The 57671-nt window shown below is 45.0% G+C and carries 57 protein-coding genes (2 of these 57 cut by a window edge); 8 read left to right on the top strand and 49 right to left on the bottom strand.

Translation table 11 applies throughout. The features are described 5' to 3' along the window. The 12 genes from pcrA to ACHAL6_RS06120 all read right to left on the bottom strand — a co-directional run. Nucleotides 1-2027: the 5' portion of a DNA helicase PcrA gene (gene pcrA, locus ACHAL6_RS06175; protein ID WP_395269376.1), read on the bottom strand. Its footprint begins 208 nt before the window's first position; the window shows 2027 of its 2235 coding nt (coding positions 1-2027); its start codon is at nt 2025-2027; its stop codon lies off the left edge, out of view. A gap of 356 nt (nt 2028-2383) precedes the next feature. Next, nucleotides 2384-3106 carry a 16S rRNA pseudouridine(516) synthase gene (locus tag ACHAL6_RS06170; protein ID WP_395269375.1) on the bottom strand — a complete coding sequence of 241 codons (723 nt, stop codon included), beginning with the start codon at nt 3104-3106 and terminating at the stop codon, nt 2384-2386. Nucleotides 3107-3263: 157 nt separating this feature from the next. After that, nucleotides 3264-4604 carry a glucose-6-phosphate isomerase gene (locus tag ACHAL6_RS06165; protein WP_395269374.1) on the bottom strand — a complete coding sequence of 447 codons (1341 nt, stop codon included), beginning with the start codon at nt 4602-4604 and terminating at the stop codon, nt 3264-3266. 85 nt (nt 4605-4689) lie between these two features. After that, a complete protein-coding gene (locus tag ACHAL6_RS06160) occupies nt 4690-5202 on the bottom strand; it encodes a SprT-like domain-containing protein (protein WP_395269373.1) in 513 nt (170 codons plus the stop codon). Nucleotides 5203-5224: 22 nt separating this feature from the next. Beyond that, nucleotides 5225-5479 carry a metal-sensitive transcriptional regulator gene (locus tag ACHAL6_RS06155; protein ID WP_395269372.1) on the bottom strand — a complete coding sequence of 85 codons (255 nt, stop codon included), beginning with the start codon at nt 5477-5479 and terminating at the stop codon, nt 5225-5227. Between the two features lie 144 nt (nt 5480-5623). Next, nucleotides 5624-5878: a metal-sensing transcriptional repressor gene (locus ACHAL6_RS06150; RefSeq protein WP_395269371.1), complete on the bottom strand. Its 255-nt coding sequence runs from the start codon at nt 5876-5878 to the stop codon at nt 5624-5626. Next, nucleotides 5868-6173, bottom strand: coding sequence for a rhodanese-like domain-containing protein (locus tag ACHAL6_RS06145; RefSeq protein WP_395269370.1), 306 nt, complete (start codon nt 6171-6173; stop codon nt 5868-5870). The genes ACHAL6_RS06150 and ACHAL6_RS06145 overlap by 11 nt, the downstream gene beginning before the upstream one ends. A gap of 1 nt (nt 6174) precedes the next feature. Continuing rightward, entirely contained in the window at nt 6175-7824 is a 1650-nt protein-coding gene (locus ACHAL6_RS06140) for an FAD-dependent oxidoreductase (RefSeq protein ID WP_395269369.1), read from the bottom strand. Beyond that, a complete protein-coding gene (locus ACHAL6_RS06135; RefSeq protein ID WP_395269368.1) occupies nt 7824-8117 on the bottom strand; it encodes a rhodanese-like domain-containing protein in 294 nt (97 codons plus the stop codon). The genes ACHAL6_RS06140 and ACHAL6_RS06135 overlap by 1 nt, the downstream gene beginning before the upstream one ends. Before the next feature lie 200 nt (nt 8118-8317). Further along, nucleotides 8318-8494: a hypothetical protein gene (locus ACHAL6_RS06130; RefSeq protein WP_395269367.1), complete on the bottom strand. Its 177-nt coding sequence runs from the start codon at nt 8492-8494 to the stop codon at nt 8318-8320. Nucleotides 8495-8566: 72 nt separating this feature from the next. Beyond that, complete coding sequence (locus ACHAL6_RS06125) at nt 8567-8995, bottom strand: GNAT family N-acetyltransferase (protein ID WP_395269366.1); 429 nt, start codon at nt 8993-8995, stop codon at nt 8567-8569. Between the two features lies 1 nt (nt 8996). After that, nucleotides 8997-10142, bottom strand: coding sequence for a pyridoxal-phosphate-dependent aminotransferase family protein (locus tag ACHAL6_RS06120; RefSeq protein ID WP_395269365.1), 1146 nt, complete (start codon nt 10140-10142; stop codon nt 8997-8999). Between the two features lie 192 nt (nt 10143-10334). Here ACHAL6_RS06120 and ACHAL6_RS06115 point away from each other — a divergent pair, with 192 nt between their 5' ends. Then, entirely contained in the window at nt 10335-11219 is an 885-nt protein-coding gene (locus tag ACHAL6_RS06115; protein ID WP_395269364.1) for a VOC family protein, read from the top strand. A 189-nt stretch (nt 11220-11408) separates the two neighbouring features. On the opposite strand, the gene ACHAL6_RS06110 is transcribed toward ACHAL6_RS06115, so the two are convergent. Continuing rightward, nucleotides 11409-12836: an FAD-dependent oxidoreductase gene (locus ACHAL6_RS06110; protein WP_395269363.1), complete on the bottom strand. Its 1428-nt coding sequence runs from the start codon at nt 12834-12836 to the stop codon at nt 11409-11411. Nucleotides 12837-12857: 21 nt separating this feature from the next. Continuing rightward, nucleotides 12858-13199 carry an FMN-binding protein gene (locus ACHAL6_RS06105; protein WP_395269362.1) on the bottom strand — a complete coding sequence of 114 codons (342 nt, stop codon included), beginning with the start codon at nt 13197-13199 and terminating at the stop codon, nt 12858-12860. Between the two features lie 352 nt (nt 13200-13551). On the opposite strand from ACHAL6_RS06105, the gene ACHAL6_RS06100 reads away from it, so the two are divergent. After that, nucleotides 13552-14154, top strand: coding sequence for a TetR/AcrR family transcriptional regulator (locus ACHAL6_RS06100; protein ID WP_395269361.1), 603 nt, complete (start codon nt 13552-13554; stop codon nt 14152-14154). Nucleotides 14155-14241: 87 nt separating this feature from the next. Here the strand turns inward: ACHAL6_RS06100 and ACHAL6_RS06095 are convergent, their stop codons facing one another. The 9 genes from ACHAL6_RS06095 to ACHAL6_RS06055 all read right to left on the bottom strand — a co-directional run bounded on the left by ACHAL6_RS06095 (nt 14242) and on the right by ACHAL6_RS06055 (nt 24200). After that, nucleotides 14242-15540, bottom strand: a complete 1299-nt coding sequence (locus tag ACHAL6_RS06095; RefSeq protein WP_395269360.1) for a GntP family permease — start codon at nt 15538-15540, stop codon at nt 14242-14244. Between the two features lie 321 nt (nt 15541-15861). Further along, nucleotides 15862-17187, bottom strand: a complete 1326-nt coding sequence (locus ACHAL6_RS06090) for a GntP family permease (RefSeq protein ID WP_395269359.1) — start codon at nt 17185-17187, stop codon at nt 15862-15864. Nucleotides 17188-17213: 26 nt separating this feature from the next. Beyond that, on the bottom strand, nt 17214-18161 hold the full coding sequence (locus ACHAL6_RS06085) for a 3-hydroxyacyl-CoA dehydrogenase family protein (RefSeq protein ID WP_395269358.1): 948 nt from the start codon (nt 18159-18161) through the stop codon (nt 17214-17216). Between the two features lie 27 nt (nt 18162-18188). Continuing rightward, nucleotides 18189-18938: a 3-hydroxybutyrate dehydrogenase gene (locus ACHAL6_RS06080; RefSeq protein WP_395269357.1), complete on the bottom strand. Its 750-nt coding sequence runs from the start codon at nt 18936-18938 to the stop codon at nt 18189-18191. Nucleotides 18939-18953: 15 nt separating this feature from the next. Next, entirely contained in the window at nt 18954-20207 is a 1254-nt protein-coding gene (locus tag ACHAL6_RS06075; protein WP_395269356.1) for a thiolase family protein, read from the bottom strand. Between the two features lie 24 nt (nt 20208-20231). After that, nucleotides 20232-20945, bottom strand: coding sequence for a 3-oxoacid CoA-transferase subunit B (locus tag ACHAL6_RS06070; RefSeq protein WP_395269355.1), 714 nt, complete (start codon nt 20943-20945; stop codon nt 20232-20234). After that, a complete protein-coding gene (locus ACHAL6_RS06065; protein ID WP_395269354.1) occupies nt 20945-21601 on the bottom strand; it encodes a CoA transferase subunit A in 657 nt (218 codons plus the stop codon). The genes ACHAL6_RS06070 and ACHAL6_RS06065 overlap by 1 nt, the downstream gene beginning before the upstream one ends. 349 nt (nt 21602-21950) lie before the next feature. Next, nucleotides 21951-23423, bottom strand: a complete 1473-nt coding sequence (locus tag ACHAL6_RS06060; RefSeq protein WP_395269353.1) for a sodium:solute symporter family protein — start codon at nt 23421-23423, stop codon at nt 21951-21953. Nucleotides 23424-23480: 57 nt separating this feature from the next. Beyond that, a complete protein-coding gene (locus ACHAL6_RS06055; RefSeq protein ID WP_395269352.1) occupies nt 23481-24200 on the bottom strand; it encodes a 3-oxoacid CoA-transferase subunit B in 720 nt (239 codons plus the stop codon). 259 nt (nt 24201-24459) lie between these two features. Between ACHAL6_RS06055 and ACHAL6_RS06050 the strand changes: the two genes are divergently transcribed. After that, nucleotides 24460-25455: a LysR substrate-binding domain-containing protein gene (locus ACHAL6_RS06050; protein ID WP_395269351.1), complete on the top strand. Its 996-nt coding sequence runs from the start codon at nt 24460-24462 to the stop codon at nt 25453-25455. Between the two features lie 138 nt (nt 25456-25593). Here ACHAL6_RS06050 and ACHAL6_RS06045 read toward each other — a convergent pair whose 3' ends face one another. From ACHAL6_RS06045 to ACHAL6_RS05975, 15 genes are all read right to left on the bottom strand, one after another. Further along, nucleotides 25594-26244, bottom strand: coding sequence for a TetR/AcrR family transcriptional regulator (locus ACHAL6_RS06045; protein WP_395269350.1), 651 nt, complete (start codon nt 26242-26244; stop codon nt 25594-25596). Further along, entirely contained in the window at nt 26237-30031 is a 3795-nt protein-coding gene (locus ACHAL6_RS06040; protein ID WP_395269349.1) for an efflux RND transporter permease subunit, read from the bottom strand. Before ACHAL6_RS06040 ends, ACHAL6_RS06045 begins: the two co-directional genes overlap by 8 nt. A 282-nt stretch (nt 30032-30313) precedes the next feature. Beyond that, entirely contained in the window at nt 30314-31510 is a 1197-nt protein-coding gene (locus ACHAL6_RS06035) for a DUF2812 domain-containing protein (protein ID WP_395269348.1), read from the bottom strand. Next, nucleotides 31507-31821, bottom strand: a complete 315-nt coding sequence (locus tag ACHAL6_RS06030) for a PadR family transcriptional regulator (RefSeq protein ID WP_395269347.1) — start codon at nt 31819-31821, stop codon at nt 31507-31509. Before ACHAL6_RS06030 ends, ACHAL6_RS06035 begins: the two co-directional genes overlap by 4 nt. 220 nt (nt 31822-32041) lie before the next feature. Beyond that, the gene (locus ACHAL6_RS06025; protein WP_395269346.1) at nt 32042-32914 is read right to left on the bottom strand and encodes a DUF1028 domain-containing protein; all 873 of its coding nucleotides are present in this window, start codon (nt 32912-32914) and stop codon (nt 32042-32044) included. Nucleotides 32915-32929: 15 nt separating this feature from the next. Next, nucleotides 32930-33496 (bottom strand): chromate transporter, encoded by a 567-nt coding sequence (locus ACHAL6_RS06020; protein ID WP_395269345.1) that lies wholly within the window; start codon nt 33494-33496, stop codon nt 32930-32932. Next, nucleotides 33497-34060 carry a chromate transporter gene (locus tag ACHAL6_RS06015; RefSeq protein ID WP_395269344.1) on the bottom strand — a complete coding sequence of 188 codons (564 nt, stop codon included), beginning with the start codon at nt 34058-34060 and terminating at the stop codon, nt 33497-33499. A gap of 10 nt (nt 34061-34070) precedes the next feature. Next, on the bottom strand, nt 34071-35675 hold the full coding sequence (locus tag ACHAL6_RS06010) for a gamma-glutamyltransferase family protein (protein WP_395269343.1): 1605 nt from the start codon (nt 35673-35675) through the stop codon (nt 34071-34073). Nucleotides 35676-35708: 33 nt separating this feature from the next. Beyond that, nucleotides 35709-37310: an oligopeptide/dipeptide ABC transporter ATP-binding protein gene (locus ACHAL6_RS06005; RefSeq protein ID WP_395269342.1), complete on the bottom strand. Its 1602-nt coding sequence runs from the start codon at nt 37308-37310 to the stop codon at nt 35709-35711. Continuing rightward, nucleotides 37307-38287 (bottom strand): ABC transporter ATP-binding protein, encoded by a 981-nt coding sequence (locus ACHAL6_RS06000; RefSeq protein ID WP_395269341.1) that lies wholly within the window; start codon nt 38285-38287, stop codon nt 37307-37309. The genes ACHAL6_RS06005 and ACHAL6_RS06000 overlap by 4 nt, the downstream gene beginning before the upstream one ends. A 30-nt stretch (nt 38288-38317) precedes the next feature. Continuing rightward, a complete protein-coding gene (locus ACHAL6_RS05995; RefSeq protein ID WP_395269340.1) occupies nt 38318-39901 on the bottom strand; it encodes an ABC transporter substrate-binding protein in 1584 nt (527 codons plus the stop codon). Between the two features lie 12 nt (nt 39902-39913). After that, the gene (locus ACHAL6_RS05990; RefSeq protein ID WP_395269339.1) at nt 39914-40783 is read right to left on the bottom strand and encodes an ABC transporter permease; all 870 of its coding nucleotides are present in this window, start codon (nt 40781-40783) and stop codon (nt 39914-39916) included. Nucleotides 40784-40795: 12 nt separating this feature from the next. After that, a complete protein-coding gene (locus tag ACHAL6_RS05985) occupies nt 40796-41737 on the bottom strand; it encodes an ABC transporter permease (protein ID WP_395269338.1) in 942 nt (313 codons plus the stop codon). A gap of 580 nt (nt 41738-42317) precedes the next feature. Further along, on the bottom strand, nt 42318-42968 hold the full coding sequence (locus ACHAL6_RS05980) for a sugar O-acetyltransferase (protein WP_395269337.1): 651 nt from the start codon (nt 42966-42968) through the stop codon (nt 42318-42320). A gap of 89 nt (nt 42969-43057) precedes the next feature. After that, nucleotides 43058-43936, bottom strand: coding sequence for a mechanosensitive ion channel family protein (locus ACHAL6_RS05975; RefSeq protein ID WP_395269336.1), 879 nt, complete (start codon nt 43934-43936; stop codon nt 43058-43060). Between the two features lie 202 nt (nt 43937-44138). Between ACHAL6_RS05975 and ACHAL6_RS05970 the strand changes: the two genes are divergently transcribed. Next, nucleotides 44139-44621: a flavodoxin family protein gene (locus tag ACHAL6_RS05970; protein WP_395269335.1), complete on the top strand. Its 483-nt coding sequence runs from the start codon at nt 44139-44141 to the stop codon at nt 44619-44621. Between the two features lie 28 nt (nt 44622-44649). Here the strand turns inward: ACHAL6_RS05970 and ACHAL6_RS05965 are convergent, their stop codons facing one another. The 3 genes from ACHAL6_RS05965 to ACHAL6_RS05955 all read right to left on the bottom strand — a co-directional run bounded on the left by ACHAL6_RS05965 (nt 44650) and on the right by ACHAL6_RS05955 (nt 47749). After that, complete coding sequence (locus tag ACHAL6_RS05965) at nt 44650-46329, bottom strand: SWIM zinc finger domain-containing protein (protein WP_395269334.1); 1680 nt, start codon at nt 46327-46329, stop codon at nt 44650-44652. Further along, complete coding sequence (locus ACHAL6_RS05960) at nt 46326-46598, bottom strand: DUF6429 family protein (protein ID WP_395269333.1); 273 nt, start codon at nt 46596-46598, stop codon at nt 46326-46328. The genes ACHAL6_RS05965 and ACHAL6_RS05960 overlap by 4 nt, the downstream gene beginning before the upstream one ends. Before the next feature lie 224 nt (nt 46599-46822). After that, nucleotides 46823-47749: a tocopherol cyclase family protein gene (locus ACHAL6_RS05955; protein ID WP_395269332.1), complete on the bottom strand. Its 927-nt coding sequence runs from the start codon at nt 47747-47749 to the stop codon at nt 46823-46825. A gap of 255 nt (nt 47750-48004) precedes the next feature. Here ACHAL6_RS05955 and ACHAL6_RS05950 point away from each other — a divergent pair, with 255 nt between their 5' ends. Together ACHAL6_RS05950 and ACHAL6_RS05945 are read left to right on the top strand one after the other, a co-directional pair. Next, nucleotides 48005-48979: a DUF1002 domain-containing protein gene (locus ACHAL6_RS05950; RefSeq protein ID WP_395269331.1), complete on the top strand. Its 975-nt coding sequence runs from the start codon at nt 48005-48007 to the stop codon at nt 48977-48979. 184 nt (nt 48980-49163) lie between these two features. Beyond that, the gene (locus ACHAL6_RS05945) at nt 49164-49412 is read left to right on the top strand and encodes a hypothetical protein (RefSeq protein ID WP_395269330.1); all 249 of its coding nucleotides are present in this window, start codon (nt 49164-49166) and stop codon (nt 49410-49412) included. 80 nt (nt 49413-49492) lie between these two features. Here the strand turns inward: ACHAL6_RS05945 and ACHAL6_RS05940 are convergent, their stop codons facing one another. The 8 genes from ACHAL6_RS05940 to ACHAL6_RS05905 form a co-directional block, all read right to left on the bottom strand. Further along, nucleotides 49493-50188, bottom strand: a complete 696-nt coding sequence (locus ACHAL6_RS05940; protein ID WP_395269329.1) for a GntR family transcriptional regulator — start codon at nt 50186-50188, stop codon at nt 49493-49495. A gap of 69 nt (nt 50189-50257) precedes the next feature. Further along, nucleotides 50258-51328 (bottom strand): mannonate dehydratase, encoded by a 1071-nt coding sequence (uxuA, locus tag ACHAL6_RS05935; protein WP_395269328.1) that lies wholly within the window; start codon nt 51326-51328, stop codon nt 50258-50260. Between the two features lie 12 nt (nt 51329-51340). Beyond that, nucleotides 51341-52624 (bottom strand): TRAP transporter large permease, encoded by a 1284-nt coding sequence (locus ACHAL6_RS05930; protein WP_395269327.1) that lies wholly within the window; start codon nt 52622-52624, stop codon nt 51341-51343. Then, nucleotides 52624-53112: a TRAP transporter small permease gene (locus ACHAL6_RS05925; RefSeq protein ID WP_395269326.1), complete on the bottom strand. Its 489-nt coding sequence runs from the start codon at nt 53110-53112 to the stop codon at nt 52624-52626. Before ACHAL6_RS05925 ends, ACHAL6_RS05930 begins: the two co-directional genes overlap by 1 nt. Before the next feature lie 18 nt (nt 53113-53130). Next, complete coding sequence (locus tag ACHAL6_RS05920) at nt 53131-54123, bottom strand: C4-dicarboxylate TRAP transporter substrate-binding protein (RefSeq protein WP_395269325.1); 993 nt, start codon at nt 54121-54123, stop codon at nt 53131-53133. 285 nt (nt 54124-54408) lie between these two features. Continuing rightward, entirely contained in the window at nt 54409-54879 is a 471-nt protein-coding gene (locus ACHAL6_RS05915) for a gamma-glutamylcyclotransferase family protein (RefSeq protein WP_395269324.1), read from the bottom strand. Nucleotides 54880-55042: 163 nt separating this feature from the next. Then, a complete protein-coding gene (locus ACHAL6_RS05910) occupies nt 55043-55354 on the bottom strand; it encodes a YbjQ family protein (RefSeq protein ID WP_395269323.1) in 312 nt (103 codons plus the stop codon). After that, nucleotides 55335-55568: a hypothetical protein gene (locus tag ACHAL6_RS05905; protein ID WP_395269322.1), complete on the bottom strand. Its 234-nt coding sequence runs from the start codon at nt 55566-55568 to the stop codon at nt 55335-55337. Before ACHAL6_RS05905 ends, ACHAL6_RS05910 begins: the two co-directional genes overlap by 20 nt. Before the next feature lie 230 nt (nt 55569-55798). Here ACHAL6_RS05905 and ACHAL6_RS05900 point away from each other — a divergent pair, with 230 nt between their 5' ends. After that, entirely contained in the window at nt 55799-56683 is an 885-nt protein-coding gene (locus ACHAL6_RS05900) for a GNAT family N-acetyltransferase (protein ID WP_395269321.1), read from the top strand. A 356-nt stretch (nt 56684-57039) separates the two neighbouring features. Continuing rightward, nucleotides 57040-57671: the 5' portion of a flotillin family protein gene (locus ACHAL6_RS05895; protein WP_395269320.1), read on the top strand. 853 nt of this gene lie beyond the right edge of the window; the window shows 632 of its 1485 coding nt (coding positions 1-632); it begins with the start codon at nt 57040-57042; the stop codon falls past the right edge of the window.

Genomic DNA, 57671 nt, shown 5'->3' with positions numbered 1-57671 from the left:
TCCTCCAGGGCTTTTTCCACATTGTAATCCGTGTATTTCAGATTCTTGTCCGTATACTTGATGGTATGGGGATTCACATTCTTTCTGTAGGCTTTCTTCTCGTCATTGAGATACTCCTTCAGTGCCGATGGAATGTCCAGTATGAAATCCGATGCCGGATAGGACACGATTCTGCCATAGACCATGCGGCTTTCCGCATAGGTCAGGTAGAGCTCTTCCATGGCTCTTGTGATGCCCACATAGGCAAGCCTTCTGGACTCTTCCATTTCCTTGGGGTCGTTAAAGGAGGAGGAACCCGGAAACAGCCCGTTTTCCATGCCCACCATGAAGACCACAGGAAATTCCAGCCCCTTGGCGCTGTGAAGCGTCATGAGCGTCACGCTGTCCGCATCTTCATCATAGTTGTCGATATCCGCCACAAGAACCACCGTCTCGAGGAAATCCGCAAGGCTTGGCTCTTCTGTCTTCATCTCATACTCCAGCACCACATTGACGAATTCCTCCAGGTTCTCCACACGGGAGATGTCCTCGGGGCTTTTGGATTCCCGAAGCTCCTTGAGGTAACCTGTCTCCTTCAGAATATGGTCCACCAGCTCCGAAAGCTTCAGATCCAGCTGCTTTTCATTGAATGCCAGCACCATGTCCCGGAAACCGCGTACTGCAGACAGGGCTCCTGCGGAAAGAATGCCGTATTCCTCCACTTCCAGAATGGTATCGAAAAGACTTTCCTCCTGGGCGTTGGCGTTATCCTGCAGCTTCTCCACGGTGGTGTTTCCGATCTTACGCTTCGGCACATTGATGATTCTTCGAAGGCTCACCTCATCAAAGGGGTTGTTGATGATTTTGAGATAAGCAAGAATGTCCTTGATTTCCTTACGGTCATAGAACTTCAGTCCGCCGATGAGCTTGTAGGGAACCCCTTCTCTCATGAGGGCTTCTTCAAACTTTCTGGACTGGGCGTTGGTTCTGTATAGAACAGCCATTTCCCTGTAGTTTCGTCCGTCTCTGTAGAGCCTTTCCATTTCACGGACCACAAAGTTCGCCTCATCAAAATCATCTGTGGCACGGTAGACTTTGATCTTGCCTCCTTCATCCTTGGTCTTCTTCAGGGTCTTCTCTTTTCTTTCCGTATTGTTTCTGATCACCGCATTGGCTGCTGCCAGAATGTTCCCTACGCTTCGGTAGTTCTTTTCCAGCTTCACCACTTTAGCCAGCGGATAATCCATCTCGAAGTCCAGAATGTTCCGGATATCGGCTCCTCTGAACTGGTAGATGCTCTGGTCATCATCGCCCACCACGCAGATGTTCTTATGGTCTTTCGTCAGGAGCTGCACCAGTCTGTACTGGGCATGGTTCGTATCCTGATACTCATCCACCAGCACGTATCGGAACTTGTCCTGATATCTTTTCAGCACGTCCGGAAACTTCTCGAACACCTCCACGGTCTTCATGATGATGTCGTCAAAATCCAGCGCATTATTCTGCTTCAGCTTCTTCTGATAGAGGATGTAGGCATCCGCCACCTTGTTCAATCTGAAATGATACTCGTTCTTCTTCTTGAAATCCAGCGGTGTCTCCAGAAGATTCTTCGCCGTGGAAATGTGGCTGATGATCTCCTTATCCGTCAGATCCTTCTCATCGATACTCAGCTCCTTGGTCACCTGCTTCATGAGGGACTTCTGGTCATAGCTGTCATAGATGGTGAAATCCTTCTTGTATCCGATGGCTTCAATTTCTCGTCTTAAGATTTTCGCACAGCTGGAGTGAAAGGTGGAGATCCACATATACTCTGCCGTGTCCCCTACAAGGGTCTTCACTCTTTCCTTCATCTCACCGGCGGCTTTGTTGGTGAAGGTGATGGCAAGAATCTCGTATGGACTGACCCTCTTTTCTTTGATCATATAGGCGATTCTATGGGTCAGCACACGGGTCTTTCCCGAACCTGCACCGGCTAATATGAGAAGCGGCCCCTCGGTGGTTGTGGTCGCGATATATTGCTCTTCATTCAACAGTTCTTTTAAATCCAAAATCTCATCTCCTTCTTTCTCAACCTAAATTATAACACAGAAGAACCCCTTGAATATAGGATAAATTCGAACAGATGTTTTATGCCAGAGTACAAAAAAACCTGAACGACTTGCGTTCAGGCTTTAAAAATCATTTTCTCTGAAAATTGGGGGGATTCAGAGAAAGTTTAAAAGGCATTTGTATAACCTATTGGGGGGTGGTTATACGACAATAAAAAGGGGCTATACATCTTTTTATTCTGTCCTTACATGAATGATTATAATCCATCTTTCTCTTCATTTTCAACGGTTTTCAGGAAGTTTCAGAACCTGACATTTTGAAACCTTTACATTTTGATAAAGCGAGATGTAAACCATTAATTATTTACATTTGTGAGGGCGGAAAGCTCCTCTTCCGTGAGTTCCCGGAAGTCTCCTTCTTCCAGGTCCTCATCCAGCTTCAGCGGCCCGAAGGAGACTCTCTGAAGGTAGGTCACTTCGTTTCCTCTGGCATGAAACATCCGCTTCACCTGATGAAACTTCCCTTCTCTTAAAGTCACATGCACTTCCTTGGCATCTTCCTCGAAGATCTCAAGACCTGCCGGCATGCACTTGTATCCGTCCGAGAGGACCACCCCCTTTTCAAAGGCCTTCACATCCTCCTCGCTCGCCTCTTTCTCAAGATAGGCATAGTAGACCTTGTCCACATGACTCTTGGGCGAGAGCAGTTTATGATTCATTTCCCCGTCGTTGGTGATGAGAAGAAGCCCTACGGTATCCTTGTCCAGCCTGCCCACAGGGGCAGGATCAAAGGCCTTGTAGTCAAAGGGCAGAAGATCGATCACCGTCTCATCGTGATTGTCGAAGGTGGCGGACACCACCCCCTGGGGCTTGTTCATCATGAGATAGATGTATTTTCTGTAGAACACCTCTTCTCCTTCGATGATGATCTTATCCTCTTCCGGGTCCACTTTGAATCCCGGGTCCGTGATCACTTCCCCCTCCACGGTGACGACCTTCTTCTTGATCTTCTCCTTGATTTCTCTTCTGCTTCCGAATCCCATATTGGAAAGGACCTTATCCACTCTTTCTTTCGCCATACTACTTTCTCCTTTTCCGAAAATGATGTGGGGAAGACCCGGAAAAACATTCCGGGTCTTCCATGCACTTCACTGATTTCATTTCTGTTTTTTACTGGTCTATATCTTCTGCCGCTTCGTTCTTCGTGAATCCGCTGCCGGTTTTTCCTTGCGAAAGCTACAGTCTCTTTTCCAGAGCCTCTTTCAGCTCTTCATAGCCGGGCTTTCCGAGAAGAGCGAACATGTTCTTCTTGTAGTCTTCCACACCAGGCTGGTCGAATGGATTGATGCCCAGCAGATATCCGCTGACGGCATTGGCCAGTTCGAAGAAGTAGACGATGTAGCCGAAGCTTTCCTCTTTCTTGTCACGAAGACTCAGGACGATGTTCGGAACGCCTCCATCCAGATGCGCCAGAAGCGTACCCTTGAATGCATTCTTGTTGACTTCGTCCATGGTCTTTCCTGCCAGGAAGTTCAGCCCGTCCAGATTATCCTCATTGGCTTCTATGGTGAAGCTGGAATTCATGTTTTCCACGTTGATCACGGTCTCGAAAATATTACGGGTTCCATCCTGAATGAACTGTCCCATGGAATGAAGGTCCGTGGAGAAGTTGACGGAGGCCGGGAAGAGTCCCTTGCCGTCCTTGCCATGACTTTCGCCGAAGAGCTGCTTCCACCATTCTGAGAAGAAGGTCAGCTGTGGTTCGTAGTTCACCAGAATCTCGATGTCTTTTCCTCTGTTGTAGAGCGCTGTTCTTGCAGCCGCATAAGCGTAGCATTCATTGTCCTTCACGGAATCGCCCTTGTAGTCTTCTCTGGCCTTGGCAGCACCCTGCATCATGAGATCGATGTCGATGCCTGCAGCCGCTATCGGAAGCAGTCCCACTGGTGTCAGCACGGTGAATCTTCCACCCACGTCATCCGGCACCACGAAGGTTTCGTATCCTTCTTCCGTGGCCAGGCTCTTCAAAGCACCTCTCTGCTTGTCGGTGGTGGCGAAAATTCTCTTTGCCGCTTCTTCTTTTCCGTATTTCTTCTCCAGATAGTCCTTCATGACTCTGAAGGCTACCGCAGGTTCTGTGGTGGTTCCTGATTTTGAAATGACATTGACGGAAACGTCTTTTCCTTCAATGATATCCAGTACATCATTGAGATAGTCTCCGGATATGTTCTGTCCCAGAAAATAGATTTCAGGGGAATTTCTCTTGTCCTTAGGCAGGGAGTTGTAGAAATGGTGACTCATCATCTCGATGGCCGCCTTGGCACCCAGATAGGAACCCCCGATGCCGATGACGATGAGCACATCAGAATCCTTTCTGATCTTCTCCGCCGCCTTCTTCACACGGTCGAATTCCTCTTTGTCGTAATCTCTTGGCAGGTCCACCCAGCCAAGGAAGTCATTTCCTGCTCCTGTCTTGTCATGAAGCATCTTATGGGCAGTTTTCACCAGCGGATCCAGATACTCGATTTCATGAGGTCTCATAAAACCCTCAAGTTTCGATAGGTCTACTTTTAACATAAATTGCACCAGCCTTTCTATTTTTTCTTTGGTTAACAGCTATATTATATCATAGCTGACCAGATAATGAGTTCCTATACTGTTTTCAGAAGACCGCTTTTTTCGCCCGAATCTTCGCATGACAGCATCCTGAAACCTTAGATCTCAGAATCATGTTCACGGAATCCACCTTCCTTCTTGCCGCAACCCTGCTTCCGCATTTGGAGCAAACGAGGATATATCCGTTTTTCTTTGTCCTTGGGAGAAGCTCCTTGAAATACGTATGGGTGGGAATCCCCAGATCTTCACAGACCTTTTTGAAATAGGCATCATGTTTATGATTTCTGTTGTCCTTCACATTGGCATAGAAGTGCGCATACTCATGGAGGATGACATTTCTCACCACGCTTTCATGATAATATCCTGAAAGAAGGACCTGCGCAAAGCGGAACGCATGGGGAATGATGTTCCCCTCCTTTTCTCTGAAGAGAAAGGAGCCCATGGTTTTCTCCATCCTGCTGCTGATTTCCACAGGCACAAAGGCACAGTCAAAGCCCATCTTCTCTCCGGTTTCTCCGAGGAGCTTTCTGACATCTTCAATATTCCAGACCTTGTTCATGGAAAGCCCCCCTTACTCTGTGTTATTTCAGCTTGAAGATCAGCTCCAGCGCTTCTTCCAGCTGCTTCTTGTCGATTTCATCCGTATCACTGAGCACACAGCTCATGAGATTCTCCGTGACAATGAGATTGATCACCTTGTCTACCCCAGCACGCACTGCCGCCAGCTGTATGACGATTTCCCTGCAGTCTCTGTCCTCTTCGATCATCTTCGTGATGCCTCGGATCTGCCCTTCTGTTCTGCTTAGTCTGTTCATGAGCTTCTTTTTGTCAGCCAAAGTTCTGTCTCCTTTACTATCCTACTTGATACTTTTAAGTTTTTCTTCCATTTACTGATTCCATTATAGCAAAGCTCAGAGAAAAGTTCATGAAAAATACACCCAAGGGTATGAACCCCTGGGTGTACTCATTGGAACTGTAGTTTATCTGCTTTTGAAAATCAGTTTCAGTGCCGCTTCCACACGGTCTTTCTGGTCTTCCGCCTTTTCTTCTGCAACGCAATGGAGAAGATTTTCCGTGACCATCAGTGTGATGACTTTATCAATACCCGCTTTCACTGCGGAAAGCTGCGTCACCACATCCGTGCATTCCCGATCTTCATCGATCATCTTGCTGATGCCTCTGATCTGGCCTTCCAGCCTGCTCAATCGGTTGATATAGCTTTTCTTATCTTCCAAACTCTACATCTCCTCTGTACGCGGACATGCCTCCCATTACATTGACGATTTTATATCCCTGCTGTGCAAGGTACTTGGATGCCATGGCGGATCTTGCTCCTGACAGGCATAGCACATGATATTCCTTGTTCTTCTCAAGTTTGTCAAGATTTGCAGGAATGGTTCCCAGAGCGATATGCTGTGCTCCCTTGATGTGTCCTGATTCAAACTCGTCGATTTCTCTTACATCTATAATGTTCAGGTCGCCCTTTCTTAAAAGCTGCTCGAACTCCGCCATCATTACTGAATTAAACATATTACTTAATCTCCTCTTTCTTTACTATACTATAGATATTGAATGCGCCATCCAGATTCACTGCATGGAATCCTTTCTGCTTCAGCATTCTTTCCGCCATGTAGCTTCTCTGTCCGCTTGCACAGCTCACAACAACAGTCTTGTCCTTTGGCAGCTCATTGATTCTGCCTCTTAAATCGTTGATCGGAATATTCATGAATCCTTCTATGGATCCGTCTCTTTCCACTTCTCTTGTGTCTCTTACATCCAGAAGGAATGCCCCTTCTTTTCTCATATCCTCCAGCTCATACCACTGAATGTTGTTCGAGAACCCTTCCATGATATTGGTTGCCGCATAGCCCAGCATGTTCACTGGATCCTTTGCAGAACCGAAAGGTGGTGCATAGGTGAATTCCAGTTCCATGAGGTCATCCACTTTAAGATTTCCCTTGATGGCTGTAGCCAGAATATCGATTCTCTTGTCGACACCCTTCTGTCCTACGCCCTGTGCTCCGTAGATGGTTCCATCTTCCGGATTGAACAGCATCTTCATATAGATGGAAGATGCGCCTGGGAAGTATCCCGCATGGTCGTTGGCTGTAACGTGCACAGCCTTGTACTTCATATCTGCAGCCTTAAGCTGTCTTTCATTCAGTCCCACGGAAGCTGCAGACATCTCGAATACTCTCACGATGGCTGTACCGATGGCACCCTTATTCTTCCTCTTGTATCCGCTGATGACATCCGCCACCTGTCTACCCTGTCTGTTGGCAGGATTGGCCAGTGGAATCATGCTGTCCGCTTTGAGAATCTGGTTCTTCACGATGATGGCATCGCCTACCGCGTAGACATCCTTCACGCTGGTTTCGTAGTTTTCATCCACAAGGATTCCACCACGCATACCCAGCTCAATGCCGGCTGTCATGGCCAGTGCATTTTCAGGAAGCACGCCAACAGACATGACGGTAAGATCGCTTTCCAGTCTTACACCGTTCTGAAGCTCCACGATTTTTCCTTCATTATGGAAACCGCTGGCTGCAACGCCTGTGTAGACCTTGATGCCGTTCTTCTCCAGCTCGTCTTTCACAAAGGCGGACATTTCAAAGTCGAATGGTGGAAGGACCTGGGGCGCCATTTCCACAACGCTCACATCAAGGCCTCTGTTGTGAAGGGCTTCCGCCATTTCCAGCCCGATGAATCCGGCCCCGATGACTACTGCCTTCTTAGGTTCCTGATCCTTCATGAAACCTGTCACAGCATCCACGTCCGGTACATTTCTCATGGTGAACACATTCTTCGCTTCTGGAAGTCCAGGTGTGTTCGGTACAAAGGGTCTTGCTCCTGGGGAAAGAATCAGCTTGTCATACTCGATGGCATATTCGCCTTCTTCTCCCTTTACAAGGATCTCCTTCTTGTCAGGATTTATGGAAAGCGCTTCCGTATTGACTCTTACATCCAGTTCGAATCTGCCGCGCAGGCTTTCTGGTGTCTGGACCAGAAGCTTGGATCTCTTTGTGATCTCCCCGGATACGAAATAGGGCAGTCCACAGTTGGCAAAGGACACATAAGGCCCCTTTTCCAGAATGATGATTTCAGCATCTTCGTTCAGTCTTCTTAATCTGGTTGCTGCTGACATACCACCGGCAACGCCACCTACAATTACGATCTTCATTATTTTCTTGCTCCTTTCCACATGTTCATACCGCCCTTGACGTTGATTGCATCCACGCCCATTTTGGTCAGCCTTTTCGTTGCACTGGAACTTCTGGCTCCAGACTGACAGATCACATAGACAGGACCTTTTCCTGTATAAGTGTCCACCTTTGCCAGTGGAAGGTTCTTCGCACCGGGAATATGTCCATTCTTGAATTCATAAGGTTCTCTTACATCAAGGATGGCTGGTCTCTCTTTCAGTATCGCCTGAAGTTCGTCTGTTGTTACGGATTTTGTCTTATTCCAAAACATCTTATTACCCCTCTTTTTTTATCTATCGGTTGCTCATACGCTTAAAAAACAGGAGGAAGCTTTATACCCCCTCCAGGTATGTTTAGATAATACCATAGGGGGGTATGCCTGTAAAGGGGTTTTTGATAAATATTTTTTAACAATCTTTTTTCCTCAAAAAAAAGAGAATGCATCCGCACGCTCTCTTTCATCCATCCATTTCATGATTTCTGTTTTCTCTGACTGATCAAGGCTCCGACCACAATCATAGCCATGGAGACCACTACCAGCGGCAGTGCTGCTCTGTCAGGAATTTCATAGACAAAGCGGTTGACCAGGGAATAGATCACATAGATTCCGATGCCCAGCAGGGTCAGAATATGCGGTTTTTTTCTCAATGTGCACCCCCGTTTTCATATTTCGATCTTACTTGCAGGCCACTTTTCCCATCTCCTGCTTCCATAACTCTTCTATCCCATATCTTTTTTCATGTAGTATCTTGTGTGACCTGGCGGGCAGTTCTCAAGAACGCCGAAAACCTCAAAGCCGTTCTTACTATAGAAGTCTTTCGCCTGAAAGTCGAAGGTATCCAGATGAATCATGCTGCAGCCTTCTTCTTTCGCCACATTTTCCATCTCCTGGAGGAGCCGCTCTCCGTATCCCATCTTTCTAAACTCTTCTTTCACCCAGAGCACATCGATGGCCATCACTCTCCAGCAGTAGATCACGCTGTTTATCCCTGCGAGGATTTCACCCTCTTCATTTCTCACGACCCGATTCACCGGGATGAATGCCGGCTCCTGTGTGAAAGGAACCTTTTCCTTATTGTATGCCACAATCCCGTCGTCGATGAACCTGCAGTCTTCTCTTGTGCTTCGCTCCATGGTTCCTCCATTCATCTTACGCTCTTTCCCCCATTTCCGTCACGAACAGCTCATGCATGGGCTTTTTCATCTCCACTCCTAGGGCAGTGAAGGAAAGATGGAGTGCTTTCAGTGTTCTGTATAATTTTTCTTCTCTTGCATTTTCTCCCATGTGTCCGATGCGAAACACCTGGTTTCCCAGATAGTCAAAGGCTCCTCCTATGAGAATCCCGTGCGCTTCAAGCATCTCGTCTTTCAGCATACTGAATGAAATGCCTTCAGGCAGTAAAATGGTGCTCACCGTAGATGCAAAGCCGCTCTTGGCATAAAGCGCAAGACCTGCTCCAGTCACAGCTTTCCTTGTGGCTTCGGCCAGAACGCTGTGACGCTTCTCTATTTCTTCCTCTTCCAGAATCACCTTCAAGGCTTCTTCCAGAGCGTAGATATCACTCACCGGCTGAGAATAGGGAAACCATCTGTTTTCATACCATCCGTCAAAGATCATGAGATTGAGATAGAATCCCGCCACTGGCACTGTTCTCGCCTTCATGGCTCCTCTTGCATCTTTGCTGATGCCCACCAGAGTCAGCCCCGGAGGAGCTGAGATGCATTTCTGGGATGCACCGAGAACCACATCCATCTTCCACTTGTCCATCTCCATGGGTTCTCCCACCATGGCAGATACACTGTCCACTATAGAAAGAATCCCGTGGGATTTCAGGAGCGGACAGATTCTGTCCATGGGATTCGTGATGCCTGCAGGTGTTTCGCAGTGAACCAGTGTGGCCAGCTTAAAGTCATGATGCTCCCGAAGAAAATCCTCCAGCTTCTTCACATCCACCGCCTCATCATAGGGACTTTCAAAGACCGTGACATCCCCGCCATAGAGCTTCACGAAATCGATGAATCCATGACCGAATATTCCATTGTCGATGCAGAGGACCTTGTCACCAGGCTCAATCAGTGATGCACAGGCGGCTTCCAGACCCAGGATTCCTTCTCCGTTTAAGATCAGCACTTCTTCTTCCGTCTTGTAGATTTTCTGAAGAAGTTTCTGGGTGCTTCTGTATTTTTCAAAGAACGTCTCCTCCATGTCCGGATTCAGAATCGGCATGGCCATGGCTTTTCTTACCCTTTCTGTAACATAAGTGGGACCGGGGGTCATTCTCAGAATTTCTTTCATTACGCATCATCTCCAAATGTTATTAATCTTTTAATTTTTTTCATTGTCGCTTCTCTTTTCCATTGTATCAGACACTGGAAGCCCTTCCAAATGTTCCTTTCCTTCTCCTCGATCATGACTTTGTTAAATTTTGATTATCGAAAAATAATCTGCTATAATGCAGGCATAAAATAGAGACAGGAGGTCAATCCCATGCAGAAAATCGTACCGCATCTATGGTTTAATAAAGAAGCCCTTGAAGCCGCGGAGCTCTATCTATCACTGTTCGACCATTCAAAACTCAACGGAACTGTGATCCTTCCAGATACACCTTCCGGAGATGCCATGACTGTGGATTTCGACCTGGCTGGAATCAACTTCAATTCACTCAGTGGCGGTCCCTTTTTCAGGCTCAATCCATCCATATCCCTTATGGTCGCATGCAGGGACAAGGAAGAAGTCAGCAGACTTTATGCTGCCCTGAAAGAAGGAGGCCAGGAACTGATGCCTCTGGATGCGTATCCTTTCAGCCCCTGGTATGCATGGATTGAAGACCGCTATGGACTGTCCTGGCAGCTGATGCTGACAGAAGACTATGAATCCGTTCCTCGAATCAGGCCTGTGCTTCTGTTTTCCGGTGATGCTTCAGGGAAAGCGGAAGACTTCATAAAGACCAGTCTTTCGGTATTTCCCCATGCGGAAAAAGGAGAAGTTTCCTATTATACCCCCGAAGAGCCGCATCATGAAAAAGCTCGAATCAACTATGGCGAACTCACCCTAGAAGGCTTACAGCTTGTGGTCATGGACCATGGAGAAGGTGGCGATTTCACCTTCAATGAAGCTTTCTCTCTGATGATCAGCTGCAGGGACCAGAAGGAGATCGATTACTACTGGGAAAAGCTCTCCCATGTCCCGGAGGCCGAGCAGTGCGGATGGATCAAGGATCAGTATGGCATCAGCTGGCAGATTGTTCCGGAGGACATGAACAGAATTCTCTTTGAAGGCACGGAGGAGGAGATCAGAAGAATCACGGAAGCGTTTCTTAAGATGAAAAAACTGGACCTGGTAGAACTGGACCTGGCAAGAATCGGTGAGTAAGAGCTGTATAACGAAGCTTATGAAAAAGAACTCGAATCCCACACAATAAGGCATGGGACTTCGAGTTCTTTTTTTGTTTATTGAATCAGCGCATCAGAGAATGGGCCTTTATTCATAATCGGAACAGGGAAGATCCATTATCCTGGCATCCCTTCTTCTGATGAGCCGTAAAACAACCTTATTCCTTTTCTACTTGGCATGCTCCGCTGCATTGGTCCCGGCGACTCTGCCAAAGGTCAGGCTCATCTGGATGGACGTACCACTTGCAGGATACACCATATTGTAGAAGTTTCCATTGGCTGCTTCTCCGGCAGCATAAAGACCTTTTATCGCATTGCCGGAAGCATCCAGCACTTCCGCATCAAGGTTCGTTGCGATTCCTGTCATGGTTCCGAGAATCGCTGGAACAACCTTTACTGCATAGAAGCTTTCCTTTTCTATAGGCGTATGCCCAGTAAGCACTTTACCGAACTGTGTATCCTCTCCTGCCTGAATCATTTCATTGTATTTTGCCACTGTCTTTTCAAACTTCACAGCGTCGATTCCAGCCGCTTCTGCAAGTGCTTCAAGTGAATCCGCTTTGAAAGCGGACCCCTTTTCCACTGCCTTATCCAGAGCTTCCATGTAGGTGCTTCCGTCAAAGATCAGGTAGCTTACCTGTTCTGGCTGTTTGATCAGTTCCTCGTAGAAGATCGGATAGTCGATGGTCTCATTGACGAATCTTTCTCCATTCAGATTCACATAGAGGTATGGCATCCACATCAGAGAACATACGTCAGTGGTGTAGGCGACTTCACCAGCCACTGCTCTGAATCCGATGACGCCGCCGTTAGACAGAACAGAAGCTCCAGCATCTTTCGCCATCACAAGTCCTTCGCCACTGTTTCCCATACCGGCGAAACTTAAATGCCCCTCTGCCTGAGGTGCATATTCCTTGACAAGTTCAGTGCTTCGATCGAATCCACCCGTTGCAAGAATCGTGGATTTGGCGTTGTAGATGATTTCTTCGCCTTCGGCATTCACTGCCTTCACGCCCTTGACTGTTCCATCTTCTCCTTTGATCAGCTCTTTTACTGTCGTTTCAAGAAGGATGTCCACATTTTTGGATTCTGCATACTCTTCCATGGGGCGGATGATTCCTCCACCATGATGTGGTGATGTCACCGCTCTTGCCACAGGACTGATTCCAGTGGGTGCAGGCTCACCGAATTCCACTCCCATGTCCACCAGCCAGTTGATGGTCTCTCCTGAACGTTCTGCCACGAATCTCAGAAATTCCGTATCGTTCTTTCCGTCTGCGCGTTCACTCCAGTAGGTAACAAGATCTTCTACAGAATCTTCTACGCCCGCAGCTTCATGAAGCTTTGAGCCTGTTCCATAGACAATGCCTCCGGAAAGTATCGTACTTCCTCCTGAAACCGGAACTTTCTCAAGAAGCGCTACAGAAGCACCTGTTTCAGCTGCCTCGATGGCTGCTGCAAGACCTGCCGCTCCCGCTCCAACCACCACAACGTCGTAGTCCTTCGTTTCCGCCTTCGCGCCGCAGCCTGTGAAAACCGCCAGGGATAAAGTCAGTGCAGCCACTGCTGCAGATAATCTTTTTCTATTGAATTTCATGATGATGTCCCCTTTTCCTTCTTATTTCGCCTGATTCAGTGCTTCTTCGACCGCTTTCATGATTCCGTCGGATGTATAGGTTACACCGGAAATCGCATCCACCTCATAACTCTGTTCTTCAATGATTGCTGCAGGAATCTTCTCCAGTGCAGGATCAGAAACCCCTGGTGATTCATTGTGCTCCACGATCTCCACATCGGAGATCTTTCCACCGGAAACCGTCACAGCGACCTTGATTCCATCCTGAAGCCCTTCTGCTACACCTTCGTATGTTCCATCTTTCCACTCTGGTGTACTTGTACATCCCATGGCGAAAAGCATCATACACATTGATACCGCTACTATGATCCATTTCTTTTTCATCAAATTGCTCCCCTTTTTCCTGTTTGTTAATTTAAAGACATATTTTCGTTAAAAATAAGACTCCTTTCCTTTGCAATAAGCTAAGCTTTAAAACCCGGGTAAAGCAGAATTCATCTTATCACAATGGTTTGAAGCGTTATTTTCCGAATAACATACATGCATGCATGTATAATTCTTGTTTATTATAGTTTATTATTTAACGAATTTAAATAGATTCAGATAAAATTTTAACATAACTTTTTTTACTGGTTCTTTTAAAGGTCTTATCCTCTGCCACATCCTCCTGTCATTTCCACATTTTTGTCCCAACTCCCCTGAACCTGTGATAAAATATGAATCAGGAGGTGGTCTCATGTCAGAAAGAACCATGGACAAAGAAACAATAGATAAGCTCATTGATAAAGCCATCGAAATTTTCTCCACAAAAGGATATGCAGCCACGAAGCTGACAGACATCACCAACAGCCTCTCCATTTCAAGAGGCCCTGTCTATTACTATTTCAAAGACAAGCATGGTCTTTACAGCGCTGCATTTGATCGATTCGAGGAAGGTTTAAGACAGATCCATCAGGAAGTTTTCTCCACAGACAAGTCTTTCATAAACCAGGTGGAAGACATGATCTTTCAGTTTGTAAAACACATCTCCGTATTCGGAGACAATTTCTTCTTCATGGTAGATGAAATCCCGGAACTGGAAGAGATCCGTAGAAGATATCACACCATGAATCAGGAACTGTATGATGATAAATACCGTATGGTTGAGAAAGCCCAGAAGGAAGGCCTGCTGAAGACTTCCATGGAGCCGAAGAAAATTGTGGACTACATCTACCTCGTCTACTTCGCCATACTGGAAGGGGTCAACAGCAGAATTCTCTCTGATTATTCGGATGAGGAAATCAAAGACTGGATCCGAATACAGTTTGATGGTTTGAATAACCGGATCCGCGTGGACTGAAATAAGCAGAAGCCCCTTTACCAGGAATCCAGTAAAGGGGCTTCTGCTTATTTCATAATTAGCTGTTTCCATATAGAACTCCTCATTCTATGCAAGAAGGAGCGATACTAGCAATCCTGCTGCACCTACCAGGAACGGTGCGATGAGTAAATGTTTGAATGCTTCCTTATGACTCAAATTGGACAAAGTTAATAGGGCTATAACTACTCCTGAATGAGGCATGTTTGGTGCGAGGGTTGAAGCAGTGGAAAGAACACGATGAACTGTATCAGCATTCAACCCAAGATCGATGAAATAAGTTCCTTGTGTAGCCATAATAATTCCAATGGCACCAGAAGCGGATGCTGTTATGATGGAAAAGACGACTGTAACAATGGAACCAGTCAGTAGTTTATTGGAAAATCGATCGATGAATTGTCTTGTAAAGTCTGAAACAATACTATTAGCTGCAATAAAACTTCCATAGGCGATGGTAGAAGCTGTAGAAAGCAGCGGGATCAGGGCATCCGAAGTACCCGCATTCACTACATGAACATGTGATATTATATATTTATTATATACAAAAGATTCAACAATAATGACTGCAGTCAATGCAATAATAAGAATATTATCCACATTGAATGAACTACCCAATATAATAATCAGAATCAGCATGAAAATTGGTAGGAGACTCAGAAAAATCCCTGGTCTGTGATCTGGCTGATCCTGTTCCAGCTCTTCTGTGATAAGTTCATTTCCGTTTTTCATCTCACTTTTCACCACATAATGCATATAGGCAACGGAAACCACAATCATGACTGTAGTAGCTGCTAAGCCCATAAATGGAGCAGCCATAAGATTGGTTCCTAATGTTTTGGTTGGTATTACATTGATAACGGAAGGCGAACCTGGAATCGTACCTGCAGTAAAGGTCCCTAAACCCAGAATAATCGGTAGCGGGGCGAGTTTCCATGGTATATTCATCTTGCTGAAAAGTGACCTTGCCAATGGAACTGCCGCAAACATCACGACGAAAAGAGATACTCCACCATATGTGAGAATGGATGTTATCAGAAAAACAGTGATCATACCGTGCATTGGATTCTTGACATCAATGATCTTTACGGCTGCACTACTTATGGTCTGAATGCCACCACTGAGCTGAAGATATTTTGCCATGATTGAACCCAGTATGAAGATAAAGATAAAATCTTTCACAAAATCAGCCAGATAATATACATAGGAACCGGCATTGTCAAAAAGACTCTCCGTGAGACCAACTCCACTAAACAGCACTACAACGACTACTGCAACAGGTGCAGATAGAAGAACGCTGAATTTATTGAAGGATGCGAAAATTAGCCAAAGGATGGATAGAATAATTCCAACAAATAATAAATAATACACGTCATCTTCTCCTCTTTTTCTATGAAATATGATCTGGGTAACATTACATATGTATTGATGCGTACCTTTAAATTGTACTTCTTAAATGGATAAGCCTGGTAAAACATTTATTTTACCAGGCTCATGATGATTTCCTTACTTGTCAGCCAGTATTCCCATTCTCTTTCCTTTACTCTTTCAACATTCATAACAGTGATTTCTCATTTGAATAGTTGTTTGTATGGTATGGTATGTTGTTTTGCAAAATTTTCTGTTATTGATGTCTTCAGAGTGGTCTACTCGTTTCAGGTGAATCCAACCCTTTTATTGAGCTGGAGCCTTCTAAATTAATCCCAGTGATGCTACGATTAATGCGGTAACCAGTCCGATGAATGGAACAATACAGATGGCCAGGAAAATACCAGGGTAGCCTTCTTTGAATTTGAGACCTGCTACACTCAGAAATGTCACATTAGGGCCTGCATGAGGCAGCGAATCGAGGACACCTGCGCTGATAGCAGCAACTCTATGAAGAACTTCCGGATGTATTCCCCTTTCAAGAAAAGGTTCTGCAAATGTCGACATGAAAATTGTGATACCTGCGGAAGAGGACCCAGTAATACCGGCAATTATGTTCACAGCAATGGCAGTAGTGAATAGAACAGGCAGATTGATATTCAGTGCAAATGTAACCAGTGCCTGGAATGCTGGTGCAGCTTTCACAGCACCACCAAGACCTACAACAGCAGCTGTGTTCATCAGCGCGTTTACACTACCGGTCCCGCTTGTATGAAGTGTGTCTTTGAAGTCAAGTATGCGATTCCGATGAAGAATATATCCCACCACGATACCCGCAAACAAACCGATGATGACTGTAAATACAGCAGGAAGTCCGATGTTCAGGAAACGTTCTGCCAAAATGATACCAACAGTTACTGCTAACGGGATGATGGAACTCGCAAAACTTGGAAGCTTCGCTTCTTCTTCTGCAGAAAGCTCCGCAATATTATCATTCACGCCAGCCACGAAATGTTCTCCCTTGGCCTTTACTCTTTTCACATAAAGAGAATAAAGATAGAAACCTGACACGAACATGACAATGGAAGTTATGATACCAATGACAGGTGCTGCGGTGACCGTAGTACCAAGATAGGTCGTAGGGATGACATTGGTCAGAGCAGGGGATCCAGGCATGGCAGTCATGACATAGGATCCTGCTCCGAGCATTACAGCTCCGGGAATCAGTCTTCTAGGAATATCCGCTTCCTGGAAAAGGTAAAGTGCGATGGGATAGATTGCAAATACGATAACAAATACAGATACTCCGCCATAAGCTAGAATGGAAGAGGTCAAAACCGTAATAAGCAGTGCATTTTTCGCTCCGAATTTCTTCGCAAGGGTTACACCGACCATTCTGGCAGCTCCACTTCTTGACAGAATCTGTCCAAGCAGTGCGCCTAAGAAGAACATGATCAAATAGTTCCCCACGAAATTCTTCATATCTGTCGCATAGGCATCCGATAGCCCAAACCAAATACCAACATTATTTGTAATGATAGCTATAAGTGATGCTATAATTGTTACGGGAATGACATGATATCCTTTGTAAGCTGCACCGATCATAAAACCGATGGCTAAAAATAAACCTAATACACCAACAATTTCCATAGTGTTCTCTCCTTAATATTGGATTTTTACTTATTGCCCTGCTGCTTCTGCCTGAGTTTGAATACTTCCAGGAAGTTGTCATTACGTCTTCTTATCTTTTCTTTTCCACTTTCTTCTGTGTACTCATAGAAACCTTTGTTGGACCTGATTCCTACTGTATTATTATCCATCATCTCCTGAAGAAATGGATGCGGTTCTTTTCGATCATCAAGAACCGGAAAAAGCTTTTTGCTGACGTTATAGGTTGTACCGATTCCAGCAATATCCTGGCCTTCAAGCGGTCCAAGAAAAACATATCTGAATCCGATACTGTCCTTAAGAACCGTATCAATATCTTCTGCTGATGCAATCCCATTTTCATAAAGCCAGAATGCTTCTCTCATCAGCGCCATCTGCATACGATTTGCTATGAATCCAGGCACTTCTTTTTTTAGTACAATAGGTGATTTCCCGCAGCTTTTAAGATACTTCTGTACTTTTTCAAGTAGTTCAGGTTTAGTTTTTCCTTCCAGCTGAATTATTTCAACCAGAGGAATAATCTGAGCTGGCGCAAAATAATGCGTGATGATGAAACGTTCTGGATGACTTGCATCCTCCACAAGTTCTGTCAGCGGAATAGCAGAAGTGTTCGATGCGATGATGGTATCATCAGATACCACTTCTTCAATCTGACGGTAGACTTTATGTTTCAGGTCCAGCACTTCAGGTACCACTTCTACTACCATTTCTGCACCTTTCACCGCCTCACTGAGATCCGTGGTGAAGGTCAGATGGGAAAATGTGTTTCTAATATCTTCATCTGTGATGATTTCCTTCTCTTTCATGGCACTGAGACTGTCACTGATCATTTCTCTTGCTTTATCCAGTGCCTGGTCATTCAGATCATACATGGTCACGTCACTATTATGTTGTGCATAAAGCTGTCCGATTCCATGTCCCATGACTCCGCTACCAATGATAGCTATTTTTTTCATGAGTTATCCTCCTTACTATATAATTTGTTACATGCCACCGGTTACCATCAATTCCTCTCCGGTAATCGCAGCGGCCTTGTCAGATGCAAGAAATACGATTGAATCTGCGATTTCTTCTGGCTCCAGAAGACGCTTCATCCATTGCTTGCCTAGAATATGATGATTCATAGCCTCTTCAACTGTACTTCCATCCCTTTCTGCGAGTTTTGGCAGCTGTTTTTCAATCAAGTCTGTTCGAACTGGACCTGGAAGCACTGAATTAACAGTAATACCGTCCTTTGCTGTTTCAAGAGCCGTCACAGCAGAGAGTCCTAGAATTCCATACTTTGCAGCACAGTATGCGGATTTATACGCATCCGGCATTTTACCGTGGGCAGAAGAAATATGGATGATTCTTCCCCATTTTTTCTTTTTCATTTCTGGAAGTGCATGTTTAGACATAAGGAATGGTCCTGTAAGCATGACATTAATCAGCAGGTTCCATTTTTCAATCGGAAAATCCTCAACACTTGATATAAACTGAAGTCCTGCATTATTCACAACTACATCAACTGTCCCCTTATCGCTAAGCAGATTCTTATAGAATTCTACTACACTATCTTCATTTGTTACATCTAATTTATATCCTTTAGCATTTCCAAGAATTGAAGCTGCTGCTTCTGCAGCTTCAAAATTAAGATCTCCAACAGCAACGAAGTCTCCATTTGCTACAAACGCTTTCGCGATGGCAAATCCGATTCCCTGAGCTGCACCTGTCACTACTACTATTCTACTCATCAATTCTCACCCTTCCTATTTAGCACTGGGATTTTCAAGAAGTACTGCAATTCCCTGTCCACCACCAATACATGCTGAACCGAGAGCGTACTTCTTCTCCGGATGGTTCTTTAGCTCATACAGCATTGTTGTTATGATTCTTGCACCAGTCATTCCAAGAGGATGTCCAAGTGCAATTGCTCCACCATTCGGATTCAGTCTCTCATATAGAGGTGTTCCAATGTAATTACCTAACTCCTTCAGACAAGCTAAGGTCTGTCCTGCGAAAGCTTCGTTGATTTCGAGGATATCGATGTCTTCCAGTGTCAGATCATTGTTTTCCAGAATCTTTCGGATCGCTGGAACTGGGCCCATACCCATTTCACTTGGTTCAACACCTACAATAGCATAGTCCACCATTCTAGCGAGGATATCCAGTCCTTTTTCCTTTGCTACAGATTCTGTTGTGAAGATCTCATAACCTGCTCCATCGTTAAGTCCAGAAGCATTTCCTGCAGTAACAGTTCCTTTTCCATCTCTTCTGAACGCCGGTCTGATGGTTGCCAGTTTTTCAAGTGAAGTGTTTGGCTTTGGATGACCATCTGTATCTACTACTGTCACGTTCCCTTTTCTATCCTTGATTTCTACAGGTACTATTTCCTGAGAAAATCTTCCGTTTTCTAGAGCTCTTTTTGCTTTCATCTGGCTGTCGAAAGCAAACTGGTCTTGGTCTTCTCTTGAAATATTATATTTCTCCACAAGAATCTCCGCAGTATCTCCCATATGAGTGATCTGTGGATACATGCTTCTTGGCTGAGCATTTCTGTGACCTTCCAGATTCGCATCAAGCACCTTAAAGTCTCCAGATTTCAGCGGGTTGTATCTTGTTTCCAAAGGAAGGAAAAATTCTGCTCTTGACAGGCTTTCAGCTCCGCCTGCTGCGACGATTTTCGCATCACCTAGCACCAGGTCCTGATATGCATTGATTGCAGACTGAAACCCTGATCCACAGATTCTATTGACACTCATAGCTGTAGATTCTTTTGCACATCCTGCAAGTAGAGATATGACTCTTGAAATATTATTGTGGACCTGTGTACCGTTGACATGTCCAGTAACAACTTCATCAATCTCTGACAGTTCAATCTTTGCTCTCTTAGCCGCTTCTTTCAGTGCGATGGCACCAAGTTCCTCAGTGGGAACAGTCTTTAGTTCTCCAAGGTATGCTCCAACTGGAGTTCTGGCTGCGCCTACAATAACTACTGGATCTTCTATTCTTCTCTTCGTCATAATCTTCTCCTTATAATCTATCTTTTAAAGATTTTCGAAATAATGTGCAGGTGTTGTTTGAACATCATCGGGAACAATCAGTTCTGCTTCAGTAGCAGCCTTGATTTCCTCTAATGTGTATTCTGGATTGTATTCTCGTACTCTTATTCCTTCATCTGTTACATCAAATACGCCCATTTCTGTGTAGATACTTGTAACGACACCTTTGGCAGTCAGTGGTAATGTGCATTTCTTCAGGATTTTGGGTCTTCCTCCAGCAGTATGGTAGGTTGCCACGAATACCTTCTTTGCTCCAACACATAAATCCATCGCTCCACCCATGCCCGCAACCTTCTTGCCTGGTATCATGTAGTTAGCGATATCACCATTCTCTGCCACTTCCATGGTACCCAGTACGGTTGCATCAATGTGTCCACCGCGAATGATACCGAAAGAAACAGTACTGTCAAAGAAGGAGGCTCCTTTGGATATGCCAGTCTTTCCAGCACCTGCGTTAATAACCAGATCTTCCTGCTCAACAAGCTTCTTATCTTTTCCTTCTGTTTTCTTGATGACATCAAATGCAGTGGAGCCAAGTCCGATTACTCCATTTTCTCCATGCATCAGGACATCCATATCCTCAGTCACATAATCTGCCACTGCTGTAGGTAGACCTACACCGAGATTCACCAGGGAACCTTTCTTCAGATCTCCTGCAATTCTCTTCGCAATAAACTTTGCTGCTGCTGCTTTATCCATTATTTTCCTCCTTTTACAACTACGGCATCTACTAATACCTGTTGTGTATGAATATCCTGGGGTTCAATTTCTCCAAGTTCTACAAGCTGACCCACTTCTAGGATTGTGTAATCTGCTGCAGCGGCCATACTTGGCGCATGGGCATGAGCGGATCCATAGTATCTGCAGTTTCCTGCTGTATCCCCTATGGAAGCATATATTAATGCGAATTCTGCCTTTAAAGGTTCTTCCAGAAGATACTCTTCTCCTTGAACCATTACTTTCTGCTTTCCTTCTTCAACCAGCGTGCCCAGACCTGCTTTCGTCAGAACACCACCTAGACCATATCCGCCAGCTCTGATTTTTTCAGCCAGGCTTCCTTGCGGGTAGAGCTCTACTTCAAGAGTGCCCTCTGCATGCTGCACCACTGAGACAGGATTGGGTCCTATAATGGAACAGATGACTTTCTTCACCTGATTGTTCGTGAATAATCTTCCTGCCCCAAAATCCTTAACACCAGAGTCGTTGCAGATCAGTGTCAGATCCCTGACATTCTTTTCCACCAATGCGTCTATTACCGTATGTGGTGCACCATTTCCTCCAAATCCACTGATCATGATAGTGGATCCGTCTTTGATATTCTCAATTGCCTGTTCCAAAGTTACTACTTTGTTCAAAATTATTCCTCCTTTAAACTAGAAGTTTCGCTATAACCCGAAAACGCTTACAGTTCTATATAACCATTCAGTTCTGTAATCGTCTACTTTACAAAACTCATCTATCCATAACCTCGGGTTATGTTGATAAAAATAATCAATTTTATCATTGACAAATCATCAAATTGTTCATCTCTTTAGGGCTTCAGATTTAGAATGTCGTAATATCTCCAGTTATTACCCATTACTGAGATTTATACGGTTATTATAGAAACTTCCACCTTCCTTACACACGCGTTAAGTACTGCAATCAGCAAAAAAAAATAAAGGCGATCACTGATGGATCGCCTTCGTTGAGGATGTAACATGTTTATGAAACTGCTGATTTCTTACCGTATTTTTCTGTGTAGGCAGAAGTTCTGAAGTAAGCAGGTCTCTTATCCAGCAGCATAACTAGCAGATATGCAATTGGGCATGTGATCAGGTGTAGAAATACAACATGTGGGAGAACTGATGCTAACGATGGTATAAGAAGCCATAGTACTATATTTGCAAAGCTCACCAGAAGCACAACATTTGCGGTGGACTTCTTCGCTGTTTTTGGCAGATACAGTGATCCGATGAGAATGATGAAGTATCCTACAGATAGGGATAATCCTAATGTTGTAAACTGCAGAAGACTTCTTACATAGAATGCTGTAAACAGAGACACTAAAGCAAATACAAGTCCTACCAGCTTGGAAATCAGTAACTCTTTCCTGTTGTTTCTTTTTCCCTTCGCGAGATTCCTATAGACATCATTGACAAATAATGCAGAACCCCCGAGGATATAGGTTGTGGCTGAAGAAATAATTGACGCCCATAAACCCGCCAGTATAAATCCTGCCACCAGAGGTGGAAATGTCGTCACAAGCATCGGTAGAGCCGAAGCACTGTTTTCAAGACCAGGAAACTCTATCGCCGCAGCCATTCCAAGTAGTGCTGTGAAAAAACCAAATGGAAGCACCAGAAGCCCCGCTCCTATATATCCCCAGAAAGCCGCCTTCTCAGTCTTTGCGGAGAAAGCCATCTGTATGGTGGCTGTACCAGTGGGTACATTAACAAGAAACAGTGCAAGATAGGATATCGTTATGCCTAACGAAAGTCCTTTCGTAGGATGCGTAAAGAGTTCCCGGTCTGGTAGACTGGAAAGCAGGTTCTCCATTCCTCCGATATTATTCACAGCAAAAATTACCGCCACAGCTACAGACACATAAAGAAACACGATATTTACAACATTGGTGACTCCAGCGGAGGAGAGCCCTCCGATGAGTGTAATTCCAATGAAAAGGACAGCTGAAACAAGCATTCCTCCATTAAAGGAGAAATATTCAGGCATCAGGCTATTCAGAATAGATCCTCCAGCAACAAACTGTGCAACCATGATGGTATAGATCATGAAGATCTGTCCGACAGAGACTAATGCTCTGGTGGATTCCCCATAATAGTCTCCATAGACTTCCGTGACGGTAGTGATATTCATTTTCCTCAGTTTTTTAATAAACAATAATGCCGTAATAATAATACCTATTCCAAAAGCACCATCATACCATCCGGCAGAAATTCCGAACTTATATCCGTTCTGTGCGATACCAACGGTTCCATTTGCTCCAATGGCTGACCCGATAAGGGTAAACATGACAAGATACGGACCAAAGGATCTTCCAGCCAGAAGGTAACTTTCTGCATTTTCCTCCTTCCCCATCTCCATTTTCTTCTGTCTGATTCTTGCGTAATACGCAAACGCAAATAATGCAATAACATACACAACAATAACTAATAGTGCTAATAAGTTCCCGTTCATACTTTTCTCCTTTCGTATTCATATTTCATTTGCTGTAGCTGTGAAAATCATCATCAATCATAGATTTTCAAAATAATAATCAGGTGTTTTCTTAACATGATCGTCTATGATGAGCTCTGCTTCTGTAGCATCCCGAATTTCTGAAAGAGTAAATTGCGGATTGTATTCTCTTACTCTGAGTCCTTCAGAATTCACATCAAAAACGCCCATCTCCGTATAAATTGTTGTGACAACGCCCCTGGCTGTCAGTGGAAGTCTGCATTTCTTCAGAAGCTTAGGCTTTCCTTTTGTCTGATGATAGGTAGCAATAAAGACTTTTTTTGCGCCAACACAGAGATCCATTGCTCCACCCATTCCATTGAGCTTCTGACCCGGAATCATCCAGTTTGCAATATTCCCCTCCTGGTCCACTTCCATGGTGCCAAGTACAGTCACATCCACATGACCTCCGCGAATCAAGCCAAATGACGCACTGCTGTCGAAGAAAGATGCCCCTCTTAGTATTCCAGCCTTCGTAGAACCTGCATTAATAAGAAGAGCAGTTACCTCACTAACAGCATATCCTCTATTGGAGGCATTATTATATATCTCGTCAAGAGAGGTGCCAGAACCCATGCCAACCACGCCATTTTCAGCATGCATCACGACCTCCATATCATCAGAAATATAATCAGATACAGAAGTTGGAAGTCCTATACCAAGATTTACTACTGAACCATACTCGAGATCTCCTGCGATTCTTTTAGCGATAAACTTTGCTGCAGTATTCTTTTCCATTTTGCTTCCCTCCTGGGAATTTCATCAAGTGTATTCTTCATAATATCAACTGATTCATTCTCCCGACTTCAATATTTATCGTAAACGCTTTCACAATCATTAAACCTTTTTTCTGAATATTCGTCTAATACTAAAATTTCATCTTTCCATAACCAATGCTTATGGTATATACTGATTTTAATTAGATTTTTATCAAAAATCTCTTTTCCACGAAAGAAAATATAATGATTGTTTGATTGAAAGCGGGTGGTGATCCTCTGTGATTCACAAATTTTGCTGCTCACTGAAAAACAGACTCATGCATCAAACGATAATATGCAATTATAAATCAAGACAACGGGAGGTACTGATTATGAATATACTTCAACTGAAATATCTCGTGGCTATTGTAGAAAATGGTTTTAACATCACTCAAGCCTCAAAAGAACTTTTTATATCTCAACCAGCTCTCAGCAAATCTGTCTCTCAGATGGAAGCTACTGTAAATTTTATGATTTTTGAGCGTCATAAAGGCAGACTCTCTCATCTCACCGTCGATGGTCAGATCATTTATGACCATGCGAAGAGAGTCCTCTCCGAATATGATGAACTAATGGGAATCATAGAACTTCGTTCCAGAAGTGAGGAAGGAGAAGTTGTTTTAGGTATCCCGCCTCTTGTGATTACGACTTTATTCACTGACTTTCTCAATAAAATCAAATCCAAAAATGATCAGGTCAAAGTTACTGTTCTGGAATATGGCGGACATACATTGGAAGAAATGATGAAAAATGAGAAAATCAACTTTGCTATTCTCGTTGATTCAAACTTGTATCAGGATGATCATTTCAATTTTATAGACATTCATCTTAGTGAATTTGCTCTATACATGTCAAGAAATAATGAACTAGCGTCGAAAAAGTCAATTCATTGGACAGATCTGGAGAATAAGGATATAGCCATCGTTGACGATACCTATTCTGCACATCATATCTTCCAGAATCACTTGTCTGAAAACAATGTAAAGGTCAAAAGCATGTTGACTGCGTCCTCCTGGGATTACCTTTTTGCAAGCATTAAGGATCAGGATACAATAACATTCCTCCCCATTGCGATTCAGAATCTGTTCAATATGAAAGGTATAAAAGCTACTCCATTTACAGAACCTGTTCCATGGAAAATATCATTCTTCTGGCGAAAGAGAATTAATTATACCTCAGCACAGAATTATCTGATTGATTATTTCAAGTTCTATTTCAAGAAGAAACTGGACTGAAAGCACTAACATTCGTTGTTATGAAACCTCACCTTTAATATCTGTTTTATTACATGAAAGAGCCCCATCAGAAGACCAGTAACTGATCTTCTGATGGGGCTCTTTATCTGAATTCCTATGTTTACTGTAGAGCTTCAATCAGTGCAGCGTCTTCAATAAAAGCTTCAGTGTTCTGTCCTTTAAGACAGCAATCTCTTCTCTCGCCTGACTCTCGGTAAGCTCCGGCCTCTGCACTCTGCACTCTGTCATTTTCAGCTGTACAAGTTCATGGACATAAGCTGTGAAGAATCCGAAAGTCGTCATCCTCACATCTTCAAGGGTCATCTCTTCTCCGATCTGACCTTCCTCTTTGCCTCGGATCATGGCACGCTCGATCTGGTAGAGAACAATGCTCTCCATTTTCATTTGCATGTTTTCATCCATGTAGGATCCGCTTTTCATTTTCTCATGCTTCTCTGTAAGCAGCATGAGAAAAATACCGGTGAATCGTTCTTCCAGACTCTTTTCCAGATAGTCCAGTGCATTTCTTGCCATCCCTTTGAAGGTGGTTTCCTTGAACACAAACTCCGTAAGCTGCATGAAGCTCTGCTTCAGGTGATAGCCCAGAGCTTCTCTTATAATCTCTTCCTTGCTTGAAAAATATTCATAGGCTGTACTTTTTCCCATACCGCAGGATTCTGCGATATCCGCCACTTTCAATTCGTGAATCTGTCTTCCTTCTCTAAGAAGGGTCATGACCCCTTCAAAGATCAGGATCTGCTTTTGTGTGTACTTCTCCGTATTATGCATGAGTACCCTCCTCTTTAGGAGCAGGTCCGTTCTCTTCCTCCATGTCTCTCTTTTTTTCTCTGTTTAAGATGTCATAGAGAACCGGAACGATGAAGAGTGTCAGAAGTGTCGCATAGGAGAGTCCACCCACCGTAACCACGGCCATGGGCTGCATCATTTCCGCACCGCTTCCGTAGCCCATGGCAAGTGTAGCCATAGCTAGGACCGTGGTGAGGGCAGTCATGACAATGGGACGCAGTCTTGTGGTACCAGCCTTAAGCAGTGCTTCCCGCTTGGTATAGCCTCTTTCTCTCAGCTGATTCACATAATCCACGAACACGATACCGTTGTTGACGACAACGCCAGCCAGTACCAGGAATCCGAGCATCGATATGACCGAAAGCTCCATCCCCAGGATGTACAGCAAGAGGAATCCGCCTGTAAAGGCCAGTGGCAGTGTAAACAGTACAATGAACGGGGACAGAAGATTCTGGAACTGCGCCACCATGATGAGATAGATGAACACAATGGCCAGAAGAATCATGATGATCAGATCTCCCATGGTGTCCTGGATGGTCTCGTTCTCTCCTTCCAGTGTCACCACATATCCTTCCGGCACTTCCAGGCTGCTCAGCTTATCCTCAAAGTCTCTGCTCACAAGGCCGATGTTGTAGCCGTCAGCAATGGAGGCCGATACCGTCATGTATCTGCTGGAATTCGTTCTTCTTATGGACATGACGCTTTCCGTCACGGAAATGTCGGCAATGTCTTTCAGAATGATGGTCTTTTCTGTACCATCTCGTAAGGTAACATCCATGGAAAGGTCTCCGATGGTATCTCTTGAGAGGCCTTCCATACTTGGCTTCAGAAGCACCACAGGGTAACTGGTCCCCATCTCTGTGAGCTGCGTTGCAGTGATTTCCTCGCTCAGGGCAGAGGATACTTCCGCAAACACCTGTGCCACGGTGAGTCCCTCTACAATGGCTTTGTCCTTGTTCACTTCAATTCGGATTTCTTCTCCAGCATCTTCAAGGCCCGTAGTAACCTCATCGGTTCCTTCCGTTTCTTCCAGAAGAGCTGCCGCATCTCTCGCGATGTCAGCCATGGTGTCCAGGTCGAAGCCCTTGATCTGCACCTGAATACCGCTGCCGCCTAGGGCAGACAGATCCATATTGGATGCGGATACGGCGACTTCTCCACCCATGTCTTCCGTCACTTCATAGATCATTCTTTCCACGTCACGGTTGGTCATTTCTCTGTCGTCCTTCAGAAGAATATAGAATGTGCTTGCATCTGCACCCTGCATTCCTCCGCCTCCGCCGAATCCCATGAAGCCTGCTCCGCCGCCACGCATGACGCCAACAGTCTCCACCGCTTCTATGGATAGAATCTTCTCCACCACTTCATCATTCAGCGCATTCACTTCACTGGTCTTCAGACCGTCCGGCGCTTCATAGGTCGCAGACATCTGAGGGGAATCCACTTCTGGAATGAATGCTGTACCGATTCGAGTGACCCCGAAAATGCTCAGACCCAGCATGCCCACAGCGAAAAGAATCACCAGGGGCTTGAATCTCAGCGCCACGGACAGCGCCTTCTCGTAGGCGCGTGTTGTTCCATCAAACCACTTGTGCGGCTTCTCGCTGGTTTTTCGAAGAAGCGTGGCACCCATGGATGGAACCAGTGTCAGTGCCACAATAAGGCTGGCTACCAGGCTATAGGCTATGGTCAGCCCCATATCCGTGAAGAGCTGCCTTGAAATCCCTTCCGTGAATACGATGGGAAGGAAGACGGAAATGGTTGTCAAGGTGGAAGCGAAAATCGCTCCGGAAACTTCTTTCGCACCCTGAATGGCTGCCTCATCAGCAGGCATCCCCTCTTTACGGAGTCTGTAGATGTTCTCGATGACAACGATACTGTTGTCCACCAGCATACCTACTCCCAAGGCAAGACCCGACAGGGAGATCACATTAAGGGTAACATTACTGAAATACATCAGCACCACTGCAAAGGTCAGACTGATGGGAATACTCAGTGCGATGACGAAGGTCGGTTTCAGGTCTCTTAAGAAGATGATCAGTACCAGAATCGCAAGAAGTCCTCCGAAAAGAAGATTCTGCATGACGCTGCTTGTGATCATGTCGATATAGTCTCCCTGGTCCATCATCGGTGTGATGCTGAGCCCCTCGTTCTCTGCTTCCAGTCTCTCGATTTCAGCTTCTATGGCATCGGAGACCTCCGCCGTGGAGGAAGTACTCTGCTTCTGGAATGTCAGAAGAACACCGTTGTTTCCATTGACCTTGGTATAAAGTTCATCAGAATTGTCTTTCTTGCCCACTTCAGCCACTTCATTGAGGTAGATATCCCCGATGGGCTCCATGCTGAACAGAACAAGACTGTCGATTTCCTGTGGTTCTTCGAAATTGTCTCCCACTTTGACGAGAATCTGATCATCTCCCTCGGCGATGTATCCTGCAGGCATACTGAAGTTCTGCGCCTTCAGTATGTTGGAGATCATCTCTTCTGTCAGTATGTTGGTAAGGTCAGCGCTGCTCAGCGCTTCCTCTTTGGATTCTTCAAAAGTGGCCAGCCCTTTATCCAGTTCCGTCATACCGTTCTGCATCTGGACTTCGGCTTTGGCCAGCTCCACCGCCATGGTGATCTTACCCGCTTCCAGCTGCTCATAAGCACTCTTCGCTTCATTCAGTCCACTCTCCAGCTGTGGCTTCATGGCATTTAAGGTCATCTGCCTGATGTTTATGCTCTGAAGATCCAGTTCCACTGCAATCAGCGTCTTGATGGCTTCCGCAGCCTGTTCTGAAAGCTGCGCAGCTCCTTCCTGAGTCATTCCTTCCATATTTTCAGGAACTCCTGACTGGATACTGTCGAGAATGGCCTGAAAATCCTCCGGCGTGAGGTTTTCCGCACCATCCGGGAAGATGCTTTCAAATACGGCATTCATGTCCAGAATGCTGCCAAGCTGTTCTCTCGCCGCTTCCAGCGCCGCTTTTTCCGCGGTAAGACTTGCTTCTTCTGCCAGCAGGGCATTGAGATTCCCCATGGCACTGTTGAGTTCGGTACTTGCTTTTGCAATCTGCTCCTTCTGGTTCGTGGATTCTGTTGCCAGAGTCTTCTGACCGGATGCCAGGGCTTCCTGTGCATCCTTCAGCTCATTTTCCGCTTTGGCAAGTTCCGTCTGGATATTGCCTTTCACTTTTTCATTGAGGGCTGCAATCTTTTCCGGCACAAGTGAAATCTCCAGTCTTGATTCTACAAGTCCACTTCCAGTGACAGCCGCCACACCTTCCTGTCTTTCAAAGGAAGGCATAACCACTTCTTCTGCGAATTCTGAAAGCTCATCCAGCTCCATACCTTCCACATCTACACTGGCGACAAAAATAGGCAGCATATCCGGGCTGATCTTCATGAGAATCGGAGACCCGATGCCTTCGTCCATGGATCCTTTCACCTGGTCGATGCTTCCTGAGAGCTCGATCATGGCACTGTCCATGTTGGTTCCCTGGACATACTCCATGAAGATCATGCTGGAGTTCTCACTGGAAACGGACTGTATGCTGCTCAGTCCACTGGACGTACCCAGTGCCGCCTCCATGGGCCTTGTGACCAGCTGCTCCACCTTCTCAGGACTTGCACCTGGATAGGGCGTGATGACGACTACATAAGGCAGATCTATGGTGGGCAGAAGATCGGTCTTCATGCCCATAAATGAAATCACACCAAGTACAATGGTGAGTATCACCGCCACCACTACGGTATATGGTTTTTTTACGCTGTATTTCGAAAACATGTAAAATCCTCCTCGGAATCATCCGACCGAACGGTCGGTCGGAAATCTTTTCTCATTTTAGCACCATATAATACTGCTGTAAACAAAGAAATTCTTATGTTTTCCTTAACCCCTAAGGTCCCAGGTTACTGGAGCTTAGAACCATGGGACTTCTCCCATCATTATGCCTCTTCTCCTCTGATAGCTTCTAATTCATTCCGTCGTAAAACAGCCTCAGACATGAAATAGAACTCCGGATCTTCATCACGGAGTTCATGGCTTCCTTATATAGGATAGAAGCAGTTACATTTTCTCTTTCTGATAGTTTCTCAAGGTGTCATAGATCTCATCAAGGTGAGCAGAGAGGTCTTCATAGCCGTGATACCGGACATAGAGCACACTTTTCCCGATTCGCCCGAAGAACATCTGTGTATCTTCACTCTTTACCAGAATGGCATCATCAACCCCCTCGATGAAGAGCTCCTGATGCTGGATGGGTCTGTATCTGTAAAATTCCAGTGTATCTTCCATGAGCTCTTTGACAAGACGTTTTCCCAGGAAGGCGAACCGCACTTCATAGTATTCGCTGCTCAGGGAAGGGGAATAGGTTCCGGATCCATCTGCCCACATCTCTCCTTTCACTTCACCACTCTGATGGAGTTCATAGATGACCGGAGCAAGTTCTGTCCAGTCATAACGGATTTCCTCATCTCTATACCCGTCCTGGTCTTTGATGAAGCCTTCCTTCTGCTCAATATCCGTAAGCTGTATCATGGGAATGGGTTCACTGATCTCTGCAAGATTCTTCTCCCATCCTCTAGTCAGCAGAAGAAAAGAGTTGAATATCATGATCACGCCGAACAATCCCAGAATTCCGTTGATGACATAAGGCGCATAGCTTTTATGGTAAACACGCTTCCTGGGTAATTCTTCCCCCTTCTCCAGACCGTCCTGAAGCAGTTTCAGTTTCTTTCTGCTTGTATGGATCTGATAATAGAGAAATGCATAGAGAATCAGCATCATGACCTGATAGGAGCCGTTTCCGTACCGCACAGCATAAAGAATCGGCTGTTCCTGATGAAACACAGGCAGTAGAATCAGCACTGCAAGAAGTGGAACTGATATGAGATAGATGCGGCTTGACAGCTTCAGCTTCTTTTCAAGATGGGAAAAAGCATAGCTTTGGGTCATAGGGTCTGTATGCAGCTCCCTGAAGTCCTTATCTTCCGTGCTGTAGATATGGAATCCGTTCCTGATGGTGCATACATAGTCCCATCCATACGCCTTGTAGGCATCCAGCTGGTCCTCTCTGGGCTTTTCCTCTTCTCTCATGAGCGGTTCCAGCCGGTAGAGGACTCTTTTGGGCTCTCCTTCTTCAAAGTGCCCGTAGGTTGCAATTCTTTTAAGAAACAGTCCCTCCGCCGCCATATCGCTGAGATAGCTCTGCATGGCCGGTATGTCATAGATATCCACCGGAATCATTTTCCTTTTCATCTTCATAGCGTTACCTCGCTTTCTCCGTCCATGACGCACCTTTTAAGCCGAAGGAGCTCCTCCTGAAAGAGTCTTTTACCTTTGAGCGTAATCTCGTAGGTACGTTTTCTGCCTTCCACCGCTGTCTCCGAAATGATCTCTTCCTCTTCAAACCTTGCCAGGATGGTATAAAGGGTACCGGGACCCATGACCACCCTTCTTTTCGTCTTGTTTTCGATGAACTCCACCACATCGGTACCGCACATCTCCTCTTTCTGGAACGCCATGAGCACATAGAACATGCTTTCCGTCAGACCATCCAGCGCTTTCTTCGCCAATTTCAACACCTCACTTCAATATCAAGTATCGATATCATATAAGGATATTGTAATATCGATACTTGATATTGTCAACTGCACTTTCTTCCATTGATGTACAGATGTCAGTATTTCTGAAGATGAAATCTTCCTTTTCTCTGGAATACAAAATCACCCTCCATGTAGAACAGCTGCTTTAGCATACTGTCATTACAGGAGAGTGATTCTGAATTCTTTATTCTTATTCCTGCTCAGCCCTCTTCTCTAGAAAATCCAGAACATTCTTGTCCAGCCAGTTTCCAGGAATCATTCTTTCTTCGAAGTTCTCCACACCGCAGAACTGTTCATAGCTTTTCCTTGTTTCTTCATCATACCTGCCGTGCATAGACCCTTTGTAGTAGCCGAGTTTACCAAGAGATTTCTGAAGCTTTTCTACATACTCATGCTCTGCTGGAAGTTTCTCTTCCTCTTTCGTCTTCTGAAAGTACATCTCATGAAGCTGAAGAAGACGCTGAAGCTCTCTGATGGGCTGAGGGTGATCATCCACCCTGAGATCGATGGCCCTATCATTGTATCCTCCGTAGCTGCCTTTCTCTTTGACCACCAGAAGTGCCGCGGATTGTCTTCCCCTTTTGTCTCCCCCGGCATGCTGCGCTGCATCCAGTGCACTGACCAGCCGCTCCGCAAGGGTGCCGGAAATATTGAAAAACACTTCTTTCAGGGCAGTCACTGTCTCTTCACCGACGAGAATGTTCCCCTGGCAGGCAAAATTCTCACCGGATAAACCTCCTGCGTAGCTGAAGCAGTTCTTCCCGGTATAGGATACTCCGTTTCCGCTGGCATCCACGATCCCCACCTGTCTCTCTTCATGGTCCGGGTCCAGCGCGAGGAGTGCATGGAGCGTTTCTTCTGCTGTGTATCCTCTTTCAAGGAGTTCAAGACCTAATTCACCATAATGAAGATTGGCCATGGCCTGCGTAGCGATGGCACCTACACCCGCTTTTGCCCACGGAACCACTGCACCGACTCCTAAGAACTTAGATTGCACGGCAATGCCCAGCTCCTCTGTAACCGGGTCAAAACCGATGATGGAAAATGTAGCAATGTTCTTCATATAAACTCCTTTCAATCAGCTGATCCCGGTAATTATAAGATTCCCGAGAATGCCCGCCACTGCGCCGATGATGATGATGACAATCAGATCGAATCGTCTGGTCAGCTTCAGTGCGAATCCTAGAACGAAAGTCAGAACAGCCAGTACACTGATGTTTGCAAAGGCCACATCTCCGTCAAACAGCGCACTGCTCATCATGGATAAGGCTGCGATGGCGATGAGACCTACGATGCCAGGCTTGAGACCCTTCAGCATCTTGTCCAGAAACCCTATTTTCTTGTCTCTGAAGATAAAATACGCAAGAATGGTCATGAGTATGAACTGTGGGGTCACATTCCCCAGCGTTGCCACAACAGCACCAGGTAATCCTGCCACTTTCGTTCCTACAAAAGTGGCGGAATTGATGGCGATGGGTCCTGGTGTCATCTGCGAAATGGAAACGAGATCTGTCATTTCCTTCAGATCCATCCATCCCCTGTCTTCCACCACGAATTTCTGTATGAGGGGAAGTACAGCGTAACCACCGCCAAAAGCAAAGGCTCCGATCTGGAGAAACACCCAGTATAATTCCAGAAGTACCATCTACTTCACCTGCCTTTCATCAAAAATTGTGAAGGTCGCAAGACCGATCACAGCCAGCGTAATGATAATGATGATGGTATGCACATTGGCGAAATAACTTGCGGCAAAGGCGCCGACCATAAGCGTCAGGCTGAAATACCGGTGCTTCTTCATAGCCGCTTTGCCCATGTCATAGACCGTCAGAAGAAGGACTGCACTGATGACGCCCCCCATACCGATGAGTGCAGACTTCACCCAGAAGTTTCTGGAGAAGGCATCATAGAAATAGAACAGAATGGAGATGATGATAAGGCAGGGCAAAACCGATGCAAAAAGCGCCGTCAGTGCTCCCTTGAATCCTCTCAGTCTATACCCGGTGAGAAGAGATGTGCTGATGGCCATGGCGCCCGGTCCGGATTGGGCCAGGGCAACCAGCCCCAGCATTTCCTCTTCATCGATGAGTTTTCTCTTTTTCATGAACTCATCTCGAATAACCGGCACAATGGTATAGCCTCCACCGAAAGTGAATGCATTGATTTTCAGAAAAGTGATGAATATTTCTCGTAATCTGATTTCCTCTTTCATCGCATCACCATCAGTAGACAGCAAGGTTGCTGTCTGTTCTGGACTCCGTTCCTGCCGCATAAGCCCCGTTTTCCAGTTTCACAATGATCTGCCCTCGTCCGAAATGTGTGCTGTCGGGTTCCACTTCCACATCGTGACCCCTTTCTCTGAGCTTTGAAACAATATCCGCATCAAAGAAGGACTCCACCTTGAATGTTTTCTCCTTCATCCACTGCCATCTGGGCGCATCCAGCGCCATCTGAGGGTTCAGATTGAAATCCAGAAGGTTCGATACCACCTGGAAATGGCCCTGGGGCTGCATGTATCCCCCCATAACGCCAAAGACCACCTTGCATTTTCCATCCTTTATAAGCATACCGGGAATGATGGTGTGATAGGTCTTCTTACCAGGTGCAAGTACGTTCACATGTTCCGGATCCAGTTTGAAATCCGCCCCACGATTCTGCAGGGAAATGCCTGTTCCCTTGACCACCACACCACTGCCGAATCCCATGTAATTGGACTGGATCATGGAAACCATGTTTCCATCCTTATCCGCTGTATTGAGATACACCGTTCCACTGGATGAAGGATCATCATGACTGTGGAGCACGGCTTCGTCCTTGATCTGGCTATGTCTCTTCTTGCCGTAAGCCTCGGATAACAGAAGCTTCGGATCCATTTTCATATGACTGCTGTCCGTAATGTAATGCATGCCGTCAGCAAAAGCCATCTTCATGCTTTCGAACATATGATGATAGTAGGACGCATCATTTTTTGACACGTCATGGTTCCTGAAGATGTTCAGTGCCATAAGCGCCACCATGCCCTGTCCGCTGGGAGGAAGTTCCACTACATCATAACCCCTATAGTTCACTGAAAGAGGTGTAACCCACTGAGAACTGAATTTTTCCAGGTCTTTTTTTCGGAGATATCCTCCGTGGAGTATGGAATCCTCTTCCATGGCCATGGCCAGTTCTCCGTTGTAGAATGCATCGCCTCCACTTTCACCTATGCGTCTAAGCGTCGCTGCATGGTTGGGAAGCTTCACCATCTGGAAAGGTTCTGGTGGCAATCCATTGAAGGTGAAGGTGCGAAACCACTCCTTGAACTCCTCTTTGTCTCCATAGAGCTTCAGATTTCTTTCATAGGCGCGTTTCCACATCTTTGCCGTATTAGCCGCCACGGGAAACCCTTTTTCCGCATAAAGGATAGCAGGTTCCAGGCACTCCAGCAGCGTGAGATTTCCAAACCGTTCAGACAGCGTAGCCCAACCTTTCGGAGCACCCGGCACTGTGACTGGAATCCAACCATGGACCGGCATGGTCTCATGGTCAGCGCTGATCTTCTCAAGTGAGATTTCCCCTGGAGATGGGCCGTTGGAATTCATGCCATAAAGCTTCTCCTTCATCCAGACCAGGGCAAAGTTGTCTCCCCCTATGCCATTGGCTGTAGGTTCCACCACAGTCAGGCAGGCTGCGGTGGCTATGGCTGCATCTACAGCATTACCTCCTTTTTTCAGAATATCCAGCCCCGCCTGAGCAGCCAGAGGATTCCCTGTGGCTACCACTCCGTTGGCTGCACCCAGCGTCAGTCGCTGGGAGGAATAAGGTTGATGGTTCGGATCAAATTTCATGTATTTCCTCCTTGTACAGGTAAATTATTCATCTCACATATCTATGGTCTTCCTGCTGAATTCATTCTCCTGTCCGCTGAACAGATGACAGGCTACTGAATGATCTTCCTCCAGCAGAATAAGTTTCGGTTTCACCTTTCTGCATACTTCCATGACATGAGGACATCGTGTGTTGAAAGGGCATCCGGATGGAGCATTGATTGGACTTGGGATTTCTCCTCTGATCACATCCTCTTCCTTTTCCTCCTCCCTGGTTCTGAGCCTTGGAACAGAAGCAAGCAGGGATTGGGTATACGGGTGCATCGGCTTTTCAAAGATTTTCGCCGCACTGCCGTACTCGAAATTGTATCCGAGATACATCACCATAAGCCGATCGCAGAAATGCTTCACGACACCCAGGTCATGGGTGATGAAGAGATACGTCAGATCCAGTTCCTCATGAAGGTCAGTGAGCAGTTTCAGAATCTGGGCTTGGACTGAAACATCCAGAGCAGAAACGGATTCATCAAGAATGAGAAAATCCGGATTCAGCGCCAGAGCTTTTGCAATGCCGACTCTCTGTTTCTGACCACCTGAGATGGTGTTGGGATAGCTGTCATAATGTGCAGATTTAAGTCCCACTTTCTCAATGAGGTCCAGTGCCACTTTTTTTCTCTGAGCCGCATTGTAATCCGTATGAATCAGAAGTCCTTCTTCTATGATCTTCCCGATGGTCATTCGGGGATCCAGAGACGCAGCGGGATCCTGGAAAATCATCTGCATGTCCTTTCTCTGCATTCTCATTTCCTTTGATGTGAGCTTCGTCAGGTCTATGCTGTCAATCTTATGTCGTTCCAGTCTGTCCAGATAATGCTCAAACTGGGCACGTTCATGGATGGGCAGAATGTTCTTGCCTTTATAGCTTTCCGCTTCCGCAAGAAATCCGTTTCCTTCCGCTTTGGCTTCCGTGATTCTGCCCATCAGGTCCTTCATTTTCTCCTTGGATGCGCTAAGCGCTTCTCCTTCGGGCATCCCCAGACTCGCTTCCTGCTCTTTTTTCAGCTCCTGCTTCAGCAGAAAGACCTTTTCCAGATTTCTTGCCGCTTTTTCATAGAGCCTGCTGATTTCATCGATTTCCTTAACAAGGATCAGTGAACCGCAGATTTTCGCCCCCTCTCTGAGCTGTCTCGATGAATTCTTTCTGGCCTCTTTCATATCGTATTCAAGCTTCAGTATTTTCTTTTCCAGCTGAGAATGCTTCTTCGATTCTTTTTCGCTTCCTTCTGGATCAGTTTCCTCCAGCTGATGCGAAAGTGCATGAAGTTTCTCCTCATGCTTCAGAGACTCCTGATAATACAGGGATGCCTTCTTCTGATATTCGGGCAGTTTTTTCACTTCTTTCATGATATAGGAAGGGTTGAGATCAGACAGCGTCTTCCCATGATAGATCATGGCTCCTGATGATGCATCATGAAGTCTCAAAAGGACTTTACCAAGTGTTGACTTCCCACATCCGGATTCTCCCACCACAGCAAACCGGTCACCCTTGTTCAGCACGAAACTGATGTCATCCAGGGCTTTGAGCTGCTGGCGTCTATTCACTTTGAAGTACTTTTTCACTTTTCTTACTTCTATTAACGGTGTTTTCTCATTCATAAGCCAAACTCCTCTTCCACTTTGAAACAGGCTACAAAGTGCCCTTCATAGGGTTCCACCTGTTTCGGCTGCTGGCGGGCGCACTTCTCCGTAGCATAAGGGCAGCGGGGATGAAACCTGCAGCCTGACACGGGTTCTGTCAGAAGCGGTATCGAGCCGTCAATGGGCTTCAGTTCAAAATCTTCCGCATCGATCTGCGGATACGCCTTGAACAGTCCCTGTGTATAGGGGTGAAGCGGACGGCTGAATATTTCTTCCGTCTTCCCTTCTTCCACTTTGTCTCCTGAATACAACACTACTACGCGATCAGCTATCTCTCCCACTACACCTAAATCATGTGTGATGAAAAGGATGCCTGCATCCATTTCACGCTTCAGCGTGTTCATCAGTTTCAGAACCTGTTTCTGAATGGTCACATCCAGTGCAGTGGTCGGTTCGTCTGCAATGAGAAGAATCGGTTTTGCTGCGAGAGTCATGGCGATCATCACACGCTGGCGAAGACCCCCAGAGAGCTGAAAGGGATATTGCTTCATGCGGCTTTCAGGCTCTGGAATATCCACCTTTCGTAGCGCCTCCACCGCAAGCCTTTTCGCTTCACTCTTGCTGATTTTTCTGTCATGTTGTCTTATGTTTTCTATGATCTGAAATCCCACGGTCAGAAGAGGATTCAGTGCCGTCATCGGTTCCTGAAAAATCATACCCATCTTGCTGCCCCGTGAGAGTCTTCTCTCTTTCGCCGTCATCAAACCAAGGTTCTTCCCATTCAGAACCATTTCACCACCAGTCACCTGACCATTTTCCGGGAGAAGGTCCATCAGACAAAGCGTTGTAACACTTTTACCGCATCCTGATTCTCCTACTATGCATAAGGTCTCATTTTTATCGATATGGAAAGAAAGATTATGAATCACTTCATAATCTTTTTTCCCGATGGTGAACGTGGTGGTCAATCCCTTGACATCTAATACTTTTCCCATATTACCCCACCTTTTCATTTGAATTTTTCATTACTCCGCCAGTTTGAATGTCTGCACCTTGAAGTAGGTTCCAGGCAGAATGCTCACATTCTCATACTTCTCTGAGAAGGCAAAAGTGTTGAATGGATTATACAGTGGAACCACTACAGCATCCGTAAGTGCCTGCTTATTTGCAGCATCCAGTTTATCAAGACGCACATCCATATCCATGGTTTCTCTGCTTTCATTGACAAACTGATCAAAAGCATCATTCTTGTACTGAACACGCTGTGAGGAATTCACTGAATGAAGGTTCGGATCAAAGAATTCTGTTCCATCACCAGTTACGTTTGCCCAAGTCAGAACTACAAGGTCAAAAGCGTTTGGCTGTTTTGCAGTATCAAGGTAAGTTGCAAATTCCTGTGGCAGAAGCTCCACGTTGTTGAATCCGGCTTCCTTCAAGGATGCCTGAATGTATTCAGCTACGGTCTGGGTCGCCTGGACAGTTGAAGTCAGTATGACCACAGGTTCATCCTCGACACCTGCTTCTGCTACGGCTTTCTTTGCGGCTTCCAGATCAAAGCCATATCCGTAATTCTCCGCTTCTTCCTTATATCCGAAAACAGTGGATGGAAGAATGGAATTGGTTCCAAGCGCATTTCCTTCTAAGGTTTCAACATAGGATGCTCTATCGATTGCCATGAGCATGGCCTGTCTTACCTTCTCATTACTCATCAGCTCAGGGTTCTTGGCTGTGTCTGTTCTTAGTCCAAGATAAGTGATCTGTGAGCTCGGAGAGGTGACAAAATTGACACCAGGTATGTTTTTCACTCTGTTCACGTTGGTCAGCGGTACTACAGGCATGAAGTCCGCTTCGGCTGTTTCCAGTCTGGAAATTGCAGTAGAGGCTTCTGCTACAACTGTGAACACGACTTTCTTGATGTCCGGCTCTTCGCCCCAGTAGTTTTCATTGTATTCCAGCACATACTCACTGCCCGCAACAGCTTCGGTCATGACATAGGGTCCTGTTCCGACAGGCTCCGTCATAAGTGCGACACCATCAGAGTTTGGAGAAATCATCGCACTGTTCATATGTGCGAATTTCGCCACAAGCACACCATCAGGATAGCTCAGATTGAGTTTCACCTCATATTCTCCGATGACTTCCACCGATTCGACAGAGGCTGCGATGGAAGCTCTCGCTGAACCGTATTCTTTGTCCTTGATTCTTTCTATGGTGAATTTCACTGTTTCCGCATTGAATTTTTCACCATTTGAGAATGAAACATCCTCACGCAGCTTGATCGTAGCAGAAAGTCCATCCTCACTGCTTTCAGGGAAATCCAGCGCAAGATTCGGTTCATAGCTTGTTCCGTCCTGTGTTCTGTTATAAAGGGTATCATAAATCTGTATATTGATATCGGAAGACATGGAATCATTTGTAGTCAAAGGATTGAATCCTGTAGGCTGTGCATTCAGGATAATATTGAAAGGCTCGTCAGCTGACACGGCAGGCGCTTCCGCCCCGGGATTATCCCCCGATGCTTCCGGTGCTTCGTTTTTGACTCCACTGGCGCAGCCTGCAAATAATACTGCACTGAGGGCAAGGACCATGGCGATTCTTGTTTTTTTCATAATAATTTCCTCCTAAGCGTTTTCTTTTAGTGAAGGATCAAAAAGATCCGTTAACTTATCTCCAAGTACGTTGAAACTGATGACCAGAATCATGACTACAATTCCTGGTATGATGATGAGACTCGGCCGATCCCACATATATTCTTTTGCTGTAGCGATCATTCCACCCCATTCCGGTGCCGGTGGTGGAGTGCCTAGTCCCAGGAAGCTGAGTGTGGCAATGGACATGATGGATGAGGCAAGTCTCATGGTAGCAATGACAATGATGGTGCCCATGATGTTAGGCAAGATATGGTACAGAATGATTCTGAAATCATTGGCCCCCAGCGTTCTGGTTGCAACTATGAATTCCTCCTGCTTCACAGATAGAACCTTTGACCTCACCATTCTTGCAAAGGATGGTATGGACCAGATCGAAATGGCTATGGTCGCATTCAGGGTTGATACGCCAAGCATTGCCACAATCAGCATCGCAAGGAGAATTCCCGGAAAAGTGAAGAGCACATCCATCAGTCTCATGATGGGATTGTCCAGTTTAGGGAAGTACCCCGCCAATACGCCAAGCAGTACACCTGCCGTAAGTCCAAGAGCCGTTGCCGCCAATGCGACAATCAGAGTGATTCTTCCCCCATAAAGCAGTCTTGAGAAAGTATCTCTGCCTAGATGATCCGTACCGAGGAGTCTTCCCATGGAATTCTCCTTATCCCAGAAACCTGGTAATAATCTTTCCTTCACAGCCTGGTCCTCTGGTCCATAGGATGTAAGCACAGGCGCCAGTACAACCATAAGAACCACGATAACGATAAGAATCAGTGCCAATGTGGCTGTGGGATTCTTGATCAGCTTTTTAAAAGCCGCTTTTATTCCTCGTCTGTTTTCCATCAATCCACCCCCCTACTCATAACTGATTCTTGGATCCACCACTACATATAGAAGATCCACGACAAGATTCACAACCACAAACAATGCTGCAATGACAAGCACCGTACTCTGTACTGCAGGATAGTTTCTTGCATTAATGGAATTGAGAAGATAGGTTCCAACCCCATTGATCACAAATACTTTTTCAGTAACAATGGCCCCTCCCAGGAGTCCGCCGAAACTGGTTCCAAAAACGGTCAGAATCGGAATCATCGCATTTCTCAGGCCATGTATGATGACAATCCGATTGCTCTTAAGCCCCTTTGCTTTGGCAGTTCTTATATAGTCAGATTGGAGGACACTGATCATCGAGTTTCTTCCGATTCTCATGAACTGTGCCGCTACTGCCATCCCTAAAGCTGAAGCAGGTAGAACTGCCTGCTTGAACCCTTCCGCCGTCCAGAAGAAGTCCGTCATGCCTCCTGTGGAAAACCATCCGAGCTTCACCGAGAACAAAAGAATCAGCATACTCCCGAGCCAGAAATTCGGAATGGAAATCCCCGCCAGCGAGGTAGTGGTTAGAAGCTGGTCCACCCAGCTGTCCTTTCTCACCGCCGCATAGATTCCTATGGGAATTCCAATGAAGGTAGCAAGAAGAATTGCTGCAACTGCCAGATTCAAGGTGTAAGGAAGCCTTACAGCGATTTCATCTATGATCGGCTGTCTTGTGGTGATGGAAGTCCCTAAATCTCCCTGAAGCAGAAGGGAGAGATAATTCCAGTATTGAATCAGAAACGGTTTATCCAGCCCCAGGTATATCCTGATTCTCTCTACGTCATCCGCGGTCGCATTCACTCCAGCAACCAGTTCTGCAGGATCACCCGGTGCAAGGTAGAGACTTGTGAACACAATGAATGTGATCCCCAGCAGCAGCAGAATCATTTGTAATAATCTTTTCAGCACATACTTCCCCATTGAACCATCCCTCTCGCATATAATAACGAACAATAATACCCTTTTCTCGATATAACATTTGTGCTTGCAGCTTCTTCTTATATTCATATTTCTTTAGAATCAGCTGTTTATTCATATTTATTTCCCGATAAATTCTTATGACAGAAATTCATTGTTCGTTTAAATAATTGTATGAATATTATCATTTTATTAATTTACTGTCAATATATTTAACCTTTCATACTAATAACGGATAACGTTTACACTTTTGATAATAATATGTCAGTATGCCTGAAATTTCATGAAATGAAAATTATACCGTTTACATCTGAATCTGCATTGCCATATTTGAAGACAATGTTTCTCATTTCCTGTAAGATTCAGAAAGTTGCTTCGTTTTTCAAAACTTTTCATCATTGACTATATTCAACATGAAAAAATACAGAAAACTTACTCAGTAAGATTTCTGTATCCTTTCACCTTCTATATTTTTCAGACATTTCTCTTGTTTTTATACAATAATTCAAGTTACTCCCTGCATTTTAGATGTTATGTACTTCCCCTAGAACCCGGTCAACATCTGGAAATTCCAACAGCCTTTTCAGTCGCTTACATCCTTTGTCTTCAGCATGTCCTGAATTTCCTGCCAGGACTCCTGATCATATTCACGTTCTTTATAGTAGTAAGGCCTGTCTTCTTCCGTGATCTCTCTGATGATCCTCAGGGGATTTCCCACTGCTAGCATATCGGCAGGCACATCTTTTCCGACTACACTTCCTGCTCCGATGACTGCATTGTCTCCGATGGTGACGCCAGGAAGAATCACCGTGTTTCCACCGATCCATACATTATCACCGATGGTGACGGATATGCCATACTCATAGCCTGTGTTTCTCATTTCAGGATGAAGCGGATGCCCGGCTGTGTAGATGGCCACATTGGGTGCCACCTGCACATTGTTTCCGATGCTCACTTTCGCCACATCCAGCACAAGAAAATTATAGTTGGCAAAGAAATTTTCCCCCACTTCTATGTTATATCCGTAATCACAATGAAAGGGGGGCAGTATGTTCACCGTTTCTCCAGTCTTCCCGAGAATGTTCTTCATCATCTCCGGCAGCTTATGATGCTCTCTCGGATGAAGATGATTAAATTCATAAAGTTTTTCTCTGCAGACCATCCTTTCCTCTTCCAGTCCATCCATCCAGGCTTTATAAGGCAGCTCTTTCAGCATTCTTTCTTTCTGATCCATTTAATTCTCCTCAATTTCCATATTTTTATCAGAATCCATGTGTATCTCTATGGAATTACGCCAAGTCATCTCTATTCCCTCTTCCCTGATCATAGATTCTTATTATAATCCACCATCTCAATGGTCTGAGATGCAAGCTCAATCTCCCCGTGATGCTGTTCCAGCTCCTCCAGAAGTCTGGTGAAAAGCACATCTTTTGTGACTCTTCTTTTTTTGATGTCCACCACATAACGTAGGGACAAGGTGACCCAGTTGTCATCAAAGGTCAGAAAGATCTGATTTTCAAGGGTGGCATCTTCCAGCCTGAAGTGCTTCCGCATTTCAAACCAGGCGTCCTTCGCGCTGACGGAAACATCTCCGAGGACCTCATCTGATATTTTTTTGATGATGCTTCTGGCAAGCCTGATGTCACTGCCGAATCGGATGGGTATATGGATTTCATCCCATACAAACTGAAAGCTCGCTGAGTAATTGTATACTGGCGATGTAAAGATGAAACTGTTGGCCACCCTTACTATTCTTCCGTTGTACTGGTCACCGTCCACCCAGTCTCCGATTTCCATCAGCGTTGTTCGAAGAATGCCCAGGTCAATGACATCCCCCTTGATCCCTCCGAGAAGCACCCGGTCGCCCACCTTGAAGAAGTCACCGAAGAGAATGGCAAACCAGCCGGCAAAGCTTACAATGACTTCACGCAGCGCGAAGGTGATCCCCGCTCCTGCAAGGCCTAAGGTTGTATAAAGACCCTGAAATTTGTCACTGAAGGTGAATACGAAGATCAGAAAGATCACAAGATAGATGGTATTCATGACGATTTTCTTCGTGAAATACCATTTGTTCTGCTCCTGAAGCGTGGCATAAAACCGGTTCAGAATTCTCTTGGCAGACACATAAAGAATGATGGCCGCAAGAATGAATGCTCCCGCTCTGACATATAGTGGATTTATGGAATCAAAAAACTCTCTCATGGTTTCCTCCAGTTCCGTAATTGCTGTGACCAGCCCTTATATACATAATAACTGAATTGTCAGAATTTCTCCACCAGGAATCCTCACCGCGTCTCTTCCACAGGGATTCGTTTTTTTCATCACCCCGTTTATTCTCTCTTCTGGTCCGTTATAATGGATATATCAACACTACTTCGATCAGCGAAAAGACAAGGAGGACCCAATGAGATCAATTATCTTCTACAGCTCCTACTACAGAACAAATACAGAGAAAGTGGCACAAGCCATGGCTTCCGAAATCAAGGGAGAATTCAAGAACACGAAGCAGCTGAAAGACGTGGACTATGACGTCTCTTCCTATGATCTCATCGGGTTCGGGTCTGGTGTATACAGAGAAGACCTTTCTCCACAGATCTATAGACTCCTAGAGCATCTGGAACTGAAGGAGAAGAAAGTGTTTGTCTTCTCCACCAGCGGCATCGGAATGACTTTCTATAACAAAAGACTATTCCGTCACCTGAAAGAGAAAGGTGCTCTCCCCGTAGGAAGCTTCGCCTGCAAAGGTTCCTTCACTGCATCGGATTTCTCGAAAAACAGGATTTTTCATATGCTCGGAAAATCCGCAGAAGGGCACCCTAATCACAGGGACCTTTCCAATGCCAGAAAGTTCATCCTGAAAGTGATACATTACACGCGCAACTTATGATACTCCTGTTTCTACAAAGCTGATCCCTTCACTTTTTAAGTTGATTTTCTATGTAGTGATTTATTTCCGCTAGCATCACTTTTCTTCCGGGAAAGGCAGCTTTCCAGGAATCCGTAAGCTTCCTGATCCAAAGCTCTCCATCAGGCAGTTCTTTCATCTTGTCCAATATGGTAATGAGGTACTCATAGTGAGATCTGCCTCCTCTTTTCATCGCCAGCAGGTTCACTTCATGGGTGTATTTTTCCAGAATTTCCTTTGGATATCTTTCTCTGAGATCTTCATCATATCTTTCAAGCTCCTCAATCCCAGAAGAGTTCATGACAAAATCCAGGAGTCTGTCATATAACCCTTCCTCTTTATAGATCCGATCAACATATCTCATCTGAGACAGATGCTTTAAGATCTCATCTCTTTTCTTCTGCCATTTCTTCTCCCCAAACAAGCTCTTCAGCTCCCTGTAATAGTCCAGATCTCCCCAGAAGTCCTGAATAACAAGGTCCGTTAGCACTTCCGCATATCCTCTCATATTTTCCGTCCACAGATAGAGATCCTTCAGCATGACTTTCATTTCAAAGTCAGACCTGTAGACAAGAGATTCCAACCCTATACTGTCTTTCAGTATGGAGATTGCCTCTTCATACTTTTCACTTTCTATGCACCTGTGTACCCACTGTTTCCTGACCTCATAAACATACCAGTAATCTTTAATGATTTTCTTCAAGCGCTCATCCTCTGTGTCCATTTGTCTTAAAATCTCTACATACTGCAGCACCCAGTATCCCAGCACAGGATCATTATATCTCTGCCGTCCCTTCCTCTCATGCTTATGGACCCTCTCTTCTACATAGTGAAGTTTCAGGGGTAGAAACTCCGGTTCTCTAAACTCATTCAGAAGGAGATGCTCAAGCATCTCCTTCATATACTCATCAGAAACTTCATTAAGCTTTCTGATGATCCAGGAAAACATGGTTTTCTTGGCGGAAACTGTGACATCCGACAAGGACTGCATGCAGAGTTCAGCACAGTCCTCCAGAAGCAATCCCATGCTGCCACCTGAATCATCCATCTCAACAGCACCTACAGTATCTATGAGATGCCTAAACAACTGCAGTACTTCCGCATAATACCGGCCTTGTATGAGCAGCTTTGCTTCCTCAGTGAATAAGTCACTCAGTCCGTCCAGAAATTCCTCCATGACGTAGTAACGTATCGTTCCCCGGTCCGATAAGTAGGCTTTGATGTGCTTTTCAAACCTACTTCTTGTTCTCGCTGCTTCTTTCTTCACGGATTCAGGCTTAAGGTATGCTTTAAATCGTCTCAGCAGGCGTTCATCCTCATGAAGTGCTCGGATAATAAATTCTCTTACAACCTTTTCTTCCGCGTCCATCACCAGTCTTTCTGGACTGTTCTGGATCCAGTATTGCTTCATCTTCTCCTGTGCTTTCTCATCACCTTCAAATGCGTAAAGCACCGCCGCAATATGCTTGCAGATATGTCTTTCTTCCGCATAGGGACAGCTGCAGTGGACCTCCTTCACGATGTTTTCTCCAAACTCGATTCCCACCCCATACACCTTCGTTCCACGTACTGTAGCATATAAGGAATTTTCTTCCATAGTAAGCTTCCCTACATGTCCTTTATCAAAATAATCCAGTCCTCTTTCCAGAATATGATCCGGAAACAGAATCTGCCATCGGTATTCCATCATTCTTTCCTTTCCTCTATTCCATATTGCTCAAGAAGCTTTCTCGCATACACTACCCCTTCTGGAGTGATCCAGACACTTTTCGATCTGGACGGGTGTTTTCCCTGACTAATGAATCCCTGATCTGAAAAGCTGTTCAGCACCGTAAAAGGGTACCCCTTCCAAGATAGATTTTCCGTGGTGAATCCTCCTTCTTTCTCACTGAATCGGGTCAGATAGAGAAGCAGCATGGTCATTTCCTCCACTGCCTTACGAGCGTTTTTGTTCTTCATGAAAATCTCCTTTCCATCTTATTATTCTGTTCTCTTCCACTTACAGTATATCTAATCAACGATCTGCTATAAAGCAGAATGACTGCATAGGATCGCTCCCATTCAGTTTTATCAACCACAAAAGCAGATAACTTTGACAAAATATTCATAACGTTTCAAAACTATCCATGACCTGTGAAAATATAACAGGGCTTTCGCTTGTTCCATAAGCGAAAGCCCTTGAGTCATAGCTGATCATAATGCACGTCGATGGATGCCCGATCAGTTTCCAGATGCACCAGATTCTTCTTTCCTTTTTGAAGCAGAACCTCCACCCTTCCATCCAGAGATTCCTTGATCTTCGCCTTCATCTCTCCATGGTCCGGAGAGACCAGTGCCACAGGGTGGGCCTGCTTTGCTTTGATGACCACCCTGTGTTTTCCTTTCCCGAGGATCGCCACAAAGGAATCACCGCGCACCTTGAAGTGGAGCATTCTGCTCCCTTCAATGCTGGAGAACCTGTATTCCTTTCCCTCATGATGAAGAACGAGAAAGAATCCTCTGGCGTGCTGCCCTAGAACAGGCACTGTGGCATAGCTGAAGACCACGGAACTCTCTTTCCAGTCATTGGCCTGGACCCAGACATATTCCCGGGGGAAACCGGTGCCCCAATCCTTCTCCACATAGCCGGAAGCCTGATCTACAAACCACGTCCTTTCCCCGATGTGAAGCACTCCATTCACTGCATGGTCCATGCTGGTGATGGAATGGTTGCACTCATTGGGAAACAGAGTAAGCCATCCCATGATGCCGGGTCTGAAGAATGACTTTCTGATGGGTGTCAAGTCACTGAATAGAAATTCACCCTTCACCGGAATTCCATCCATGAGAAAATCCAGCACCATCCCTTTTTCCGTCAGTCTGTTCTTTCCGATGTGAAGAACGAAGGGATCCTTCTCATAGGAGAGCTCCTCTATAGGGAACCAGATATAGGATGTTTTCTGATCCAGGCTGCTGGTGAACTGAAGAAAAGCATGACTGGTCTCTTTATGGGTGGTATACCCCCAGATGACGGAAAACATCAGATCATTCTTCTGATCATCCACTTTGGAGAACCAGCCTTCAAAAGCCGCTTTTTTCTCCAGTCCTACCATAATACCGAACTGATTCATGAAGCACCTCGTTTCTTCAGATTTATTTTCCTTATTATCTCATGAAACAGTCAGAAGCGCACTGGTTCATCACAGTCTGTACGATAAAAATCTGGTGCAGAAGCAGGAGCACCTCTGCAGATTCTGAACATGGCAGTCCATAACACTTATAAAATATTAAATCATTCTACACCAGAACTTAAGAAATCTGTGATATCCTTTGACATATCCAAGAAAACAGCAATCATACTGTATGGAGAAAAGGAGTATTATATAATGAGAAAAAAAGGAAACGGAAATAAACACAGAATGACCTATCTCTTAGCCATGATGATGGTCATGGTTCTTACCCTATCCACCACTGCAGAGAAAAAAGCCTATGCATCTGAAATCACTCATCCGGTTTTCGCCTACGGGGAAAGCCTGACAGCAGAAGAAAAAGCAGCCACGGCGGATCTGCTTGATACAGGTGACGATACAAGGGAAATCGAAGTGAAGATCAATGAACTCAACGACATCCTTCACAACGACTATTCCTACTATCAGGTCTACTCCTCTGTCTACCTAGAACCTTCAGATGCCAGTGAAGGTGTCAACGTGGAAATCATAACCCCTCAGACCATCACTAAAATCACACCGGCACAGTACCGGAATGCGGCCATCACAGCCGGTGCTGTCAATCTCAACATCAGAATCGCATCCGTAAAAGCAGTGGATGGTTCCGGTGCACTGGCCGGTGTCTATAAGGCCTTCAGTGATGCCAATGCAGAGCTTCCTGAAGAGAACATCATCGTGGCCCAGGAAGAACTGGAGGAAACCTCCGACATCAGTGAGGAAAATGAAGGTAAGGAAGGATATTCCGATGACCTGCTCAATGCGGCCATTGCCGACATCAAAGCACAGATCCAGAAAAAGAAGGATGAAAGCAACGGTGAGATTTCACAGGACACCATCATCACCATCGTAAACACCGTCATCAACAACTACAATCTGGGTGATGTGCTCACAGAAGAAAACAAGGAGAGACTCATCGATCTCATGAAGAAGTTTTCTGAACTTGAATTCACGGAAGAACAGAAAACCGCCATCAAGGATTTCGGAAAGAATCTCATCGAAGAGGGCGGAGACCTTCTGGATGATGTGAAATCCACATGGGATGGTCTGGATGATGAAGTGAAGACCGGAATCACAGGCTTCTTCAAGAACATCATGGAAGCCATCGCAGACTTCTTCAGAGGGCTCTTTTCATAGACTGAACCAGGGAGAGGCATCATACCTCTCCCTTTTCCATGCTCGAATCTTCTTCCCTGCAGCGCATCAGCCGTCCTCTTTTATCTGATACACTAAGAATGAATCAGGAAGGATTTCATAATATTCATAAATACAGTAAAAGTTATTCATCTTATGGTGCTACAATAATGAAAAGGAGTGGATGATGATGCAAACCAATTCTCTCTATAAAATCCTCGGCGGCGCCATCGGATTTCTCATCGGCATTCTTGCAGGCGGATATATCGGACTGGTTCTCGGCGGAACGTTTCTAGGCGGATTTGACATCTATGAATCCATCGGCATGGAAGGCTATGAACTCACCACATATATCGGTGCCTTCATCGGCGCTGTGGCATTTGCCTTATGGGGCATCCGCATTGCTATGAAACTTTCCTCTCAGAAAGAGAAATAACAGCGGAATCAGATTTCAACTTCTGATCCCGCTGTTGTTCTATTTTATTCCGCAGTTTATCTTCAATCAGACTACTGCTTCTATAAAAATAATTCCTTATAGCTTTCCATGATCTCATTTTTATCTAGCTGATATCTGCCAAGATGCTCCCGAATCCCTTTTACAGCTTCGACTACGTCTTTTTCTTTTATCGCTTTAAAAATTCTCTCGTGATCCTCTACAATTCTAATATCCTTGATGGTCTGAAGACTGAGGTTTCGAACCCGGTCAAAATGGATCATCATAGAAGACATCAGCTTATAGGTATGATTCTTATCTACCGAATTGAAAATAAGCTGATGAAATTCATCATCCAGTTCTAATAGTTTTTCCGGATTATGATTATCTAGATAATACCTCTGCAGTTTGATGCACTCTTCCAGCTTCATAATGTACTCGGGGGAGGCTTTTTGTGCAGCTTCCTTTATTACAGCAGTTTCCAGCACTGTTCTGATGAATCTGGCTTCTTCAACAAGGCTCTGATTGATATTCGAAATAAACACACCTTTCTGAGGTAGAATTTCGACTATTTCCACTTTACTAAGTTCAATAAGCGCTTCACGGATAGGAGTTCTAGATAATCCTATTACCTGCGCCAGTTCATTTTCACTCACTAAAGTACCTGGTTTAAGCTCTAGCATAATAATATTCTCCCGAAGTACTCTCAGTGCAAATTCACTTGCTCTTTCTCTGGGGTCTTTTTCTCTGATTATCATATTAGCACCTACAATCATCATTCATTAGAAGTATACGGTTCTTCTGAATTATTATATACTGATTCACCGTCATACACAAAGCAAATCCGCTTATTTCATCTTACCGATTGCTTCCCAAAGTCCCATCAGATAATTTGCACCCAGAGCTCTATCAAATAAACCATATCCTGGCCTTGCTTTTTCACCCCAGATCATTCTTCCGTGGTCCGGTCTTACATAGCCTGTAAATCCGACCTCGTCGTAGGCTTTCATGACTTCGAACATATCAATGTCTCCACAGGTGGAAAGGTGTGCGGATTCATCAAAATCCTTCTCATTCAGATGCTTCACATTTCTGATGTGTGCAAAATGGATTCTTCCCTGTGCTCCGAACTCTCTGATCATGCCAGGAAGATCATTGTTAAGATCTGATCCCAGGCTTCCTGTGCAGAAGGTCAGCCCGTTATAAGGACTTTCATTCAGAGAAAGAAACTTTCTGACATTCTCTCTGTTTGTGATGACCTTTGGCAGACCATATAGCGGCCATGGCGGATCATCCGCATGAATGGCCATTTTTATATCATACTTTTCAGCATATGGCACAACCTTATCCAGAAAATACTTCATATTCTCCCAGTAGGTTTCTGTGGTCATATCCTGATAGAAGTCGATATCCTTTGCCATGGCATCCAGTCTTTCCGGTTCCCATCCTGGTAAGGAATAGCCTCTGGCCTTTTTCGCCATGACATCCGCCATGACTTTCGGATTCATCTCAAGAACCTCTTCATGACGATAGGCCATGACCTGACTTCCGTCAGGAAGTTCCAGAGACAGATCGCTTCTTGCCCAGTCCATGACGGGCATGAAATTGTAGCAGAGACATTTCACCCCTACTTTGGAAAGATTCTCCAAAGTGCTGATGTAGTTTTCTATATACTGGTCTCTTGTTGGCAGTCCTTTTTTGATATCCTCATGGATATTCACACTTTCAATGACCTCCATCTCAAGGCCGGCTTCATTGATTTCCTTTTTGAGACCTTCCAGTGTCTCCAGTGGCCAGACATCTCCCACAGGAATTTTCGGAAGGCATGTAGCCACTCCGGTTACTCCTGGGATCTGTCTGATTTCCTGAAGGCTTACACTATCGTCTCCGAAGGGAAACCATCTTAAAATCATTTTCATTTTGTCCTCCAGTTATGCTCCAAATAGTAAATTAGGTAAGAACAGCACCAGGTCTTTCCACAGAATCAGGACCAGTACAACTGCAATGATTGCAATCAGAAACGGAACGGATTCTTTTGCTGTCTCTTCCGGTTTGCACCCCATAATATTTGACGTGGTATAGAGTGCGATACCCACCGGTGGCGTCATAATACCCATTGTAACGATGGTCATCATGATAACTCCGAACTGAACTGGGTCAATACCAACTCGTGTTACTACAGGTAGAAGGATTGGAGTCAGCAGCAGTGCAACTACTGTTGTTTCAACAAACATTCCTGCAAACACAAGAAGCAGTATGACTATAAACAGTAATATAAGTGGATTGCTCGTAACGCCGATGAGGAATTCCGCCATTTTCTGAGGAATTGAGTCATAGACAATTCCATATCCGAAAATACCTGACAGGGACACGAGAATCATAATCACACCAATGTCTCTGATACTGTCTTTTACTGTTTTAACAAAGGTCTTCACATTGAGTTTCTTATAGATAAAGAATCCAACAAAAATCGCATATACTGCGGCAAATGCGCCGGACTCTGATGGAGTCAGTATACCTAACCTGATTCCCACAAGAAGAATTACAGGAAACATCAGTGCCCAGATGGAATCGATGCTTGCAGCACCGATTTCTTTCAGTGTGGGCTTCTTTAAAGATTCCGGAGCATATCCTTTCTTTCGAGCGGTATATCTTACGGTAATCATTAAAGCGACCATCATCATGAGTCCTGGTATGATCCCCGCTGCAAAGAGCCTGCCAATGGATACCTCTCCCACAGAACCATAGATGATCAGACCCATGCTGGGTGGAATTGTGGCGGTAATGAGCGATGTGACTCCGTTGATGGCTGCAGAATACCCTTTCTTATACCCTCTTTCATTCATAGAAGGTCCAAGCACTCTACACTGCATTGCTGCATCCGCATTCGCGGATCCGGATACTCCACCCATCAGTGTTGATAATACAGTGGAAACCTGTCCCAGATTTCCATACATATGTCCTGTCAGAACATTGGCAAGCTTTATCAGCTTTTCGGTTATGCCGGTGTTGTTCATAAGGTTCCCTGCAAAGATGAAAAGTGGAATTGCAAGTAGTGTAAAACTCTGAGTAGAACTGACTACTTTCTGAACCACAATGGCATAAGGCAGGTCAGGTGTTACAAAAAAGAACAGTGTTCCAGAAAGGCCGATGGCAAAAGCTACAGGCATGCCTAGAAAAATCATGATTAAGAAACCTATTACTACTGCACCCATTAAGCTTTCACCTCCTCATTCATAGAATCTTCTGACTTGTATCTGTTAACCATTCTGATAATTACTGTAATAATCATAAGTACTGCTCCCACAGGAACACTTATGGTCGCCCAGGAATAACTGATTCCCAGAGTCTGGAACAGTCTCTTCGAGTTTTCGATACTGAGCGGAATACCATATACCGCCAGTGAACCTAGGAACAGCACGATCAGTGTGTTCCAGAAGTAATAAAGTATTTCTCTCACCTTTTTAGGAAGCATCGAAAGAAACATATCCACATTTACAAAGTCTGCATCTCTTAAGGCTGTATCTGCACCAAAAAACACCACCCACGCAAAGAGCAATAGAGAAATATCCTGTGCCCAGTTAAGCGGGAAGCGAAGAGCTCTTCCAACCGCTGATAAGAACACAAGCAATGTAATAATGACAAGCATTGCGCTGGCTGCTATTTCTTCAAATTTGCAAAGAGCTCGGTATATCTTTTTCAAAATAATCACTTCCTACAATTATTTTCCTATTTCTTCAAAAATCTTGTCGCGAAGCTCTTTGAATTCAAGAATTTCATATGCAGCTTCTGCCGCCTCTTTGAACGCTTCTTTGTCAGATTCTACAACTGTCATACCTTCTTCTACCATCATCGCTTCAAATTCATCTGCTGCTTCACTTACCACTACAGCATTGTCTGCAGCTGCAATCTTACATTCTTCAATAAGGATTGTCTGATATTCTTCGGGAAGTGTATCAAACCACTTTTCACCTACGATGATTCCATTAGCAAGCTGAAAATGTGATGTCTTGTTGATATGAGTCAGTACTTCGTATAGTCTCTGTCCATATGTAGCTGTATGCTGAGCTTCCGCTCCATCAATAGCCTTGGACTGTACTCCGTTATAGGTTTCTGTCCATCCCATAGCAATAGGTGTTGCACCCATAGCTTTCACTGATTCTGACCATACTGGTGCACCTGGTGTTCTTACTCTCACACCACTAAGATCTGCTGGTGTAACTACTGGAGTATTTGTCAGAAAATGTCTTGGACCATCATACCAGTTGAATGCAAGCACTCTGATATTGTTCTCATCAGACAGTTCTTTTTCCCAAGCCCCGAATGTTTCAGTTTCAGTAATTGCTTTCAGATCTTCATATGAATCAGCAATGTAGGGCATACCTATGATTCCGATATCCTTGACATAATTTGCCATTCTACCACCGTCAGTCAGTACTGCTACATTCACACCCTGAATCGCCTGTTCAATGACATCTTCATCGCTGCCTAGCTGTGCTGATGGATAAACTTCGATAATCACTTTTCCATCTGTCTTTTCCTTGACACTTTCAGCCCATAACTTGAATCCGTCTACCATTGGGCTGGTCTCATTCAGCTGAGTGGACATTTTAAGTGTATATATCTTGTCCTCCTCTGATGCCTTGCTGCCACATGCTGATAATAACCCCATACTTACAATTACAGCTGTTAATAAAGAAACTACTTTTTTCATATTATCCCTCCAAAATTTTTGATATTGCAAGTGTAACACTAGTATACTAGGATGTCAATAACGTTTTCATAGCATCTTTGTCATCTTGATAGAATTTTACCAATTTGATTTTTGAGACATTAAAATGATCCTGGAATATCTTTCAAAAAGACATCCCAGGATCATCAACACGTTATTACATTTCAATCATTTGAAATTCAGTTCCATATCATCTTGGCCAAGTAACCGCTATACCGAGATCCGTTCACTACTTAGTTGTGCTAACTGACAGCAGAGGTTGATCTATCAGATCTCAAGATTCCGGATGCTCTTTTCAAGGGCCTCCAGCAGATCAACCACGTCAAAACCGAAATTTCTGTAGCCTTCAATGACAGTCTGCAGATAGTCACTGCTGGGCAGATTATATTCACGGTTGTCCTCATATTCCTTTCTCATGACATAGGCCATGGCGTGCATCACTTCCCCATCCGCCATCTTCACCGGCAGGTCCACCTTATCATACATGAGAGGATACTCTTCATATTCATCCAAAGAGACTTCATCCTCGGGAGTGAGTCTCCAGAGGCCCACCGGAACAGTGGAGCCTTCTTTCTTTTCAATGGTCAGAAAAGCATTTTTCTCTTCTCCCTTAAAGAGAAGACGATATCCATAAAGAGTGCCACTTCCTATGATTTCAGCATCCGGACATCTCTTTTTCATATCATCCACATTCAGATTGGAACCATAGGCAAGACTTATGGTCCATTTTTCATTCATCTGTGCTCCTCTCCTTCCGAAATCCACTACGCTATGGATTTTTTATCATCATAGCACGGAGAACTTTTCTCTTGCAATGTAAATGAAGTGAACACTTCATGAAACCTCCCACCATGATAATCAGAGTATTCATCCGTACGAAAGATCCAATGATGAGCTTCAGCTATCTGAATTTCACAGCTGTTCCATAGGCTATGACTTCAGCTGCCCCTGTCATGACTGCAGCAGAGGAATACCTGATATTCACCACAGCATCTGCACCCAGCTCCGTCGCTTCTTCCACCATTCTCTTGGTAGCCAGAGCCCTGGCGTCATTCATCATTTCATTGTATGCCTTCAGTTCTCCACCAACTAGGGTCTTAAAACCTTGAGAAATATCTCTGCCCAGGTTTTTCGACTGAATGGTGCTTCCTTTTACGATGCCGAGCATCTCCAGTTCTTTTCCGGTTATGTAGTCAGTATTTACTAAGATCATCTTCTTCTCCCCCTTTAATTTCACGAATTCTTTCCAGCAGCATATATGAGATCAGCCCAATGAACCCCGCAGGAACAAGCAGCAGCAGTATCTTCAGAAGTAAGGGTATTTCTTCTCTGGTAGACCAGCCCATCCACATATAGAAGATGAAATAACAGATCACGAGAACCGTAATCACGACTGGTGCGACCATTTTCTTCCTGTGTTTTTTCATGTCTATCCCCCCAATCAGTATCTACAGAATCATTATATATCATTCGAGCATGTATAGTATAGTTTCACTTCATAATCCAAACAATAATTCTCTGCAGTTTCTGATGCCCATCACGTATTTCGATGCTTCGATGGAACACTTCATGAGAAATATGTATTCTGTGAGATAAAACAATACATTTTTCTGAATATAGATATATAATAATATCATATAAAAGGAGTGTGATATTCATGTCCCTGATTTTTCGAAACTACAGACTGCTCTCAGATTTTGAACCCGTCAGCCGGTTTCTTCGAAAGAACTTCGGCAGATCTATGCTAAACGGCATTGTACCCCAGCCATACTTCGAGTATGCGCACACACATCCCTATTTTGAACATAAACTGACCCATCGATTCGGTCTCTGGGAAGACGCTGATGGAATCGCTGCGGTCGCCTGCTATGAAATGAACCTAGGCGAAGCGCTTCTCATGACAAGGCCGGATCTCCAGCACCTCAAACCGGCGCTCCTTGATTATGCGGAAGAGGAACTCTGCAAGGTGAACGAGGATGGCAGCAGGACCCTGGCCGTTTTCGTCTTCGACTACGAAAAGGATCTGCTCCATGATCTCAGCCAAAGAGGCTATGAGAAAAAGTATGAGGAAGAAATCACGGTTTTCGACTATGCCAAAGGATTCCGAGAAAACCCATTACCTGAGGGTTTCACACTGGTTACACTGGAAGAGGAAAATGACTTCAGAAAAATAAACGATGTGCTCTGGAAAGGATTCAACCATGGTGACGAGCCTGATGATGATCTGGATGGCCGCAGAATCATGCAGAGCGGTCCTCATTTCAGCAAGGAACTCACTACCATCGTCAAGGCACCCAATGGCGAATATGCTTGCTATGCAGGTATGTGGGTGGACGGAGTCAATGACTTCGCCTATCTCGAACCTCTTGCCACGGACCCGAAATACAGAAGAATGGGACTGGCGTCCATCGCCCTCACGGAAGCCATGAAAAAGACAGTGAAATATGGAGCCACCTACTGCTTTGGCGGGAACAGGGAGTTCTACCATGCGATGGGCTTTGAAACTGTCGCAAAGCGTGAGTTTTGGGAAAAGAAATGGTAGTGGTTCTTCCATTCAGATTTCCTCTTATCTTCAATTACGATGCCGGCCAGCGCCTCAATGCATGGCACTGTTCAGACACTCTGTTTCAAGGATGGCTCCGGTAAAGCATCAAAATAAAATAGAATTACTATACCTTGTAAATGACTCAAAAGATTGTATCTATATGATAATCTTGATATAATATAAACAATGTTCTGATAAAAATATTTATGAAATATTAAATATGATTCTAGAAAAGATAAACTAAACCAAGTCAGTATCTCATGAATATTGACTTGGTTTTATGACTTCAGTATTGAAAATGTGATTATCCATTGCATTTGATATAAATATAAAATATCAAAGGAGTGTTGTACATGCCGTTCGAACTCATCGCTGGTATCATAGCAGCCATTATACTCATCATAATTATGATGACAGGCTACGTGAAAGCCAGTACCGACGAGATGATCATCATCTCGGGTTATAAGAGAAATCCGAAATATATCACTGGGAGAGCCACAATCAAATTCCCGTTTCTGGAAAGAAAGGACAGACTGACGCTGCAGGTAGTGAAGATTGATGTCAAAACCGAAAAACCTGTACCTACAAATGAATTCATCGATGTTTCAGTGGATTCCGTTGTAGTCGCCAAAATTTCAGACGATCCGGAACTGGTGAAGCTGGCTTCACAGAACTTCCTGAACAAGAACGAAGATTACATCATGAATATGGTCATGGATGTGCTGGAGGGTAACATCAGAGAAATCATCGGTACCATGACCCTTCGTGACATGATTTCCGACAGACAGGCCTTTGCCGACAAGGTGCAGAAGAATGCTGTACCGGACATGCAGAAGATGGGCATCGAAATCGTATCCTTCAATGTGCAGAACTTCTGGGACGAAAACGGCATCATCGCGGATCTGGGTGTGGAGAACACCGCCAGAATCAAAAGAGATGCTTCCATTGTCAGAGCCGAATCAGAAAGAGATGTGAAAATCGCTCA

This window comes from Proteiniclasticum sp. C24MP (genome assembly GCF_043951855.1).
Taxonomy (GTDB): Bacteria; Bacillota; Clostridia; order Clostridiales; family Clostridiaceae; genus Proteiniclasticum.
Note: the sequence above shows the minus strand (reverse complement) of the source record. Positions and strands in the feature narration are given on the sequence as shown.

Bases quoted from the DNA above. Each gene is read 5' to 3' on its own strand.
- ACHAL6_RS06120 (WP_395269365.1), bottom strand. From the start codon at position 10,142: ATGAAAGAAATTCTGAGAATGACCCCCGGTCCCACTTATGTTACAGAA.
- ACHAL6_RS06100 (WP_395269361.1), top strand. From the start codon at position 13,552: ATGTCAGAAAGAACCATGGACAAAGAAACAATAGATAAGCTCATTGAT.
- ACHAL6_RS06125 (WP_395269366.1), bottom strand. From the start codon at position 8,995: ATGAATGGAGGAACCATGGAGCGAAGCACAAGAGAAGACTGCAGGTTC.
- ACHAL6_RS05995 (WP_395269340.1), bottom strand. From the start codon at position 39,901: ATGAAAAAAACAAGAATCGCCATGGTCCTTGCCCTCAGTGCAGTATTA.
- ACHAL6_RS06035 (WP_395269348.1), bottom strand. From the start codon at position 31,510: ATGAAGATGAAAAGGAAAATGATTCCGGTGGATATCTATGACATACCG.
- ACHAL6_RS06055 (WP_395269352.1), bottom strand. From the start codon at position 24,200: ATGGAAAAGAATACTGCAGCAAAGTTTATCGCTAAAAGAATCGCAGGA.
- ACHAL6_RS06115 (WP_395269364.1), top strand. From the start codon at position 10,335: ATGCAGAAAATCGTACCGCATCTATGGTTTAATAAAGAAGCCCTTGAA.
- ACHAL6_RS06080 (WP_395269357.1), bottom strand. From the start codon at position 18,938: ATGAGTAGAATAGTAGTAGTGACAGGTGCAGCTCAGGGAATCGGATTT.
- ACHAL6_RS06075 (WP_395269356.1), bottom strand. From the start codon at position 20,207: ATGACGAAGAGAAGAATAGAAGATCCAGTAGTTATTGTAGGCGCAGCC.
- ACHAL6_RS05905 (WP_395269322.1), bottom strand. From the start codon at position 55,568: ATGAAAAAACACAGGAAGAAAATGGTCGCACCAGTCGTGATTACGGTT.
- ACHAL6_RS05975 (WP_395269336.1), bottom strand. From the start codon at position 43,936: ATGAGAGAGTTTTTTGATTCCATAAATCCACTATATGTCAGAGCGGGA.
- ACHAL6_RS06015 (WP_395269344.1), bottom strand. From the start codon at position 34,060: ATGAAAGAGGAAATCAGATTACGAGAAATATTCATCACTTTTCTGAAA.
- ACHAL6_RS05945 (WP_395269330.1), top strand. From the start codon at position 49,164: ATGATGCAAACCAATTCTCTCTATAAAATCCTCGGCGGCGCCATCGGA.
- ACHAL6_RS05990 (WP_395269339.1), bottom strand. From the start codon at position 40,783: ATGGAAAACAGACGAGGAATAAAAGCGGCTTTTAAAAAGCTGATCAAG.
- ACHAL6_RS05965 (WP_395269334.1), bottom strand. From the start codon at position 46,329: ATGATGGAATACCGATGGCAGATTCTGTTTCCGGATCATATTCTGGAA.
- ACHAL6_RS06040 (WP_395269349.1), bottom strand. From the start codon at position 30,031: ATGTTTTCGAAATACAGCGTAAAAAAACCATATACCGTAGTGGTGGCG.
- ACHAL6_RS06170 (WP_395269375.1), bottom strand. From the start codon at position 3,106: ATGGCGAAAGAAAGAGTGGATAAGGTCCTTTCCAATATGGGATTCGGA.
- ACHAL6_RS06140 (WP_395269369.1), bottom strand. From the start codon at position 7,824: ATGAAGATCGTAATTGTAGGTGGCGTTGCCGGTGGTATGTCAGCAGCA.
- ACHAL6_RS06070 (WP_395269355.1), bottom strand. From the start codon at position 20,945: ATGGATAAAGCAGCAGCAGCAAAGTTTATTGCGAAGAGAATTGCAGGA.
- ACHAL6_RS05910 (WP_395269323.1), bottom strand. From the start codon at position 55,354: ATGATCTTAGTAAATACTGACTACATAACCGGAAAAGAACTGGAGATG.
- ACHAL6_RS06025 (WP_395269346.1), bottom strand. From the start codon at position 32,914: ATGAAGAACATTGCTACATTTTCCATCATCGGTTTTGACCCGGTTACA.
- ACHAL6_RS06005 (WP_395269342.1), bottom strand. From the start codon at position 37,310: ATGAATGAGAAAACACCGTTAATAGAAGTAAGAAAAGTGAAAAAGTAC.
- ACHAL6_RS05915 (WP_395269324.1), bottom strand. From the start codon at position 54,879: ATGAATGAAAAATGGACCATAAGTCTTGCCTATGGTTCCAATCTGAAT.
- ACHAL6_RS06160 (WP_395269373.1), bottom strand. From the start codon at position 5,202: ATGAACAAGGTCTGGAATATTGAAGATGTCAGAAAGCTCCTCGGAGAA.
- ACHAL6_RS05920 (WP_395269325.1), bottom strand. From the start codon at position 54,123: ATGAAAAAAGTAGTTTCTTTATTAACAGCTGTAATTGTAAGTATGGGG.
- ACHAL6_RS05930 (WP_395269327.1), bottom strand. From the start codon at position 52,624: ATGGGTGCAGTAGTAATAGGTTTCTTAATCATGATTTTTCTAGGCATG.
- ACHAL6_RS06165 (WP_395269374.1), bottom strand. From the start codon at position 4,604: ATGTTAAAAGTAGACCTATCGAAACTTGAGGGTTTTATGAGACCTCAT.
- ACHAL6_RS06045 (WP_395269350.1), bottom strand. From the start codon at position 26,244: ATGCATAATACGGAGAAGTACACACAAAAGCAGATCCTGATCTTTGAA.
- ACHAL6_RS06020 (WP_395269345.1), bottom strand. From the start codon at position 33,496: ATGGTACTTCTGGAATTATACTGGGTGTTTCTCCAGATCGGAGCCTTT.
- ACHAL6_RS06105 (WP_395269362.1), bottom strand. From the start codon at position 13,199: ATGAAAAAGAAATGGATCATAGTAGCGGTATCAATGTGTATGATGCTT.
- ACHAL6_RS06090 (WP_395269359.1), bottom strand. From the start codon at position 17,187: ATGGAAATTGTTGGTGTATTAGGTTTATTTTTAGCCATCGGTTTTATG.
- ACHAL6_RS05955 (WP_395269332.1), bottom strand. From the start codon at position 47,749: ATGAATCAGTTCGGTATTATGGTAGGACTGGAGAAAAAAGCGGCTTTT.
- ACHAL6_RS05985 (WP_395269338.1), bottom strand. From the start codon at position 41,737: ATGGGGAAGTATGTGCTGAAAAGATTATTACAAATGATTCTGCTGCTG.
- ACHAL6_RS05960 (WP_395269333.1), bottom strand. From the start codon at position 46,598: ATGAAGAACAAAAACGCTCGTAAGGCAGTGGAGGAAATGACCATGCTG.
- ACHAL6_RS05950 (WP_395269331.1), top strand. From the start codon at position 48,005: ATGAGAAAAAAAGGAAACGGAAATAAACACAGAATGACCTATCTCTTA.
- ACHAL6_RS06145 (WP_395269370.1), bottom strand. From the start codon at position 6,173: ATGTTTAATTCAGTAATGATGGCGGAGTTCGAGCAGCTTTTAAGAAAG.
- ACHAL6_RS05900 (WP_395269321.1), top strand. From the start codon at position 55,799: ATGTCCCTGATTTTTCGAAACTACAGACTGCTCTCAGATTTTGAACCC.
- ACHAL6_RS06110 (WP_395269363.1), bottom strand. From the start codon at position 12,836: ATGAAATTCAATAGAAAAAGATTATCTGCAGCAGTGGCTGCACTGACT.
- uxuA (WP_395269328.1), bottom strand. From the start codon at position 51,328: ATGAAAATGATTTTAAGATGGTTTCCCTTCGGAGACGATAGTGTAAGC.
- ACHAL6_RS06060 (WP_395269353.1), bottom strand. From the start codon at position 23,423: ATGAACGGGAACTTATTAGCACTATTAGTTATTGTTGTGTATGTTATT.
- ACHAL6_RS06085 (WP_395269358.1), bottom strand. From the start codon at position 18,161: ATGAAAAAAATAGCTATCATTGGTAGCGGAGTCATGGGACATGGAATC.
- ACHAL6_RS05940 (WP_395269329.1), bottom strand. From the start codon at position 50,188: ATGATGATTGTAGGTGCTAATATGATAATCAGAGAAAAAGACCCCAGA.
- ACHAL6_RS05980 (WP_395269337.1), bottom strand. From the start codon at position 42,968: ATGGATCAGAAAGAAAGAATGCTGAAAGAGCTGCCTTATAAAGCCTGG.
- ACHAL6_RS06000 (WP_395269341.1), bottom strand. From the start codon at position 38,287: ATGGGAAAAGTATTAGATGTCAAGGGATTGACCACCACGTTCACCATC.
- ACHAL6_RS06010 (WP_395269343.1), bottom strand. From the start codon at position 35,675: ATGAAATTTGATCCGAACCATCAACCTTATTCCTCCCAGCGACTGACG.
- ACHAL6_RS05970 (WP_395269335.1), top strand. From the start codon at position 44,139: ATGAGATCAATTATCTTCTACAGCTCCTACTACAGAACAAATACAGAG.
- ACHAL6_RS06135 (WP_395269368.1), bottom strand. From the start codon at position 8,117: ATGTTTTGGAATAAGACAAAATCCGTAACAACAGACGAACTTCAGGCG.